Raw genomic sequence first — 48,673 nt, 5'->3', positions numbered from 1 at the left:
GAGAAGCCTAAAGGCAGTAATAAGGCTTTCATAGACATTGGTTTAAACAATTTGTTTGCTGTGGTTTTCAATCACAGTGACACTGCGATTTTAATCAAGGGTTCGAGTATTAAGGCTGAGTACTACTGGTGGAAGAGGGAAATAGGCACCTACCAATCAGTCAGAGACTGGCTGAGGAACCACGGATTCGAAGCATGGAGGAGGTACCATGCCTATTGGCTGCATGCCAAGTATAAGCAACACGAGAGGCTAAGGCACTACTATAGGACAGCAATCAGATTCCTAGCGAGGATAATGCATGAAATGGGTGTTGATGAGGTATTCATCGGATACCCCTATTTAGTGAGTCAAGATGATGGCAACGAGTATAATGTGAACATTTGGTGGTTCAACAAGGTCATTAGGTGGTTGGGTGAGGTATTGCGGGAGTACGGCATAAGGCTCAACGTGGTTAATGAATACGGGACTAGTAAACAATGCTCAATATGCAGCATGAAGCATGAAAGTGGCAGAGTCAAGAGGGGACTATACATATGCCAGACAACTGGGATCAAAATCAACGCCGACCTAAACGCAGCAAGGAATATTGCAAAAAGAGTGGGCTATGAGACGCCTATACCAAAGAAGATACTGAGCTACATAATCACCACTAACGGAGTAAAACCATTAACCCCCATGGAGGGGGAAACAACCAAGACCCCCAAGATTAACCCTACCTCCCCGAGGTAGGGAGGGGGTCATCAGCCCGGTGTACTGTTGACTACCTTAAGCTGTGCTTCAGATAACCCAATCCAGTCGTACGTAATCTTACCGGCAAGCATGCCGCTTAAGGCCTGTGTGTTGCCACCAGTCTCCCAAACCACAGCCGTTGGGTCGTAGTATTGCCAGGATGCGAAGGGGAAGACCTGGTACCATGAGCTTAACAGGTTGGGTGGTTCAAGGGTGAAGTGGAGGTAGGTTGTGCTAACGTAGCTTAGGTAATACGGGTATAGGCCGTAGTATGGAACCACGTACTCGGTTATGTTTGTTGCGAATTTAGTCGCCTGAGTAACATTCATGGTCTTTAATTCATCCACTATTGGTTTCCAGACTGGGTATGGTACGTCTATCCAGCTTGTTAGTAGCCAGTATGGTATGTATGGGGTCCATTCTTGGAATAGGAATTGTATCGTGTAGTTGTTCAACACCCTAACATCCTCATCCACTAGGGACTGGTTAATCCAAGGCACATACCAGGCGAATGCCTTCATACCAATGTAAAACTGAGCATAAACATCCCAAGCAGTGAAGGGTATTGCATTAGTGCCGTTGAACCAGTATAGGCCAGGCCTAAGGTAAATAGTCAAAATACCACTACCATTAGGCAAAACCTGAACAGTCCAATTTTCGGCTAGTATAGGCCACCATTGGCCTGTTAATGGGTTGAAGGCTGCCAATGGTAGGTAGTCCCACGTGTTACCAATCATGTTGCTTGGCGCGTAGGGATTCCACATTGGTGTGCCGGGGGTTAGTATTATTGTTACTGGGTTTCCACCTATGATCTGCGGCCTCTGCTGAGCATACACAACCGCTGCACCGTACACGGCCATTACAGCCACGGCCAGTATAACCATTACCCTTACCATTGAGAGTTCGTTATTGGGCATAGGCTATTTAATGTGCTGGTGTTTTTAAATTTTACTACATGGCTTAGTATAATTTGCTCAAGTCACTGGCAAGGTTACATGCCTTGGCTCAAGGGATTAATTTCAACGTACTCGGACTCCACGTCCTCAATCAATGCATTTGTGCCACCCACTAGTATTGGTTTGCCGCCGCCCTTGGGTATTAGCTCGAAGTTCACCACATCACTACTTATGGTTACGTTAACAGGTGTGCCAATTAGGCTCACCTCTTCACCTGTCTTTGTTAAGTAACCCTTAACCTTAACCTCTATGTTTAACCCAATCTCCCTAGCCCTAAGTATCTCCCAGGTGGCGAACCTGTGCGAGTTGAACACCAATGGGTAATCCGACTCCTTAAACTCCCTCCTGTATACCGTTTGGGCACGCCTCCACGCATCGAACAGGCTATGTATGAACTGCAGGGTCATTGCCCTATCCCTAAACACGTAGCCGTAGGCGCCGTTTCTATCGCTCAGACTGGCCTTAATCATTGTGAACACGCATGATTCTGCGTCTGGTGATATTAGGGAGAATGGGCCAAGCCTATTGGTCTTAACCTCAACTACATTATCAATGCCCTTTAGGCTTGTTAATAACTCCTCATCTAAGTAGGGGTAGATGAATACGTATACCTTAACCCTTGGGTTAAGGCCCTTAATGTACTTTAACAACCTACCTAGTAACATGGGGGTCGCTGATATGTACAATTCACTCTTAGCCTCCTGAATCAATGCCGCGGAGTTATTCACAATATTATCAATACCCCTCGTAACCCACACCAGGCTCCTTGACCTTTCACCCCTGGTTAATGAAGAAATGGCCTTCACGATGGCTTGCTTACGCCTTGACGCCTCATTTTCAATCATCTCCATTATTAACCCTACGCTTATTGGCTCGTAGACCTTGGGTTTACTGTGCTGAATATTAACAAACCCCTTCCTCTCCAGGGACATCATTACATTGTATAGTTGGGGTTGGTGTATTGATAGGTCGGCCATTATGTCCTTGGCAGTGGCGCTACCTCTCATTATTAGGTAGGCTAACACCGTGGCCTCCTTTTTAGACAACCCAAGTATCATTAATGCATCCACTAGGTCATCATCCACCTGCAGCATCAGGGGCTAGTTAACTCTAGGTGATTTAAGTGCTTAACCTATGTAGTCTCATTTATATTCAACTTAAATTATAATTGTTATTAGGTGGCTTAACGGCGTAATTGTTAATTGATCATGAGGGGTACAAGGTTTAAAAGGCCACTGCCGCCTTGCCGTTAAGTATGTATAAACCCCAGTGGGACCCCAACAGGTTAAGGGTTGTTGAGGAGTTGAGGAGTAGGGGTGTTAATCCTTATCCGCATAAGTTCGAGTTCACTCACACCATTGCGCAGATAAGGGAGTTGGCTAAGAATTACCCGGTTAGCCATGACCCATTCTACAGGGGTATCAGGACGGTGGGTAGGGTTGCTAACATCAGAAGACATGGTAAGGCGTCATTCGTCGATATCTTTGATGAGGGGGAGAGGCTTCAACTTTACCTGAGGGTTAATGAACTTGGTGAGAGGTTTGAGGAGTTCCATAGGTTCATAGACAGGGGCGATATCATAGGGGTTGAGGGTGACTTATTCTACACGCTTAAGGGTGAATTAACGCTATTGGTCCGCAACTATGAGCTACTCTCAAAGGCGCTGCTTGAACCACCTGACTGGAGTAAGTACACTACCGAGTGGAGGTACACGCACAGGTACCTTGACCTCCTTTACAATAGTGAGGCCAGGAGGGTAATTCAAACTAGGTTTAGGGTGATTCAGGCGATAAGGGAGTTCCTCAACTCAAGGGGGTTCCTTGAGGTTGAGACCCCTGTTCTTCAACCAGTCTACGGTGGGGCATTGGCCAAGCCCTTTAAGACCCATGTTAATGCCCTTGATGAGGACTGGTACCTGAGGATTAGCCTTGAGCTTTACCTGAAGAGGTTCATAGTGGGTGGTTTTGATAAGGTTTACGAGATCGGTAAGGTCTTTAGGAACGAGGATATCGACGTACACCACAACCCGGAGTTCACAATGCTTGAGCTTTACTGGGCCTACGCTGATTATAATGATGTGATGAAGCTGACTGAAGAAATGATATCGCAGGTGGCAGTTAAGGTGCTTGGTTCATCAACGGTCAAATACCCCATTGGTGAGGGGAGGTACGTTGAGATTAACCTGACAGCCCCCTTCAAGAGGGTTACCATGTATGAGGCACTCAGCAGCGAGTTAGGTAGGGATGTTGAGAAGATGAGCGATGATGAGTTAAGGCGGCTAATGGATGAGAATAGGCTTGTGCCCAGGGGTGGGCAGTATGTCAGGGGATTCATGATTGAGAAGCTCTTCGATAAGCTCGTTGCGCCTAAGCTTATCCAGCCAACCTTCGTAACAGACTATCCCCAGGAAACAACACCACTGTGTAAGCCCCATAGGTCCAAGCCTGGTTTAATAGAACGCTTCGAACTATACATAGCCGGTCTCGAATTGGCAAATGCATATACTGAGCTTAATGACCCTGTGCTTCAGCATAAGTTCTTCGAGGAGGAGGCTGAACGCTTCAAGAGGGGTGACGAGGAGGCCCACCCCTACGACTACGACTTCGTGATGGCCCTCAGCTACGGCATGCCACCCACGGGTGGCCTAGGCGTGGGTATTGACAGGCTAGTCATGGTCCTAATAGGCCAATACTCAATTAAGGAGGTGATACCATTCCCAATGGTTAAGGTGCAATAATAAGGCCGCCCCCTCCCCTGCCTATACAGTAGTGAACCGTGTTATTGCTATTATCCGTTGGCAGGGGTTAAGTTAAAGTGTTTTAAATAGGCCGCCTGAGCCTTAGGGCTAATTAGGAATGATGAGGCGTGGTAGGGATGAGAAGTGATTGGTCTAAACCAGGCTGAGCACGTTCCTAACATTAAATGCATTGGGACTGGTATGGAAGGGCTGGGGAAAAATGCTTAAATATTTTAAGTTAGCAAGCCTAGTGAACGGGGGTTAACGTGAGGATTACTGTCCCAAAGGCCCCAGCTAAGGTTCAGCTTTGCATTGGGGCTAGTTGCCAATACTTCATCTGCGTTAAGAAAGCCTTAAGGTTTATCCAGGGTAAGGCAATATGCGGCCTAACCAATGACCCATGCATAGGCTACAAGTGCCAGTACGCAGCATGCAGCGCCCACGCCATGGCTCCTAATGGCGAGTGCACGTTAAATATGAGGGATAAGGAGGTTAAGGATGTTGCAGAGGAGGCTAAGAAGATGGAAAAGGATGTATCCAAGATTAAGAGTCACCTGAAGAAGCTGGGTCTCGATGACTACATATAATGTTTCAGTTTACTTCTTTAAAATCCTGGTTTTCAAGCATTGAATATTAATATTTAAAAACCGGCTATTCAACTAACAACGTAATGAACAGGATAGACGTAGTCCTGCTGATATACACAGTGGCCGTTATTGCATTAGTGTTCATATTCTTCACCAACATAGGGTTCTCAACGTTCATAGCATTCAGTAGGGGATTTAACTCACACATAACCATACCCCTACCCCTCGACACCATAGTCGTGAGTGATAACCCTAATGGTATAGTGTTTGTAATGATAACACCTGATAAGCTATACTACCTTCTTTTAGAGGCCTCCGTAATCTCATCCATACTGGGGCTTATGTTACTGCTACTAACTAGGTTAATGTACAGGCGTGTGGTGAAGAGCATCCTTAATGACGGTAAGGCATCGCTTAAGTTACTTATCCCGACATCACTACTTGCACTGGGGCTACTCCTAATTATCCCACTACCAATTAGCATATACCTAAGTAACGGTTACATAGTTGTGATGACTAATGCAGGTGTGGTGTTCAGTGGATTATTCCTACTCCTATCCTCAATTTCACTACTGTCGATAACGAAGATGTATAGTGGGCATGACGATTTAACCGAACTGGCTGTGGAGATTGAGTTAACCGAAAGCAATACAGTGCCTATGGAGTATGATGAGGTCACCAGTGCATCATAGTCGAATCAATCAACATTAACAATGCATAAAGCCGAGACCGCATTCTGGTTCTGGAGGGAGTAGAGTATGTCTAGGGCTAGAGGCTTTGATTGGTCATACTGAGTTATGGTTACTGAAGCTATGAGGTGTGGTTCACTGGGTAGGATCACAGTATCCACCACGGTTAGCGAGTCTATTATATTTATCGACTCGATGAGCTCTAGGCTGCCGTTAACCTGCCTAACGGTTACATTAGACTCAATGTTGATTAACTGGCCATTAACCTTAACTCGCCCTATAGCCACCAGTATTGGGTTACCTTGGTACACTGGGATGTTGATTATCAACATTACCTCACTGCCGTAGCTCAATATTTGACTGGCTAGGTTAAGCGTAGGCTTAATCGTCACGTTGATTAAGCCGGAACCGCCACTGCCCACTATGGTTACGTTGCACGTTGAATGTAGGTTTCTTAAACCATACTCATAGATGTAGCCCCCGGACTTCAGGTAATTCACGGTATCGTTCAGGTTAAGTAAAGTATTGTTTAGTTGACTTAGGGTATTCATTAAACTGCTGTAGTTTGCCTCTAATGAGTAGTATCTAGCGTTTAATATTGTATAATTTCTGTAAAGAGAATTAATGTAATTTTGCAATATAGCGGTTTTATTACTATAATTACCCGTAACAGCCTCAAGGGTCCTATTGCACAGCATTAGATTACTGGTTAGGGCCTTAATTATGCTGTTGGACTTAGAGATATTAACGTATAGATTGCTTATGATTCTAGTGTAATTACCCACCTCCATTCTTAGGTAATTACTAGCGTTCAAGCACTCATCATACTTACCCAATGTCTCATTATACATGGCCACGGTTATGTTGTAACTCGCCAGTAACCTACCGTATGAACTCACTAGGTTAGTGTAGTTGCCCTTTAACTTACTGTAGTTAACGCTAATCAACGAGTATTTCATCACCAGTTCATTATAATTAACCTTAAGGGTCGAGTACTCGGCGCTTAGACTAGTGTAATTACTAGCGAGGGTGATGTACCTACCTGATATGCCACCGATGGCCAACAGCAACTCCACTAATAATACAAGCATCAAAACCACAGCCACCAATGATAAGTTTATCCTCATCACCTCACGTTTAACTCAACGCTAATTAAGCATTTTCCCAACGAGAATCTCCATAGCCTGGTGGGCCCGCCGGGACTTGAACCCGGGATCTCCCGCGATCCAATGCCTGGGGCTTTGTGATTGCAGACCCACCAGCCCCAAGCCACGTCAGGCGGGCATCCTAACCAAGCTAGACTACGGGCCCTTAAGACTGCTTGTTTCATTATGGTTTATAAGTTTTTCCATGGGGTACTCATATTAATGGTATAGATTCAGCCACCCTCATTAGATAAGTGGCTTCACTTGGTTGTTTGAGCATCGCCACTGGTGTTGGTTGGGTTTGAGCCTGCCTGAGTTGTCTCATTACCCGTGGGCGCCTGTGGGGGTGCTGGGGTTGCTGGTGCGGTGACTGGCAGTCTCTGTAGCGGCCTCTGCTGGCTCCTTAAAATTGGCTTCCTGCTCTTCCTCTCATCCTCAGACCTAACCTTAATGACTCCTAGGTATATTGCGCAGTTTATACAGTAAGTCTTGGTAATATAGTACCTGGGTATTATTGCACCCTGCTTCTCAAGCTCCTTAGCCAAATCCGCTGGTATTGGTGAGTAGGGTACCGTGACCCTAACGGCCTTAGACCTCGGTATCATTTTACCGCAGTTATCGCAGTAAACCACCGACTCCTTACCCTTATCTCCCTTATGCCTACCCCTATTCTTCCTCTTCTTTGGCACGAACCACCATTTAGATCCTAGTATTTAAGTCTTTCCTTAAACTTAACACCTAAGGAATCCTCAAATTGAGCGTTGGGGAGTATTTATAGGCGGTGCGCATCACCATCTAATTATTACGCTTAATCCTAACTAAGCCTGCAACAGCAGGTGGGTTAACCATAGGCGTAGGTGATAATCAATAACCCCCGCTTTTGAGGGGGTGTTCTGCTGTGTGGTTTTTGGCGTAGGGTTTATTAATCATTACTTGCCTTCGTTTCGCCGTATTGGTGCTAGGCATGAGTAATGTGATAGGTGACTTAAGGTACGTTGAGGTTAAGTTCAAGTGCACTGTCTGTGGCCTATGTTGCATAGACACCAAAATGGAGCTACTACCTGAGGATATTGAGAGAATTGAGACCCTTGGGTATAGGTTAGAGGACTTCGCTGTTTTTGATGAAGATAGTGGGGTGTGGAGGTTGAGGAATGTTAACGGCCACTGTGTTTTCTTTAATGAGGAGACTAAACTATGCAAAATTTACGAGAATAGGCCCATTGGCTGTAGGCTGTACCCACTTAACTACGATGATGAACTCGGCGTCGTGGTTGATAAATACTGCCCACAATGGGGTACTGTGCCACCCAGTGAGGTTAATAGGTTAAGGCCGATTGTTGAGCTGTTCGTTAGGAGGATTAGGGAGACTGACGTTTACGTTAAGGCTAGGAGGGCTGGGATAAGGATTAGGTTGAGGATCGGTCAGTAACCAACCACCACGAGGGTATCACCTGGCTTGTTTAAGCGGCTTAGGACTATTGACTACTTAAACTTAACTGATATCTTGTATTCACTTACCTTATCCTTAGCCTTTTCCCTCAGTTCCCTATGCCTATTTAGGAAGGCGCTAACCCTCTCATAAAGTATCAGCTTGCATTCACCGCACAGAAGCCTACCACCCCTACAGTCCTCGTAAATCCTCTTAACCTCATCATCGCTATCACTGAGGAGTGTGTGGTACCTGTAGACTGGACATATGTCTGGGTTACCACCCAGCCTACGCTGGAGTTCGGCTGTTGGTTGGCCGCCGGTGAAGGCGTTCATTATCTTCCTCCTGACCTCCTTGTCATCGTCATTGATGTATAGGGCTGAGTCGGGGTTAGAGGCGCTCATCTTATCCTCACCTGTTAAGCCTGGGAGAAACTTACTGTATAACGTGGCCGGCTTGGGGTAGTTGAGGGTCTCAGCAATATCCCTGGCCAGCCTGAAGTATGGGTCCTGGTCTATGGCCGTGGGTATTAATACGGGGGTTTCACTGTTAAGAAGCTCCGTGGGTAGGAAGGCGACTGCTATCTCCATTGCAGGGAAGAAGGTTGCGCCTATGTTGTTTGAGTCCGTTAGGCCGAAGGTGTTTTTAACCGTTGATAAGGTTAGCTTCTTAGCCACCTTAACGGCTATCTTGTACAGGTAAGCCACGTCATCCGTGTCCACTATTATGTGTAGCCTATCCGGCGTGAAGCCAAGGGCTATTAGGCTTAGCGCATTGTCGTAGGCCAGTCTATTAGTCTCCTCAAGCGTGTAGCCATCCCTCACCAGGAACTTCTCATCATCGGTTAACTCGAAGAAGTAGTGGACGTTGAACTTGTCCACGAACCACTTTGTCAGTATCCAGGGGACTAGGTGGCCTATATGCAGGTCGCCGCTTGGCCCCCTACCATTGTACAGCGCCCATGATTCACCCGACCTAGCCCTCTCCAGAATCTCCCTAAAACCCCTATGGGCGTAGAAGAAGCCCCTCCTGATTAGGTAATGCACGTCACCTCCAGTTAGGCCTTTAAGCAGATTTAGGTCCTCGTCGGTGAGTAGCTGAACACCGAACTCCCTGGCGAGCCTTAGGTAATCTACCTTACCCTTAACCTCCCAGGGTGTGACTGCGTACTCCTGCCCCAGATGATAACCACCAGGCCGTGTGTTGTTGGGTGTATAAAAGCTTTCATACGGGTTAGGCCAATTAACCCCACCGGCAGTATTCCATTGAGTTAGTTACTCAACGTAACGCTATTCGTTGATTACTAAACATTTTTAAATTCACATTCACACGCTTAACCACTATGAACAGTGAGGTGGTTATAGTCGGGTACGTTAGGACGCCCATAGGTAAGTTCGGTGGGGCGCTTAGGAACGTTAAGTCGCCTCAACTGGCCGCTGAGGCGATAAGGGCCCTCCTCAAGAGGAGTGGGGTTGAGCCGTCAATGGTTGATGAAGTCATCTTCGGTTCAACACTACAGGGTGGGATGGGGCAGAATATTTCACGTTACGCAGCGCTATTGGCTGGCTTACCCAACTCTGTTAGTGCCTATACTGTTAACAGGGTTTGCTCATCAGGCATGCAGGCTATTATAGATGCGTACAGGGAGTTGGTGCTTGGTGATGCATCCATAATCATAGCCGGTGGTGTTGACTCAATGAGCACCCAGCCGATAGCCCTACCAAGTGAGTACAGGTGGGGTGTTAAACACTTCATAACTAAGGTTGTTCAGCCAATAGACCTAATGGTGTATGATGGGTTAATAGACCCAGTGACAATGATGGTGATGGGGCAGGAGGCTGACATGGTGGCTAAGGAGAATGGGATCACTAGGGATGAGCTTGATGAATACGCCTACATGAGCCACATGAGGGCTGTTAAGGCTACTGAGGGTGGGTTATTCAAGGAGGTGGAGCCCATTGACTCAACCATAGGTGGGGAGAGGGTTAAGCTGGACCACGATGAGGGTATTAGGCCGGACACCAGCCTGGAGAAACTTAAGGCCCTTAAACCAGCGTTCACCCCAGACGGCCTACACACGGCAGGTAACTCATCACAGCTTAGTGATGGCGCAGCGGCGCTGCTGCTCACGACGATGGATAAGGCTAGGGAACTGGGGCTTAAACCGATAGCCAGGGTAATCGGCTACGCCTGGTACATGATAGAGCCTAGGCGTTTCACCGAGGCCCCCACGTACGTAATAGATAAGGTGCTTAGGAAGCTTAACCTAAGCCTAGGCTCAATAGACTACTTCGAGGTTAACGAAGCCTTCGCAGTGGTTAACGTACTGGTGCATAGGAGGCTGGGCATACCGTACGATAGGATGAACATATTCGGCGGGGCAATAGCCATAGGCCATCCCCTGGGCGCCAGCGGGGCTAGAATAGTAACAACACTGTTAACCGGCCTTGAGCACCTTGGTGGCAGGAGGGGTGTTGCTGCCCTCTGCCACGGAACTGGGGGAGCCACGGCCCTTGTCGTTGAGAGGCTTTAGGATTGAATTAACCCCTAACCGGCACGTAATTAACCTTATTACCATCGATGCTTATTATAATTCCCCTAAGTATCCCATACTGATACTCACTACCAGCATTGAAGACAGGTATCCTTGAACCATCAACCTTAAGGTAATCAACACCGCCCGATTCGTGGATATGGCCGTGGAGGCCCATTAATGGCTTATACTCCTCAATAATCCTCCTAACCCCAGTGCTACCCACGTGGGTGAAGACAACCTCCCCACCCCTCCTAACAACCTTAAAGTCACTGGTCAGCATGGGGGCCTGGTCTATCAGCGTGCCATGGGGTGGCACGTGAACCACCAGTATTGTCCTTGAGTAGGCGCCGCCGTCAAGCTTATTCATTAACCTACTTAACCTGTTGTAAATGTCCTCCTCACTCAACTCCCTGTGGGTGTTCCAGGGGGTTATGTTGGAGTAGCCGAAGCCGACAAGCAAGTGGTCGTTTAGGTTAACGATGCCCTCGTCGAAGGGTATTATGCTGCCCCACTGCCTATTAACCACGGCATCAATGACCTCATTTGGGTCGTCATTGCCTGGTATTATGTATAGCTTAACACCCTGCTGCCTATACCTCTCGTCAATTATGCTTAGGTACTCAACAACGTCCTTAGCCATTGTTTCATTGAAGACCTTGTTTAAATAATCCTTATCATTAACCATCCTCTCATGCTCCTCCTCACTAACAACCCTAACGTGGTAACCCGAGGCCCTAAGCTCCTTAATCTTAACCTCAGCCTCACTGCCCTTAAACACCTTGTTCTCGCTGATGATGGGGATCCTATATGAGTCACCTGGAAGCTTAATAACAGGTGCAAGTACCTTACCAGCTAAGTCACCTGCAAGTACCACTGCATCAACCTTGTAGAACCTCACGGCGTTAGACAGCTTCCTATAGGCTACCTCCGAGCCGTGTAGGTCCGATACAAGCAGTAGTTTAAACTTACTCATAAGGCCCTTTCAAGGGTTTATTTAAAAATCTAACTCTGGATTTCGCAATTTAATTTAAATCATTCAATCAATTGATTAAATTTAACCGGCGCGGGAGTTTTAAAAACCCAATGCACACACCCCCACCGTGGCGCAACAGTTATCGAAAACCACCAGGGTTGAGGAGTTGGCACCCGGCATTGAGATAATCGAGGAGTGCCCGAGGGACGTGAAGGCGCTTGACGGTAGCCCAATACTACTCTTCGGTAAGTGGGACGTCAGCGGCATCGTTGTTAGGGATCCTGGGCTCAGGAGATATATGTGCCTCAAGCCGATGATACTCCCACACACCGAGGGTAAGTACCAGAACAGGAAGTTCGGCAAGGCTATGATACCGATAGTGGAGAGGCTGATCAACCAACTCATGAAGCCCGGTAAGAATGCCGGGAAGAAGCAGAAGGCCTATAAGATAGTTAAGACTGCCTTCGACATAGTTTACACGGCAACTGGGAAGAACCCTGTTCAAGTTTTTACTGACGCCATAGTTAACGTAGCCCCCAGGGAGGAGATTACTAGGGTCATCTACGGTGGTATAGCTTACCCAGTCTCCGTTGATGTTAGCCCAATGAGGAGACTTGACTTGGCCATAAGGTGGATTGCGGAGGGGGCTAGGGCATGTTCATTCAATAACCCAAGGCCCATAGAGGATTGTCTAGCCAGCGAGATAATTGCAGCGGCTAACAATGACCAAGCCAGTTATGCGTTAAGGAGGAGGGATGAGATGGAGAGGGTTGCCGCAACAGCCAGGTAACGGTCTTTTTGTCCTAAGTTAACTCGCCTTAATTCAGTAATTAATTTCTCAGCAAAAATTCCCCATAACCCCCTTTCTCTTACCTCCCCAATAACCAACCCCTCTAAAGGTTAATTGAATGGGCGTCGGTTAAATGCTTATACAGCCTTAAGGACCCTGGCCCAACTGAACTTCCTTGGGACCAGGTCGGCTGGTAGCTCAACACCAACAAGCTCTATGTTAACCGTGTCGTGGAACCACGGTGTAGCCCTACCGAAGGCCCTCGGCATGTAGTTCTTAATCCTCATACCCTTACTTGCCGACGCATGCACAATCACAGTGCTATCAACGTTTAAACCTCTATAACTGGCGTTGTTCTCAAGGTTCCTAAGGACCTCTAGGAAGGCATCCGCCACCTTAACCGGCCACTTGGCCACGGGCCAACCAACCCAAGGCACGTTGTGGTGCGCCTGCTTCTTAGTGAACTCCTTGATGGGTACAGGCGCCTCAAGCTTCTTAACCCTCTCCATGTACTCCTCCGCCTGCTTAATGGTTAGGAACCTCACAGCCCTGGCTGTTTCAATAGCCTTCTTCCAACTAATCCTATACTCAAAACCCCTAGCCCTAGCTATCTGGTCAGAGGTCACGGTTACGTTATACCTCCTCTTAACCAAATTGATCACATCCTCGTCACTAACCGACCAATACCTCATTAATCAAACCCATGCATTGGAGATTATTTAAACATTTCCAGCCCAATGAATGGCCAGAGGAGTCCTTAATAAAAAGCGCTGTAAGGATCCGTTATGAATATTGTACTCACGGTAACAAACTACATTGGTATAGTTGCATTTACCGTGTCCGGTTCCATGAAGGCCATTAGGAAGGGGATGGATCTACTCGGCGTTATTGTGCTTGGATTCGTGACAGTATGGTCAAGCCTCGCCCCTTCTAGGGGCGGGATCGTCCCACGTAGTGGGGTCTTATGCGTCAGGTTTACTACCCCAGCTTTACTAGGGTTTTTAGTAACCCCCAAAGAGGGGGTAACAATCGAGACCCCCCAGAGTGAAACCCCGCCCTCCAAGGCGGGGAGGGGGTCATGGCGCTGGGTGGTGGCATAATATCCAATGTACTCCTCGGTATCTACCCACCGGTAAACTTAACTTACCTACCCTACCCATTAACCGCCATAGCCGCAGGTGTAGCGACCTTTGTGTTCTACAGGTTCTTCAATAATGTAGGTAAGCCATTGATATACGCGGATGCCGTGGGATTGGGTGCGTTCTCGGCATCAGGTGCCTCACTGGCTTATTCAGTGTCGCATAACCCACTACTCGTAACACTGGTGGGGGCAATAACCGCCGTTGGTGGTGGTGTGGTTAGGGATCTGCTGGCTAATGAAATTCCAATGGTACTTACTAGGGAATTCTACGCTACAGCGGCAATAATAGGCTCCTTAACCTACTTCATGCTTAGGTTAATTGGTCTCGGTGATTCGACGTCAGCGCTAGTGTCAATGATTGCCACAATAGCGTTAAGGTTCATTGCAGTGAGGTTTAGGTGGGAGTTGCCGAGGAGGATTATTAGCGAATCCGCAGGTTACATGGAACGGTGAATGCTGAATGGCAGTAAAACATTATAAATCCACCGGGCCTAGGTTGGTTAATGAGCAGCAGTTACGTTAAGATTATTGAGGGGGCCCTTGGGGAGGTTAGGAAGCTTGCCAAGAGGCGGAGGTTTAACCAGACAGTGGAGTTGATAATAAAGTTGAGGGATGTTGATGTTAAGAAGCCTGAGAACAGGATTAACCTAACAGTCCCGTTACCGAACCCAATGAGTAAGAGGGCTAAGGTTTGTGTTATTGCCAGCGGTGCCACGATAACCGCAGCCAGGGAGGCTGGAGCCGACCTAGTCATAACTAAGGATGACCTCGGTAAGTTCAGTGATAAGAAGAGTGTTAGGAAGCTTGCCCAGCAATTCGACTTCTTCCTGGCTTCACCGGATCTAATGGTGCAGATAGGTAGGACAATGGGCCCAATACTTGGGCCTAGGGGTAAAATGCCCGATGTGGTGCCACCCAATGCAGACGTGAAGGCTTTTATAGATAGGTATAGGAGGAGTGTTAGGGTTAGGGTTAGGGACCAACCCCAGATAATGGTTAAGGTTGGGACCGAGGACATGGAGCCCAGTAAAATAGCTGAAAACGCCGTAGCCGTGCTTGAGGAGGTGGCTAGGAAGTACGGGTGGGATAAGCTTAAGGAGGTTGAGTTGAAGTTAACCATGAGCCCGCCCATCAAGGTTAACATAACGGCTCAATGAGGTTAATTAATAAAAACACCTACACAGGGTAATTCACCATGAGGGTTGAGAGCCCAGCCTTCAGGAGCGAGGACACGATACCAGTTAAATACACGTGCGATGGTGATGACGTTTCACCACCTTTAAGGTGGCTTGAGGTGCCGGCTGGTGTTAAGAGTTTCGTCCTCATAATGGAGGATCCTGATGCACCAGGCGGAACCTTCACGCACTGGGTCCTATACAACATACCACCTAACCTAAGCCAACTACCCGAGAATGTGCCTAAGAGACCGGAGGTACCTGGGGTTGGACTTCAGGGTGTTAACGACTTCGGCAGGGTTGGCTACGGTGGCCCATGCCCACCCAGAACCCACCCACCCCATAGGTACTACTTTAGGCTCTACGCCCTGGATGCAACCCTTAACCTAAGGCCTAGTGCAGGGTTAAGTGAAGTTAGGAGGGCAATGGAGGGCCACATCCTGGCTGAGGCATATGTAATGGGTAGGTACGGCAGAAGGCGTTGAGGTTACCACTTCCTCAATTACAATTATATCAGAGTTCATTCATAATGAAAACTTATTAATAGCGGTGGTAGGTGCACTTGGTGATGAATCAGAGTTACGATGAGTTGGTGATGTGTCGGCGTTTCAACTGACAAAATGAACTACAAGCCCTGTTCCTTCTAGGGGCAGGGTTGCCTCACTACGTGGGGTTCATAGCAATGGGGGTTAAACCCAACACTAGGCAGGGTATTTAGTAACCCCCAAAGAGGGGTAACAACCAAGACCCCCACAATGAAAACCCCGCCCAACAAAGGCAGGGAGAAGGTCATTAAAGCTATACAATACTTATAAGGGAATTCATGCGGTGTATAATCAATGGGGGCTTTCATAGTTGACACTTCTAATAGCCCATACGCTAGGTTAAGACCCGTTTCAATAAGTAACGTTAAGGTTAATGACGACTTCTGGTTGCCTAGGTTAAACACTCTTGCGAGGGTAACTCTACCCAGGATGTATAACCTCCTTGAGGAGACTGGGAGGGTTGATAATTTTAGGAGGGTTTCAGGTGATTTTAAGGGTGGGTTTAGGGGTTTACTATTCAATGACTCCGATGTCTATAAGTGGATTGAGGCAACTGCATGGCTACTCACCTACATGCATAGTGACGAATTGGCTAAGATGCTTAATGACGTCGTTGACGCTGTCTCAAAGGCCCAATTACCCGACGGCTACATAAACACGTACTTCCACGATAGACTCAGTAATAGGTACAGGTACCTTAGGCAATCCCATGAATTATACTGCGCCGGCCACCTAATTCAAGCGGCAATTGCCTGCAGGAGGGGTGGGGCTTGTCAAAGGCTTTATGACACTGCGGTTAAGTTGGCTAACCACATAGTTGACAACTTCAATGATCACGGCATAGTAGCCGTTGATGGACACCCAGAGGTTGAAATGGCACTTATTGAATTATATAGGGAGAGCGGGGATGTGAGGTACCTTAACGAGGCTGTGTTTCAAGTTAGCACCAGGGGTAGGGGTACCTTAAGGGGGTTTGGGATGCCTAATGCCTGGGATTTCGATGATGAATACTTCATTGACCATAAGCCCATTAAGGAGTTGAATGAAGTACCCATAGCCCATGCCGTCAGGTTCCTCTACCTAATGTCGGGTACAACCGACGTGTTCATGGAGACTGGGGATAAGGGCCTGTGGGATGCATTGAATAGGCTTTGGGTTGACTTAACCGAAACCAGGATGTACATCACGGGTGGCGTCGGCTCTAGACATGAGGGTGAATCCATAGGTGAGAGGTATGAATTACCCAATGATAGGGCCTACTCGGAGACCTGTGCCGCAGTGGCCAATATAATGTGGAACTACAGGATGCTCCTAGCCACAGGTGAGGCCAAGTACGCTGACGTAATGGAACTGGCCCTTTACAATGCAGCCCTAGCTGGCGTATCACTGAATGGGAGGGAGTTCTTCTACGTTAATCCACTGGCCAGTAGGGGTTACCATAGGAGGATGCCTTGGTTTGAGGTTGCATGCTGCCCACCCAACATAGCTAGGTTGCTGGCTTCACTCCCAGGTTACATATACTCACTGTCAAGTGATGGGCTGTGGGTTCACCTATACGTTTCATCGAGTGTTAGAGCTAGGCTAGGTAATAACGTGGTTGAGCTTATTGTGAAAACAAGCTATCCCTGGGATGGTGAAGTTAACATGGTGGTTAACCCAAGTCACAGTGACGAATTCACACTGTACCTAAGGATACCGGGTTGGAGCCGTGGAGCCAAGCTAATGATTAACGGTGGGGATTATGAGCATGAATTAACCCCATCAACGTACGTTGGAGTAAGGAGAAGCTGGAGTTACGGGGATGAGGTAACCTTAAGGATGCCTATGAATGTTGATCTAATGTCATCGCATCAACACGTGCTGGCTAACACGTCTAGGGTTGCCATAAGGAGAGGGCCATTAATCTACTGCATTGAACAGACGGATAACCCAGGTGTTGACGTCTACAACATAGCCTTGAAAACTACCTGCAGGCTTGAGGCTAGATTCAACAGGGTGCTGCTTGGTGGTGTCGTTATTATTGAGGGGGATGCCTACGAGTTAGGCACCCAGGGTAGGCTGTATGAGCCGATTAATGACGTTAAGCTGGCGATTAGGCCCATTAAGTTTAAGGCAATACCGTACTATGCGTGGGCCAATAGGGAACCAGGCCCTATGACCGTGTGGGTGCCGCTCATGGACTATTACGATAAGGTTGTTAAAAACCAGTTAAGCCTTCGGTAGTGTGGTTCATGAGAGAGGGGTAATTGACAGGATCTCTATGTAGTCCCCAGGCTTAATGCCATATTTCTCCCTAACCTCCTTCGGTATTGTGAATTGCCTCGAATCTGTGTGCCTAGTCCTAAGCAGCCTAACACCCCTAATTGTCTCCATCGCATCATTGTACCTGAAGGTTACGTTAACGTACCTCAAGTTCGTAATCTCCAAAGCCCTAACCAGGCTGGCAGGTATGAGGACCTGGAAGTTCGAGTATACCTTAACCCTATACGGCAGTGATGTAACTAGGAAACCCACAGCCCCCCTCCTACGCATATGGTGTCAGCCCACTCTAGTATTAAAACACTAACTCTCAACATCACGTTAAGTAACGTTGGTTACTGGGCTAGTAACTGCAAAAGAGTAATTAAGCCCAGTTAAGGCTAAGTGGAGTGCCCGTGTTCAATGAGAGTCTACTTAGGACAAGGCTGTTCGTAAGTAGGGGGTTTAGGAGGGGTAAGTGCCCATACTGCGGCCACCACTACTGGACGCTTAACCCAAGCCAGGACAACTGCGGTGACCAACCCTGCACCCCATACGGCTTCATAGGTAACCCGCCAGGCACCTTTAGGCCAGAGTCCATTAGGGACGTTAGGGAGAGATTCCTAGGCTTCTTCGAGAGGAGGGGGCACACTAGGATTAACAGGTACCCTGTGGTGGCCAGGTGGAGGAACGACGTCTACCTGGTGGGCGCCTCAATATACGACTTCCAACCCTGGGTAACCGAGGGAGTCGTCCCACCACCAGCTAACCCACTTACAATATCGCAACCAAGCATTAGGCTAACGGACGTGGATAAGGTGGGTAGGAGCGGTAGGCACCTGACTGGTTTTGAAATGATGGCTCACCACGCCTTCAACTTCCCAGGTAAGGAGGTTTACTGGGTTGATGAGACGGTTGAGTACGCCCACGAGTTCTTCACGAGGGAGCTTGGGTTTAGGGATGATGAGGTGACTTATAAGGAGAACATTTGGGAGGGTGGCGGCAATGCTGGTGAGTCCTTTGAGGTATTGGTTAGGGGGCTTGAGGTGGCCACGCTGGTCTTCATGCACTACAGGGTGGTTGGCGGTGAGTATAGGGAGATGCCGATTAGAATCGTGGATACGGGCTATGGCCTTGAGAGGATTTACTGGGTCCTAACGGGTAAGCCAACCATATACGAGGCTGTCTTTGGAGAGTTCCTAAGTAGGGCTAGGGGATTGCTGGGTCTGCCTAGGCCTGATGAGAAACTCATGGCGTCCCTAGCCATACACATGGGTCAACTTGACCCGGAGGTAATAGCACTAGACAAGGCCTATGTTGAGGTGGCTAGGAGGATTGGGGTTGAGCCCACGGAGTTAATCAACGTGGTTAAGCCCCAGGAGACGCTCTACGTACTGGCTGATCACTCAAGGACGGTCTCCTGGATGATAAACGACGGCGTGATACCATCAAACTCAGGCGTTGGTTACTTGGCTAGGCTGCTAATCAGGAGGATGCTTAAGTACCTTTACTCAATAGGGGCTGAGGTACCGTTGGCAGAGATCTTCAACCTGCATTTAAATTATCTAGTTAATGATTACCCTGAGCTGAAGGATAGTAGGCAGCTTATAATTGAGTTGGTTGGTTTAGAGGAGGGTAAGTATAAGTCCGCCATAAACCAGCTGCCCAAGTTAATGAGTAGGATAAGGGGTAAGGTGACCCTTGAGGACTTGATAAACCTATACGACTCACACGGCATACCACCCGAGGTTGTTAGGGATGAGGCGGCTAAGAGGGGTGTTAAAGTTGATGTACCCGACAACTTCTACGAGATCCTAGCCAGTAGGCACCAGAGACCGAGTAGGGGTGAGGAGGGTGGGAAGGTTGACGTTACCGCCGATGATGTGATAGACCTTAAGCCTACTAGGGAATTGTTCTACGAGAACCCATACATGTTCACCGGTAAGGCTAAGGTGCTTAAGGTTATTAAGGGTAGGTACGTAGTGCTTGATGAAACCATATTCTACCCCGAGGGTGGTGGTCAACCAGCCGATAGGGGTGTGTTGAGGTTCAATGGGCTTGAGGCTAAGGTTGTTGATGTGCAGAGGGCTGGACCAGTGATACTGCACGTTGTCGAGGGGCCAGTGCCTAATGCCGGCGACACGGTGGAGATGGTTATTGACTCCGAGAGGAGGCTTGGCCTAATGAGGATGCACACCGGAACCCACATACTGCTTCAAAGCATTAGAAGGGTCCTAGGTAAGCATGTCTGGCAGGCGGGCGCCCAGAAGGACATACCGTTCAGTAGGATTGACGTAACCCACTATAGGCTACCAACGCCTGAGGAGGTTAGGAGAATTGAGGAGTTGGCCAATGAGGTGGTTCTGGGGGATATCCCGGTTAAGGCGGAGTTCATGCCTAGGAATGAGGCTGAGGCCAAGTATGGCTTCATAATTTACCAGGGTGGTGTGGTGCCTGGGGGCACGGTGAGGATTGTTAGGATTGGTGAGGGCGAGGACATGTATGATGTTGAGGCTTGCGGTGGAACCCACCTGGACAGCACCAGTAAGGTTGGTTTAATAAAGATAGTTAAGGTCGAGAAGATACAGGAGGGGGTGGTTAGATTCATCTTCACCACAGGCAGGTATGCGCTGAATTACGTTAGGGGCCTTGAGGATGCATTGGAGTTCATATCAGGTAAGCTGGGTGTAGGTAGGGATGAGGCCGTTAAGGCGGTGGATAGGCTACTTAAGGAGCTTAACGAGGCTAATGAGAGGAGTAGGCTACTTGCCCGTAAGGCCATTGATGCCGACTTAGCCAAATTGGCTAAGTCAACCTTAACAATAAATGGGGTTAGGGTTGCCGTTTACGCTGAGGATTACTGGGTTAAGGATTACCTACAGGAGTTAGCCACCAGGTACCAAGGTGACGTATTAATCCTAACCCATGGGAGGGAGTACCAAGTCTACACAAATGGCAAGGTTAAGGCGGTGGATGTTGCTAAGGCGCTTAGCGAAATTGGGGGCAGGGGTGGGGGTAGTGTTACGTTTGCTCAGGGGGTCTTCACTAAACCCATTAGCCATGAGGACATTATCAACGCTGTTAAGCACCTACTGACTCAATAGAGCTTAATTACCATAGATCATGTATCTCCTAACTTTCCTTAGGTAATCCTCAATACCCTCATCAACAATCCTCATAACTTCATCAATATCACCGCCCATTAACAAACCTCTAACGTTCCCTCTACCAACCAGGTAGTCGAAGTGATATGAACCGTTACGCTCAATGAAGCTGAATCTACCTGGGTGTATACGGTTAATAATGTTGATTAAGGCTAGGGCCGCCTTCACGGGCCTTAAGTCAACCCTACTCTTAATCACGAACTCCACACCCCTGCAATCTTCACCACTATACTTAACCCCATTTCCCACTGGCCTATAGACCACTGGCCTTAACTCCAAACCATTAAGCCCCAGCGTCGACGCCTCATCAATGAGCCTAACATTATCAAGCCATGGAGCCCCAATGACCCTGAAGGGCTTATCAGTCCCCCTACCCTCATTAACATTAGTACCTTCGAATAGGCCAATACCGGGGTACATTATCGCGCTCTCTAAGCTCACCATAGCTGGTGATGGCCTAGGCCACGGTAACCCAGTCTCATCAAACCACATACCCCTAACCCAACCCCTAAGCCCAACCACCGTTAAATCAGCCTTAAGGTTAGCCTCATCGTTGAATAGGTTAGCTAACTCACCAGCCGTTAAGCCATACCTAATTGGGATGCTCCAGATTCCTATAAATGACCTTAACCCAGGGTCCAGTATAGGGCCCTCTACTATTAGGCCAGTTAACGGGTTTGGGTTATCAAGCACCATAACCTTAACGCCCGCCTTACCTGAGGATTCAAGCGTATAGAACAGTGTTGATATGTAGGTGTAGAACCTAACACCAACATCCTGAATGCTATATATTACCGCGTCAAGCCCCTTAATAACATCAACCGGTGGTTTGTACCTAGGACCGTATAGGCTATAGACCGGGATGCCGCCATATGCTCCGTTGGGGTAGTGCTCGCCGGCTGGCCTATCACCCATTAACCCATGCTCAGGGGTGAAGATAACCCTCACATCAACCCCACTCTTAACCAGTAGATCCACCAGGTGCCCCTTACCTGGGTATTGGGCGCTATGGTTAGTGACGATACCAATCCTCCTACCCCTCAAGTCGTTAACGTAACCTTCATCAAAGAGCACTTGAACTCCGTTTTTAATAACCATTGGCAGTGGATTTAACGGTACCTTTTAAGCATTGGTTTGGTTAAGTTCTAGTATGGTTAGAGGTACCTTATGACCTGCCTATACTTAGCCAACAGGGCTTCATTGCGTTCCCTACCGCCTGGTACGTTGACGCTGACCCAAACCTCGGGTTCAATGCCTCTGCCCCTTAATTCATCGATGATGGCCAACTCAAGGCTATGCAGTATGAAGGCGTTGACTACCGTTGAAACTGCTGCAACCTTAACCCCACCTATCGTTAATGCGGCCTCACCTGGAGGCACCTTATTATCAATTGTTACATCAGCTAACTCAAACAGTCTCTTACCTAGTGGGTTATCCGGCTGGAGACTTTTAGAGTACTCCACAGAGGTTAAGGCAATTACCTTTAACCCCCTCCTCTTAGCCTCATATGCCATCTCCACTGGTGCAGCGTTCTTACCTGAATTGGAGATTATTATCATGGTTGAGTTTGGTATTATCCTCTGGGAGTTCAATAGCGTTGAGGCATATCCAGGTAGCCTCTCAAGGCTACTTGAAAGGGCCATGCCGCTTAGGCCGAGTAGGTTCGGGTCAATTATGGGGTATATTGGTGCTAACCCACCTGACCTGTAGAAGACCTCAATGACCATGAGCATTGAGTGTCCTGTACCGAAGACGTAGATTAAGCCACCCTTGCTCAGCGAGTCCGCGCATAACCTAGCCGCTGACTTTATGTTACTCCACTGATCCTTCAACACACCGTCTATTATACCCGTTACCACTGATTTATACTCATTCACGTAATCCAGCCCACCCTGGCTCATATGGATGCGGTTGGGGTTAGACAATTAAGCATTAACCCTTACAGCATTTAATTAACAACATGAACCCATTGAATGCGTCGGCTTAGAACGCAGGAATGCTTTAAATATGGCTGCTTGCTTTAGTTAACGTAAGCAATGTATGGTTAGGGTTTTGGTAGCTGGGCATAGTGGGTTGGATAAGCATAGGTGGATTAACTCAATCAGCAGTTACGCTAACGGTAAGGTTGGTAGGGTCATGGCCCTTGACTTCGACTCCATGCTTTCCAACTCCATGCCCTACTTCCTCGATAGCTACCTTGAGAAGCAGAGGAACAAGTGGTATGAGACCGTTAACCAACTGCTCAATAGGATTGATAGGGAGCAGCCTGAGCACGTGATAGTGAGCATGCACCTAACGTACTTTAGGCATAACACGTACTGGAGCCTAATAGACGCCAATGCGCTTAAGGAGTTTAAGTTCGACATGGTGATAACCCTCATTGATGATGCCTACTCGGTTTGGCACAGGATCAGTAGTAGGGAGTCCAGGGAGAGACATGGGGTTTACATTAGGCTTAGGGACGTCTTCGTCTGGAGGACCGTGGAGATAATGATGGCTGACATGCTAGCCACAGTGCTGGGTATAAGGAACTACGTAATCGCCATTAAGCATCCCATGGAGACCTTCTTCAAGCTCATGTTCACCAAGCTACCTAAAGCATACCTATCACACCCAATAAGTCACGTTAGGGATAACGGGAGGGCCATTGGTGAGATTAATGAATTCGCCAGGAGACTTAGGGGAATTGTTGTATTGTTTGAACCAACAACAATCGATGAGTTGATTATTGAGAGGAATTGGACCAACGGTAGAAGAACCACTATAGATAGGGGTGATAGGTGGCCCGTGGATAACGATGACAGCGAATACCCCATTGAGCTCAGGGAGGATGAGGTCATGGAGGTGACTGCCAGGAACCCCGTGACCAGGAGGAGCTTAATCCAAGACCAAATAATGAGGAGGGACTTCAGGTACATTGAGCAGTCCGACATGGTGATTGCCTATAGGCCCAGGTATGGTGGTACGTTGAGTAGGGGTGTCTTCTCAGAGGTCACCATAGCCGTTAACATGGGTAAGCCGGTCTACGTCTACTGGCCACCTGAGGATGGGGACATAGCTGAGAACCCCTTCGAATACGTTCACGAGTACTTCAGTGATGCCGAGGAGTTGCTGGGCTTTCTCAGGAGTCAGGTGTCCACTCAATGAGACATGGCTCACTCATCAGTAAGAGAGCCATTAGGGTGCTTGGCGTAGCGGAGAGCTTCAAGTTAACCCACCCCAAATCCATACTCACCGGTGTTGTCATGAGGAGCGACTTCATAATCGACGGTGTGGTTAACTCATACGCAACCGTAGGTGGTCTTGATGTAACCGATTCGATAATAGGCATGTTTAAGGGGTTGAATAGGCCAGACGTACACGCCGTCATGATAGACGGCTGCATAATATCCTTCTACAACATAGTTGATATAGATAGATTGCACAGTGAGTTGAAGGTGCCCGTAATGTGCCTAGCCTTCAGTAGGAGTAGGGGTAATCCCAGGGCGGCTATTGTTAAACTCTTTAAGGATTACGAGGAGAGGTTGAGTATACTTGATAGGATAGGTGAACCAGTCATGGTTAACACTAAGTATGGCCCTGTTTGGGTTAGGTACAGGGGGTTGAGCTATGGGGAGGTTAAGGTCCTCATATCCAAGTTCCAGAGGGATGGCAGAAGACCTGAACCATTAAGGGTTAGCCAGTTAATATCAGCGTCCATGTTTAGAAGCATGTATGGTGATTAACCAGCAATAGCCCTGTTGATGATGGATACCACGGGCTCTATCAGATCGTTGACTCTACCGTCACTTAAAGCCTCCGAGTAAATCCTAATCACGGGCTCTGTCCCGCTACCCCTAACCAATACCCATGACTTATCCCTGTAAACCGCCTTAAGCCCATCAATTTCAATGAACCTGTCCAACTCACCCATGTTGACCATGGCTCTCTTTAACTCTTGGCTAAGCCTATTAACCAGGGCCTTGGCGTCGTTGGCCTTAATGTCAACCCTCCTGAACCTCCTCTCACCAAACCTGCTTGTTAATTCACCGTATATCTTTGAAATGCCCTCTGAAGCCTCTATGCAGGCCCCCATTACGCCACTATATACGCCGTCCTTCTCCGGTATGTGCCAGGAGTAGGCTAGGCCGCCGCTCTCCTCACCGCCTATATCAGCCTCACCCCTGTTCATTGCATCAACAATGTACTTTATTCCAACCGGTGTCTCAACGACCTTAATGCCGAGGCTAGCCGCCACGTCATCTATCAGGTGCGTCGTCGCCACAGTCCTCGCCACACCCCTCTTAACCATACCCAACCCCCACAGCACCCTCAGGAAGACTGGTATTATCCTGTTGGCGTCCAAGTGACCTAGACCCTTAACAACCATGGCCACCCTATCACCATCGCCATCATTCGCTATGGCCATGTCAAACCTGCCGTTAACAACGGCATCAACATCATCCTTAATGTACTCGTACTCAGGGTTAGGTGCCTTACCACCGAAGTTTGGGTCCTGGTCACTGTTAACCTCAGTGACCTCGAAGCCAAGTCTCCTAAGCGCCTCCGCCGTATAACCCACAGCGGCACCGTGCAGTGGATCCACAAGGACCCTAAGTCTCCTTGGCTTAAACCTGGCCGAGAACCATGAGGTGATGCTGTCGATGTACTCATCCCTAATGTTTATTGAAGGGGCCCGGGCGTATTCAATATCCCTAACCGACCTTAAAATGTCATCGTACTCACTGTTAATCACCCCCTCAATACCGTTAGTGTCCTCTGGCCTGGCGGGCGCGCCATCACCCCCAATTACCTTAACCCCATTATACCTGGGTGGGTTGTGGCTTGCCGTCACTTGGAATGCCAGGTTAAACCTATGCTTAAGCACTGCCCACGATATTACTGGTGTTGGCGTTGGCCCAGAGACAACGTTCACGTCGGCCCCATGCTCCCTGGCTATTGAGGCTATTATGGTTGCGAAGTCCTTAGACATGAACCTGGTATCGTAACCCACGAGGACCTTGGATACGCCGTACCTCCTGTACCAGTACCTTAAAGTGGCTTCAGCTATTATGGCTACGGTTAAATCGGTTATTGTTTCCCCAATAATCCCCCTAACGCCATCAGTCCCAAACCTGAGGCCCAGCTTGCTCACAAGGACCTGCCTGAGCTGATAGGTAGCATTTTATAAATATTGTTCAGATGCGTTAGTTAGACTTTCCACTACCCTGTCCCTGCATCCTCTGCCTTAACCTCTCAATTAGCCTCCTCTGTCTCTGCCTTAGCCTCCTAACCCTCCTCTGCCTCCTCTCCCTCTCATCCTCCCTCCCCACAATGCCACTGTAGTCTGGGTCACTCCTGATGGCTGGGTGGTTTGGGTCTATCATGACCACCTCGAACCACTTGTATATGGCATCCTCGCCAACCCAGTATGAACCAAGGACCTCAAGGTTCCTAAACCTCCTGGCCGCCCTCTGCTCGGCGACTACCTGGAGGTTGGTGGATAATGCAATGCCGTAAACGCCCATCCTCTTAGGCTTCCTACCTGTGTTTGGCCTACGCCTATTGAACGGCCCCCTCCTAACCCTAACCCTAACCACCACGACCCCCTGCTTAGCCTTATAACCATACTTCCTAGCCTTATCCAGCCTGGTGGGCTTCTCAACCCTAACCACGGAGGGTTCCCTACGCCACTTAAGCAACCTAGCCTTAATAACACGCCTAAGCGGCTCCTCGTAGGGCTTCTTCCACAGGTCGGTGATGTAGCTCAATGTACCCATCACCCCCACTTGGCACAACCCCCTATTAAAATATTCCGCCAGTTAAGGTGTCTGCGGGTTTACTTTAATATAGCTACACCTAACCCACAACCTGTGATAAGCCTTGAGAACGATTCAATCAGGCTGGTGATACACGAACCCAGCGGCACCATAGTGGAGCTACTTGATAAGAGGACCAACACCCAGCACCTACTGGCTAGGAGACCGGAGCTAGAGTTGATGGAGCCCGGCATGGGTATACTTGAAGTTGAACCGTTGATAAAGGCCAGTAGGAGAATCATAAGCGTGAGTGGCTCATCGGTGGTGCTGGGCGTGGAGTCAGGCGGCATAACGCTGGTTAAGGAGGTTGCGCTCAATGGGCCTAGGGTTACCATTAGGGTTAAGGCTAATGGGGTTAATAGGATTAGGGAGCTTATCCACACCGCCTGCGGTGAGGGTGGGTATTGGGGGGAGGCCCTTGGGGCCATGTACAACTGCAGGTACTTCGTGAAGTTTGGCTTCCCTGAACCACCAAACAGCTTCTCGGCCGTTGGCCTGAGACCACCGGTCTCCGGCTTCAGGTTCAGTAAGCACACGTATAGTGACAGGTACTTCCCTGAACTGGGATGGGTAGCCTTCGTCAATGAGGGTAGGAAGGTTGGCCTACTGGTTAGGTGCCTAACAGGCTGCTATGGCGTAGTTGAGGACCAGTTCTTCAACGTTGAACTCAATCTGGTTGCGAATGGAAGTGGAGCTGTGGAGCTAGGCTATGAGTTAATACCATTCAACGGCTTGGGCAGGGTTGACTACGCCGATGATGAACTTATTATTGGTATCGAGTCGCCAAGCATTATTAAGCCGGGTGACTCCATTAACGGGGCCCTGGCCATATACCCAGTGTCGAGGGTTGGGGAGGTTAAGGTTGAGGGACACGTGAGGCTTGTTAAGTCTATGCCGGTGCTGGGCAGGAGGGGTTATGATGTGGATAGGGTGAGGATCGGTGAGTCCAAGCTTAACTTAACGATGGAAATGAATACCATTAATGTAAAGCCTGGTCAAGCATTGGCTGTCGGTTTCAAGACCGAGGCCCTAGGCTGGTCCATGGAGGACACACTCTACTCCGTGCCCTACCTGGAGTTCAGCATTAATGGTAAGTTGGCCTCTAGGGCGTTCTCAATAAACCCAGACTACGCCGCTGCCGTTGAGGCCTTGGGTAGGGTTAACCCAAGCCTAGTTAGCCGCCTTGATACGTGGGTTGATGAGGTTGAGGGCTTTTACGACGATAAGTCAGCCTCAATGGGGGTTTATGAACTGGCTGCCGAGGACTTCTCAAGTAGGATTAGGCTGGTTAAGAGGAGGCAACTACCTGAAGAGGCCATTAAGGTGCTTAAGGAGTACTTAGCCGGTGGCGTTAAGGTTTACCCAGCCATATTCCTAAACCTAAGCGAATTCACCAGGGGTGGCTATGTAACCACCGCCCTAGCAGACCTAATCCTAAAACTGGCCATTAGCCACGTCTATCTGGGCTCACCCATAGGTGATGCATTGAAGGGCCTTGAAGCCATTGCGTCAGCCTTTGAGAGGGGGGAGTTGATACACTGGTTCAATGGCATACACGGTGGGGCTGGTTCAGGTGGTATGCTTCAACTTACCTTGGCCTACGACCTACTTGAGGATGAGTTGCCTAGTGACTTGAAGCTGAGGCTCATGTTGATGTTTAGGTGGGCTCAGGGCGAGTTAATTAAGCTAACTAACGCCTGGGCTGGCAACTGGGAGTTGACAGAAGCCTTAGCCCTACTGGCCATATCAAGCAAATTCAACTTCAGGAATTCTAAACTTGGCCTAATCAAGGCTGAGGCTGTCTTTAGGAATGCGCTAGGTTACTTCCTAAATGATGGTGGGTGGCTTGAGGAGTCCGCCGGCTACCACAACGCCGTGCTTAACCTGGTGACGTGGGGAGCCGAGTTGCTTAGGCTCAACGGTGTCGACATATACTCAGTGGCGAGGGGTGGTGAACCAGTTATTAAGAGGGCGGTGTACTGGTTGTGGAACCTGCTTGACCCACGCTACAGGATGCCTGCACTGGAGGACAGTGGGGATGATTTACCTAACCCAGACCCATTCATAATAAGTGGCGTTAGGTACGGTGACCCAGTGCTGGTTAAGGTTGGATTAAAGTTGTTGGAGCTTGGGGCAAGGCCAACATCACCGTTGAGTACCATAGCACTGGCCGATGGGTTAAACATCCTGGGGAACCCCATTGAGCCTAGGCATAGCGAAGTGACTGTACTTGATGACTCAGGGAGGTTCATAGTTAGAAGTGGGGATAGCCCCAAGGCAACCTACTTCATCCTCGACTACGGTCCACACGGTGCTTGGCACGGGCACCCCGATAAGTTAAGCTTTGAACTCCACTCAAACGGTGAACCTCTCATTGTTGATGCAGGTTCTGGAGGTTACTACTCCGAGCTCCACTGGACGTGGCATAGGAGGAGCATAGCCCACAACACGGTAACACTCCGTGACGAGGACCAGGTTGAGACCAGGGGTAGGTTAATAAGGTACTGGGTTGAGGGCGGCAATGTCTACGCCTCCTTCGAGGCAGACACGTACCCAGGCGTTAGGCATAGGAGGGGGGTTGCAGGTTTAGGTAAGTTCATCTACGTGATACTGGATGAGGTGAATGGTGTAGGTAGGTTCAGGTGGAACATACACTGCATGGGTAACGTGGTAAGCATGGGGAGAAACCACGCAGTTCTTTCAACTAGCAGTACTGAGTACACTGTCGTATTTCCCAGGACACCTGAGGTGACCTATGGGTGGAGGGGGCATCACATTAAAACCACCTACATGTATTATGAGGAGGACTCCAACGGGGTGTTGAGGATGTGGGGTATGGTTGCGCCCTTTAGGGCTGACGTTAAGGTAAGTGGTGATATCGTTAACATTACCGGTGGTGATGTTTATGGTAATTACAGCATTAACTTATCTAAGTTATATAGCCTATTAATACATTAAGTTAATTTACCTAAAGCTACAGTCATAAACCTTCTACTATATTGAGTAAAGCTTTTAATAGAGCCTTAACGTGCTGTGGAGCCGTAGGTATGCCACTACTTAGCGTGAGGAACCTTAACGTGGAGTATAGGTTGCCAGACCTTAAGATTGCGGTTAAGGCCCTTAAGGGGGTTAGCATGGATATTAATAAGGGTGAGATAGTTAGCATTGTTGGCGAGAGTGGTTCAGGTAAATCAACCCTAGCCTTAGCAATAATGCGTATGCTTAAACCCCCGGCGGTGATTAAGGGTGGTAACGTATATTACAATGGAGTTGACTTACTCTCACTCAGTGAACATGAATTCAACTTGAAGTATAAGTGGGTTAAGGTCTCCATGGTCCCCCAGGCCAGTCAGAACATATTCAACCCAACAATGAGGGTTAAGGACCACTTCCTCGACACTGCCAGGGCACATGGAATCAGTGATGAGGCTGATGTCTTGAAGAGGGCTAGTGAGGTACTGGAGTTCACTAAGCTTGACCCGGCTAGGGTGTTTAACCTGTATCCACATCAATTGTCCGGTGGCATGAAGCAGAGGGTTGCCATAGCCCTCTCACTACTCCTAAACCCGGAGTTGGTGATTATGGATGAGCCAACTGCCGCATTAGACGTGGTGACGCAAATGGAGATACTTAAACTGGTTAAGATGATTAATGAGGAGTTGGGCACGACAATAATCTTCATAACCCACGACATATCCATAGTACCCATGGTAGCCTCCAGGGTAATCGTCCTGTACAATGGGGAGGTTATGGAGATTGGGGCCACGGAGGATGTCATAATTGACCCCAAGCACCCCTACACAAAGGCACTGGTACAGTCAACACCTTCACTTTCCTCAAGCCCCGAGGAGGTTAGGCCAATACCCGGCGAACCACCGAACCCACTTGAGGATATTCAAGGATGCCCCTTCTGGCCCAGGTGCCAGTACGCCATGGATGTGTGTAAGGTTGAAAAGCCAAGGGAGTATAACATTAATGGTAGGGTGGTGAGGTGTCACCTATATGAGAAGTGATGAGTACCTAATTGAGCTTAGGGACGTGTGCGTCTATTTCACGGAGAGGGTTGGCCTATTCGGTAAGAGGGTTACCAAGGCCCTTGACCACGTTAACCTGGGCATAAGGGACAACGACGTGATTGCAGTCGTGGGCGAGAGTGGTGCAGGCAAGACAACCATGGGCAGGGTGATCCTTGGCCTTCAGAGGCCCACCAGTGGGTTGGCTCTATTCAAGGGTAAGGACATATACTCACTGAGGGGTAGGGAGTTTGAGGAGTTTAGGAGGAGCGTTCAGTGGGTTCCCCAGGACCCATACTCATCACTAGACCCATCGTTAACAGTCGGGGAGCAGTTAATGGCCCCCATAAGGAGGTGGAACCCCAAGGTTAACGCTGAGACCAGGGCTGAGGAGTTGCTTAGGCTAGTTGGCCTTGTACCGCCATCCTTCTACATGAACAAATACCCGCATCAATTGTCTGGGGGGCAGAGGCAGAGGGTTGCCATAGCTAGATCCCTTGCATCAAACCCAAGGCTCATAGTTGCCGATGAGCCTGTGACCATGATAGACTCCTCGCTGAGGATAGGCTTCATAAACACCTTCATAGAGTTGATGCATAGGTCAAGCCTAAGCCTAGTCTTCATAACCCACGACCTAGCCCTAGCCAGGATACTGCTACTGAAGTCAGGTAGGGGTAGGGTTGTTATACTGAGGAATGGTAGGATAGTTGAGGAGGGTGACATAAATGAAATAATAAGCAACCCAAAAGATGAATACACCAAGGTTCTCATAAACGCTGCACCGGACTTAAAGAGGTGGTTGAAGAACCGTGAGGAGGGTGTGTAATGGTTAACCTCAGGCTTTAGAGGAAAGTATTAAAGGGGTACTGGTGAGTCGAAGATATGCCAAGGGAAGTCTTCCTAATAGACCTGTGGAGGAGGTATGCCGACAACGCTGAGGAGATTAGGGTTAAGAAGGTTAGTAATGTGGTTAAGCTGAAGGCTAGGGCCAAGTCAAGCCTAGTAACCATTAAGCTACCTGAGGACGTAGCCACTAAGCTGATTGAGGAGTATAGGAGTAAGGGTAAGAGGATTGTTGAATTTTAAGGCACCGGCCAGGTGAACAAATCCATATACTTTAAATTAACGGTGACCCAAGTCCAGCCATGGTAAGTTTAACAAGGGATGATGCCCTTAAGGCCATATCCCTAGTTAAGATTGATGAGGGGGAGTTCCTGGGTAGGTGGGTCTTCACCAGGGGTGTATCAATATTCGAGGGCCTAGTGGCCGTTATGCTAACCCAGAACACTAGTGATAAGGTTGCCACTAGGGTTTACAGGGATCTTAAGGCTAGGTTGGGGTCAATAACACCTTCATCTATACTGAGCCTCAGTAGGCTGGAGTTGGAGGGTTTACTTAGGCCAATAGGGTCCTTTAGGCAAAGGGCGGATAGGTTAATTAAGCTAGCCACCGTAGTGAACACGAAGTACGGTGGGTCACTGGAGTTCATTAGGAACATGGATACTGATGAGGCTAGGAGGACACTAATGAGCCTACCTGGGGTTGGGCCTAAGACCGCTGACGTGGTGCTGCTGAACATAGGTAGGCCAACCTTCCCAGTGGACACCCACATAATGAGGATTAGCCATAGGCTCGGCGTGGTGGGTGGATATGAGGATGTCAGCCTATTTTGGAGGAGCATACTGAGCCCCGGGGATTACCTAAGGGTACACCTGGGCTTAATAGAGTTCGGTAGGAGGATTTGCAGAAGTAGGAGACCACATTGCGGTGAGTGCCCAATTAGGGATAAGTGCATGTACTATAGGTCTGGGGGTACCATACCCAGATGACGCAACCTATTTAAACAATTAATGAGTTAGGCACATTTAATGAACATTAAGGCGGTCTATGTATTACTTGGATTGAGCATAGTGGCTATACTCCTCTCCACGGTAGCCATGGTTCACGGTTACCTAGGGGTCAACGAACTGTTCATCCACCTTGGCTCAGCGGCACGCTCAAGTGGGTTCGTGTATGAGTTGGTCTCCATAGCCATACTTGACGTGGCCGTGTTTGTAATGTCAGTGTTTGCTGTTAAGGATAGTTTCTTGGACGTGTCAATGGCCATCTACGTTCATGAGGAGGTTCTCGCCAGGATGAGGAGGATTATTGCCCTTACAACGGCCGCCTTATCCTCAGCCTCCATAATGATGATACTAATAGCCATAGCCTCAGTAATCTAGGGTTTAAGCCTCCTCATGTCCCTTGGGAAGGGTAATGCATCCCTAATGTGATCAAGTCCGCATATCCACATGACCAGCCTATCCACCCCAAGGCCGAAGCCTGCGTGGGGGACTGAACCATACCTCCTGAGATCAAGGTACCACTGGTAGTCATCCGGGTTTAGGTTAAACCTCCTTATTTTGCCCACGAGCTCATCGTAGTCAAATATACGCTCCCCACCACCCACAACCTCCCCATAACCCTCGGGGGCGAGTACGTCGACGCTTAGCGTCGTCTCAGGCCTAGCTGGGTCATTCCTGTGGTAGAATGCCTTAACCTGCTCGGGGAAGTGGTGCAGGTGTATTGGTTGAGTGAACTCAAGGGTTAACGCCCTCTCCTCATCAGCACCTATATCACTGCCCCACTTCAAGTCAAACCCCTTCCTGTTGAGTATGCCTATTGCCTCGTCGTAACTCACCCTCGGGAAGGGTGGCTTAACGTTCTCAAGGGGTTCGGTCCTCCTACCCAGTATGCTTAACTCCTCTAGGTTCCTCTCAAGGACCCTCTTAACCACGTGGCTTATCAGGTTCTCGGTGACCGTGAAAATGTCCTCAAGCCCAGCCCAAGCCACCTCAGCCTCCGCATGCCAGAACTCGGTCAGGTGCCTACGCGTCCTAGACTTCTCAGCCCTGAAGCTTGGGGCCACTGTGTAGACCTTCTCCAGTGAGAATATTAGGGCTTCTAGGTAGAACTGGGATGACTGGGTTAGGTATGCCTTAGAGTCGAAGTAGTTAACCTCGAAGAGCGTTGACCCACCCTCAACAGCCGAGGTTATGAACATGGGCGCCTGGACCTCATAGTAGCCGTTGCCCCTAAACCACTCGTGTATGGCCCCAAAGACCGTATCCCTAATCTTCAACACCGACTGCATCCTCCTACTCCTAACCCACAGGTGCCTCATGTCGAGCAGGTACTCCGAGTCAGCCTTAGCAGCGTCCTCGTTTATGGGGAACTGCCAACCAACGAAGCTCCATGGAATGTCAATGACCTGGATCTCAAAACCCCCAGGTGCCCTAGGCTCCCTCTTAACGTAGCCCCTCAACACCAGTGAGGACTCTATGTTAAGCTGCTCAGCCTTCTTAAAGGCGTCACCGTTATCCTTACCCACAACCGCCTGGACAATGCCCGTTGAGTCCCTAACCACTATGAAGACCTTTCCACCGATCTCCCTTTTCCTATAAACCCAACCCCTAACACTAACCAGCTTACCCTCCCCAACCGATGCAACATCCTTAACGTGGATGAAGTCCTGCATACCCAAAACCAACCTCACCGGTATTTTTAATCCTTATAGCTTAAGAGAAAAACCTAACCTTTTAAGGGATTTTACGGCGGAGTGCTTCAAGATTAATGTTCCTTAGTTTGGATTCATGTATTTTAACCAGAACTTAATTAATAGTACACATTCTTATTAATGAGAGTACTATTGATGAATCTGAATTGAGAGAATAGCCTTTAAGTTCCTAAGCAGGTCATCGATGGTGTTCCAGGCGGATAGCACGTTCCTTGGGTTACCTACCTCAGCCCTCAGCGTGTACCGTAATTCATCGCCACTGCACTCAATACTAGTCCTAATGCCTTTTGGTAGATTAACCTCGTCAACCATTAGCGCCTTGACTACGTCTGAGCAGTCCATTACCCTAATCCTTAAGGTAACCTCCAGTTCACTTGACATTACTGTTAATCACCTCAGCCACTTCCCTAACACTTCCCAACGGCACCTCTGGTGTTGGGTTAGCCTCAACTATCACGCCGTTGACTATTGTTAACTCGGCGAACTGGACGTTAAGTCTCCTCAATACCTCACCGTACCTCTCATGCCTAACCGTGGCGAATACCTTGGACTCTTGGGCATTACTAATGTGGACTAGTACTGAGACTAGTGATAGTGGGTTCTTCAGGTAGTGCCTATACTCAAGTATGCTCCTAGCCCCCTCAACAGTATCCACAAACCCCCCTAGGCCTAGGGACCAGGCCGTGTTGAAGTAGTAGGGACCCTTGGTGAACACCCTCTTAACGGCCTCATCACCAGCAACCAGCTCATACTCAATCCCCTGCTCCTTAAGTAGCTTGACTACCGATAGGGAGTTCAACATACCCACTGCATCATTAATGCTCCTACTGACTGTTAACGCTATTGACAATGCCGTGTATGGATTAATGGCCGTGAAGACCACAAGGTCGTAGTTGTTGGCTAGGCGTTGGTTAAATGGTTCGTTATCTAGGTTAAGTTGGGTGACCTGGTTGCCCATGCTAGCCAATTCGCCGGCCAATTTACTCACACTAAACCTACTTGAGTCGCTTACAATGAGGAGCCTAGCCACATGAACCACAACCACGACCCTAAATAAAGTTAACCCTGTATTGCCTAAACACTAGGGGTTAGATGCCGGAGGCCGTATAAGGTTTGCCTGTGGTTATCTATAGACTGTTTCTGTCTTCATTATTATTTACGGTTACTCATAACTTATTTGTGGCTATCCTCCAAAAGATTTATGAAACTAAACCTCAACACATTTGCTAATGACCCTGGGGTCCCGAGATCCGTAGGGCTGGGAACTGCGGGTGACCGTTGAGAGGTAGATGGCGGGCCACTAAACCGCCACCCACTGAGAAATGGTGGCGAATAGGCGTGTCTTCCTGTCTTAGCTTAATTGCCCAGTGGGATAGTCTTATAAATCCCGGTTAACGTGACTGGTTGTGTTTGATTTCAAGCAAGTTAAACTTGGGCTTGAGGAGTGGAGGAGACTTGGGAATGAGCTTAAGAGGATTGGGGCCTCGGATAAGCTTGAACTGGTGCTCAACATAGTGGTCATCCCAGCCACTGAGGATGAGGAGGGTGAAGAGGGTGAGGAGCATCACCAGCATACAGCACCCCCTGGGTTCATGGAGGATTTAAGTAAGGTCGTTGATGCCATTAAGAGCGAGTACCATGCTAGCGCCGATTACCACTCCCACGGTGACCATGGCGAGTTGCTGGTGGCCTTAACCACGGATGGCACTAACATACCTAACGTGATAAGGGGCATTATTGAGGAGGCTAGGGGCTGTGAATCATGCATGATACATAGCATTGATGGTGAGGTCCACCTGGGGAATGATGTATCCGCCATAATGTTCGGTGACTCATATAAGTTAACTTTCATACTGCCGGGCCAGGATGGGAGGAGGCTCATAATAATGGAGTTAAACACCTGATGAGTCAAGGCCACTAGGCCTAATCCCCCTTGAGCGAAGCAGCATAACTATGAAGAGTACTAGGAAGATTACGAAGACTACTAGCATAACCCAGGATAGGGCGGTTACTATGGTTGGTTTATTGCCCAGCACTATGGCTATTGGTATTGGGAAGACCAGGATGGCCCCACCCCAGGTGACTCCACTTGGCTGGGTGGTTAATGCCGTTAGGACAATGGCTATTATCGGTATGAGCACGGCGGCGAATATTAGCGCTAGGCCAACTTGATAGAGCCTCATGTTAAACACCCATCATCGGCAGTAGTATGAGTAATGCGAAGACAAGTATCACAACTATGGTTAATATGATGGCCCACTTAACCACCGATGAATCATTCCCGAAGACAATGGGTACGGGCCCAATGACAACCACCCCACCGTACTTGGCATTTCCCCTACCCTCCTCGTCCCCTTTACCCCTGGCTGCATCTGCAATAATCAACATTACCCCCACTACCACAAGTATAAAGGCTAGGAGTATGCTCAGAGTCAGTAGATCAACTCCGTTAACCGCCATATGGCCTTCACAGTGGTAACCCCTTTAATAAAGATTTCTCAAATTAACATGTGAAAACATTAATTAACCTAGCTTAGGCGCGGTTACTATGTCATCCGAGTACACTGTGGTTTACGAAACGGAGATAGAGGTGCCAATAAGGTTCAGTAAGGATACACCCGAGGAGGCTCGGTTGAGGAGACTTGAGAGGTGGCCCAGGGAGGCTGGGTTATCCCAGCCCCTTGGGGAGGGTGGCTCATTCACCAATATGGTTAAGGAGTACGCCACCACCTATGATTTGCAGCCTGGGGAGAGGAAGTGGAGTGTTGAGAGGAGTGGGGATAAGCTGGTAGTGTCCATGAGGTGGAGCCTGCTTAGGAATGGTGTAGAGAAGGGTCATGCCGATATTAACGGTGAGTTGAGTCTACAACCCACTGAGGAGTCGGGTGCCTTGGTTTACACGTATAGGCTTAGGTACAGCATATCCGTCAGTAATGATGTGCTTTCTGAGAAGGCAACAAGCGACCTGGGTAACCTAGGGGAGTTAAACTTCTAGGTAACCCTATTCAACGCCTCTTAAATTTTAACCACGGGCACTCCTGCACCTGATGCTCCATAGGTACAGGTTTGCTATGTCCACTATCAACTTCAGCGTCAATGAGGCTGTCGCATTGGACTGGTCATTTGGGGGTGAGTACTCCACCACGTCAACGGCGACTAACCTATCCGCCACCATGGGCATTAGCACGCTAAGCGCTCTGTAGACTGCCCAATAGTCAACGCCTCCCGACTCAGGGTTACCAACCCCTGGGGCTATGGTTGGGTCGAAGACGTCCATGTCTATGGATAGGTGTATGGGGGCCTTAATATCCGTTAAACCGGAGAGCACTTCATGTAGCCCCACTGGGCTTATGCTCATTAACTCCACGGAGTCCAGGAGAATTGATTTGCGTAGCTTCACGGCGAAGTCAAGCTCCTCCTCATCGTAACCTCTGAAGCCCAGGTTAACGTACATTGACGGCTTAACCTCGGTGTTGAGCAACCTACCGAAGGTGGCGTGGCTTAACCCCTGCCCAAGCGGCCACTCACTCCTTAGGTCTAGGTGGGCGTCGAACTGTATGAAGGCACCAAGTTCACCGAACCTATCCCTAATGGCCTTAGCCACGGCTAGCGATAACGTGTGCTCACCACCAATGTTAACCACGAGCCCACTCCCCAGTAGCCCAGCCTCAACCTCCCTAACCCTGCCCAGGTTAACCTCAGCCTCACCCTGGAGCAGTGGTACATCACCAACATCCCTAAATTCACCCAGTGGTTCAACACCCAGGTGCTCGGTTGGGGTTGCCTCAAGGTATGGTGAAATGAACCTGAGCACCCCTGGGGAGAACCTTGTCCCTGGCTTAAAGCTAACCGTGTCCTCCATCGGTATGCCCACCACTATCACCCTACCCTTGGGGTTGTTCACGCCGAACAGCGGATTACTTGGCTCATGGAGCATTACCAGCCAGCCTTGGGTGTGTTTTTGTACTTAACGTGGTTGGTGTGAGCGTTAAAAAGGTGGTGCGTATGCGTTAAACTGTGAGGGGTTATAGGGGGATAACGCTCATAGAGCCCATAATTAGGAACAGTAAACCACTACTCATGGTGACCTTCCCATCTACCCACAGTGTCACCCTGGCCCTAGCCCTGCTCATGGTTAGGTATTACCTGGGCCTTGAAACACACCTAACCTTCGCCGGTTCGATTAACGATGAGAGGGTTCTTAAGCTCATTCAGGGTTACGATATTACGCTGCTGATTGGGCTTGAGAATAATGTTCAAGCTAACCCACAGGGCAATGTAATCCTGCTTAGCCACACGCCCAGCAACCTCCAGCAGGTCATCGACCCAACCACCATAGGGCCGTTGAACAATTGGCCAACCATAGCCAGGAGGCTTTACTTAACCTACCTAGTTGGATTAACCCTAGATGAGAACGGCGCCGATGCATCAGGCATCCTGAGCGCCATGGCTAATGATGGTTTAGTTGAGCTTAAGCGCCAGTCACTGCCACTAAGTCTACACAGCGACCCATTGAAGTCCCTCCACCTGAACCCCTGGCCCACCCTAATTGAACCTAGCGCCATTAAGGCTAGTGATGCCGATGGTCTAGTGTCCTCGATAATAACCGAGAACCTTAGGTTCGGCTTCATGGGCTCATACACCGACTATCTACTCCTAAACACACCATACATCAACGGTGTTAATGCAGCCCTACTCTACGTTTTCATCGAATCCATGCTTTGGCGCTCAACACAGAGAGATGATGGCCTAATGGTCCCCATAATAGACTTGGCCACCCTAGGTAGGGTGGTTATGGGTAGGCTTGAGGGTGTGTATGACGCCGTTGAGACTTATATGAATGAGGTTAGGGGTAGGTTAAGGTCAATATTGAGTGAGTCCAGGGGTGAGAGGATGATTAGCCATGAGTTGAAGCCAAGCCACCTAACACTGATGAATAGGCTCTGCCAAGTGCTTAGTTTCCATAGGCTTAGGAACTCGATAAGGCTAATAGTCACCTACGACTCACTGTCAATAATCTGCATACCCAACCCAAACGTTGAGGTATCCATGAGCAACATCTTATCCTACAACAGAAGCCTGAGGATAACACAGGTAGTTACAAGGCCTAGCGCATAGCACATCTCCATGCTAGATGTACATCTAATTTAAATAAGCACTAGGTAGATGAAGCTATGAACAATGAGTAAGAGTAACGCTATACTTATAAACTCCAGATAGTACCTAGTTTATGATTAACCTGCCTTCACTGATTATAATGACGGCGATAGATGCAGTAATCGGCGGCCTTGTCATGGCGTTGATAGTATTTGTACTGGGCATATTAGTGGGTTTCCTGATTAGAAAGCTCATAGTGGCGGCTATAGTGATAGGCGCCATAGTACTAATCCTGCTACTAATCGGTGTAATCTCGCCGAGAGGCATGGCAGTGCTCATTCATGTCCTAGGCTTCTCACTGGCCGCGGCGGCATTCCTCTCAGGGCTCCTCCTAAGCCTTGGAGTAGTCATGATAGTCATATTCCTGGTGGGGCTGTTAATAGGGTTCTTTGCCTCGAGGTGATGTCAGTATTGGAGTTTATCATCACGGTTCACGTGGGGTGAAGCATCATCACCAGGTCCCATAGTCCAAGCCACCTTAATATGGCTTCCGCAATTTCAGGCTATAGACCACGTAGCGTATTTAAATAGCAACTACCTCGCCCAGTCATGGTTAAGGTGGTTTTCCTAATAATGAGCGGCGACCAGAAGATGGACCTAGCCCTAAGGATGGCCGCAGCCTCTGTGGCTAATAGGAGGTTTGAGGACTTGAAGATAATATTCTTTGGGCCAAGTCAGGAGAAACTGCTTAACCTTGAGGGGCAGGCTAGGGAGGACTTCGACTACCTGCTTAAGAACGGTGCAGTTGACAAAAATGGTCAAGCCCTGCCCTTTAGGGCGGGGTTGTACCACTACGTGGGGACGATAGGTTTATTAATTCCAGCTCCGCTAGAATTTTGGTGCTTGGGGTGGTGCCCCCAAGAGGGGGTTTTCTTGCCTTGGATGAGCCGGTGGGTCGATTACCCACCCTTACCACCACCCCAAGAACGAAACCATTAACCCCCAAAGAGGGGGTAACGGACGAGGCCCCCACGGTGGAAAACCCGCCTCACTGAGGCGGGGAGGGGGTCATTCGGCCTGCATAAACTACGCTAAGGGTAGGGGTATTGACTCAAGTCTGCTTAAAATCAAGGTTGACCTTAAGCCGGCTGGTGAACGGGTTTCGTACTACATAAACAATGGCTACCAGGTGTTAACCTTCTAGGATTAGGCTCATGTTGGTTAAAAATTATTAAACCTTAATCAACACTACCCACGTGGCTTACCCACCCTTCGAGTACGGTGACCACACGGCGGACATCCTCATCATAGCTAACGGTTCAACGTTACCTGAGGCCTTCAGGAACGCTGCGTTGGGTGTCTTAAACATAATGTATGATACGGGTAGGGTTGATAAGGTTGAGGCCGTTAACGTAACCGTTGAGGGTGTTGATCTTGAGCAACTGCTCTTCAACTGGATTGATGAGGTTATTTACTGGTTTGATGGGAGGAAGATGGCCATTGGGGACATTGTCATTAATAGGTTTGATGAGGGCGGTAGGATTGAGGCTGTACTGCTGGGTGAGCATTATGATGTTAATAAGCATGGTTTCAGGGGAACTATTGTGAAGGCCATGACCTACAACATGATGAGGATTGATAAGGTTAATGACCATTACAGGGTTCAATTCGTCGTTGATATTTAACGCTGCATATTAAGCATTAACCGGCTTAGTTAATACCATCAGAGGTGGAGCCACCCTAATGGCGACGTACATAATACTAACCAGGAATGACCCAGCACAACTCTACGTTGCATCAGCCCTAGCAGCATCATACTCAGCCCTAGGGGATGAGGTAGTCTTATTCATAAGTGGCAGTGCCATACTGGCCTTCAAGAAGACCCCGCAGTTAAGTGACCAGGGAGAGGGGGAGAGGTATAGTAGGTTTAAGGCCGATTACTTAAGCATAATCAGTAATGCCAAATCCCTAGGTAACCTTAAGGTCATCGCGTGCACAGGGGTTATGGCAATTTACGGTGTGAGTAAGGATGAGCTAAGTGAACTCGTTGATGAAGCGCTGGACTTCCCATCATTAATAATGAGGACTAAGAATAGTGACAGGGTTCTTGTGGTTTAAGTTAGTTGAAAGGGGAAGGTTTATAATCAAAGGGGTTGGTTTAACAACAGCCCGGCACCCATGGTGTGGTGGCGGTTCAGGACCACCACGGCGACGGGTGGTCTTAGGAAACTCCCCAGGCACACGGGCCTCCCTGGATTAATACACCAGGGGGGCTTAGGCCCGCATGGGCCTGTGAGCTCCGTGTGGTGAGGCCCAGGTTGGGCTCCAGGTGGATGCCGACTGAAGGGGAGTTATACCATGCCATGGGTGCTGGGCGGCTAATTAGGTGGATTAACTCAAACCCCGTAGGGACCTGTGGATTAAATGTAGATGCTATTACCAGTGGTTAGCGTTTAAGTATCTTGACTCCTATTATATCCTGGAAGAACCTGATCGTCTCCTCCCTGGTCACCCTATGCACCTTGCCTATGTTTGACCTTGCCCTACGCCTATACTGAACCCTATAGCCTGGCCTCGCCAAGGTGACCGCCACGTCGAAGCCGAATATGCCTAGGGCTGGGTCGTACCTAGCCCCGGGTACGAGTATGTGCTCCCTAACCCCGAAGCTCACGTTGCCTGCGTTGAAGCTCTCCTCCCTTAGGGTGAAGTCCACTGCCGCCAGGGCCCTTAGTAGGAACCACACCGCCTCACTCCTCCTTAGGGTTACCAGCAGCCCTATCGGCTCACCCCTCCTTATGCCGAAGTCCTTTATTGACTTGTGGGCTGGCCTATAGGATGGCGTCCTACCTGTTAACTCAGCCATTACCTTAGCAGCCTTCTCAAGTTTCTCACCGCTCTGCCCAACACCCATGTTAACTGCAACGCTCCAAATGAAGACCCTCCTCATGGGGTGTCCAGTGTCCAGTACGAACCTCCTCCAGTCTATGTCGCTTGGCTTAATGGTCTTCAGGTCGATTGTTGATAGGTCTATGGCCGGCATCACTCGGTCACCTTTAGGACTGGTGATTCCTTCCCCACCACCAGTAGGTAGTCTAATACAGTCTTGAACTCACCCTCCTTAGCCTTGACGGTGGCTATTGCATCCCTCCTCCTAAGTGGCCTAATCCAACCCATCAGTGTCCCATGCCTACCCACGTTAACCCCATCGAAGGCTATCACGTATCGACCTGGCTCCATTGGGTAGTAGTCCACCAGCTTACCCTCCTCAAGATTAACCAGCACGCTACCCAGTGTGCCATACTTCCTTCCCTCCTCCTGGTCAACAATAATGTTCCTTCCGTCGTGTAGGTTTAGTTGAACCCTACCGGACTTAACCATGGTTTTGTTCTCTATCCTGCATATCTTCAGGTTCGCCTCAGCCTTATCGATCTTAATGGGCTTAAGGAAGCTGACTGGGTCAGGAACCATCCTATAATACTCACTAGTGGGCGTTAACTCCACGACATCCATTAAACCCACGGGGTACTTATAATCCCTCCTAACGGCCCCATCAACCTTAACGTAACCCTTACCCACTATTAACCTGGCTTCCCTCAGTGTCTTGGCGTAGTGTAAGACGTCCCTGATCAGTATGGCCAGTGGTATGCTTGAGTCAGCTGGATGCGGACCTGGGCTTGGCTTAACAGACCAAGGGGCCTCCTTCCTCCTAATAGGCCACCAGTCTGGTGTGGTTGACCTCCTCAGGTGGGTCATGGTTGACCACCCTGCTGGGTCGTGACAACCTCAACCTTACCCCCTAACGCCACCTCCCTCTGCTTCCTAGCCCTCTCAATGGCGGCCATCCTTGCCTTGTCACTCTGGTCAAGCTCAACTATCACAACCTTCGATGGGTGTATCGGGTAGTACACCGCCTCACCACTGGGTTTCTTATTCGTGGCGGAGTCGACGTATATCCTAACCCTCTTGTAGTCAACCCTGGTTACCTTACCCCTGGTCCCCTTGAAGTCCCCCCTCAGTATGAGGACGGTGTCCCCAACCCTAACCGGGACCCTCTTAACACCAAACTGCCTCTGAAGTTCCTTTGATAATGGGGCTGTGAGCAGCCTACGCCTAACGTGCCATGGAGCATTACCAAGCGCCTTATGCTGCCTCCTGGGTTGACCTGATGATGTTAATGCGGGCATGTTATTATCCTTAAGCCCAGTTTATTGGCCCTTTTAAAATTAACTACAGGTCACTGAGGCACTTAACCTTAACCTCATTAATAAGGGTTAACCCATGCTGGAGGGCCCTCCTGAACAATTCACTGGACACGTGGCAGTCGCCGGCACCCTTACCCCTAATTGCGTCGGCTAGGCATTGAATAACCCTAACGTAGTCATCGCTGAGGGCCTCTGTTGGGGCTTGGGTGTTAACGTTAAGCCTAACCCACCTCAGGGCTTGGGCCACTGCGTAGATGCCGAGCACCTTAACGAGAACCTCATCACTAACCCCAAGCTCGGCCACATCAATTATTGTATCCTGAACCTCAGAATGCACCCTACCCAGGAACTCCTCACCGGCGCAACTGCTGAGCAGGTTGGCCGTTAACTCATCTACGTTGATCACTCCTTAAGCACTCCAACTAACCTTTTATGCTTAACCACAATTAAGCTTATTAGGGTTAACGAGCCGGCTTAACTAGTGATGATAGTTTGCAGCGCTGAGCCCTGATGTAACCGCTGAGCCTGACCCTAAGGCGGTACCACATGAAGCATGAGCGCTATTGAGTAGGCTAACATGGCTAGGCCAAGCATTGTGAACAGCCAGTTGGCGGCTGGGTTCCTATAGCTCCAGTGGGCTAGGGCGAACCTAACCCACCTACCCTTTCTCTTAACGAAAACCCCACCCTCGGTTAACGAGTCGAGAAGCATGTGGCTCCACCCAACCATGGGGCCCATTAAGGTGACCACGGTTGCTTGCATTAGGTTAACCGGGGCCATGTAGTGTAGGAACAACGCCACCGCCAAGCCAAGCACCAAACCAATGGTGAACGACCTACCCACTGTATGTGTCCTAGGCGACCTCACTGGACGGCCAGCCCTCTCCTCATGGCCGAGTGCATCTATTATGAAGTTCACTAGGTATGATAATACGAATGATGAGCCGATCACTAGGACTGGGTTAACCACGCTAAGCAGCACCTCCAGCAGCGCTATTAAACCCATGGAGAAGGCTACGTGAGTCCTGAGACGCATTAAAACATAGAACCCACCCAATTAAAAACATTCAAACACATCTCAAGTCTCTGAACCATCCTCAGGCGGTGCAGGACCACCATCACTTTACCCTAAATCTTCCTAGCCGCCCCATCAACCCTTTCCACCAGTCTCTACATCTACACTGACCTTGAGTCCTGTTAAGAGGTACTTGGAGCTGGTGAAGAAGCGAAGTCTAGATAGGCACCAAGTTCCCTCCATTGTAAGTCCCTCCTCTACTATAAATTAACTCTAGTGGTGTTTTGATGAACACTCACTATTAACAACATTAATTATTGTCTTCATGGCTATCTCAAAGGTCTCAGGCTTAACCGAACCTAACCCCACCCTAATGCCGTCATCTCTACCGAAGTAGTGTCCAGGAACCACGAACACATCCCTGGCCAGTAGCCCCTCAGCCAGTGAGGTTCCTGTTAAGCCCCGGCAATCAACCCTCATGTAGAATATGGGCATGTACTCCGTGTAGTAAACCTTAACCCCACCACTCAAGGCGTCTATCAGCCTCCTCATGACTTCAACATTGGGCCTTATTATGCCTAGGTTCCTTTCCCTAACCCATTTCCTACTCCTAATTAGTATTGAAGCGTAACCCAGGTCCAGTTCCAGGACCAATGGGCTCACGAGGTCAATGATGCCGTTAATTGCTTTAATAATGGCCTCATCGCCAATCACCCAACCAACCTTAAGCTCACTCATTGTGTAGAACTTAGATGTGCTGAATGTGTAGACCACGTTCTCGAGGGGTAGTTGCCTGAGGTCCTCCTCCACGAACTCGAGGAATATTGAGTCGAGCACTGCGTAGGCATTCCTCCTCCTTAATGAATCACTCAACTCCCATAGAAGCTTCCTGTCTAGGAATAGCCCGGTTGGGTTGTTTGGGTTTGAGAGGAGGAGCACAGTCCCCGGTTCAATGTGGTTAATAACCTCTAGGAGTGTTTCATGAACCTCAACCTCAATGTGCCTTAGGCCTAGGAACCCCGGTAATGCCCTTATGGGCTCGTACTCGGGCACTACTGTCACGACCCTGTCGATGCCGAGTTCCCTTAATGCTGATAGGGCTGCGAAGTTACCCTCCTGTGTCCCGTGGGTTAACGCAATGTTAACCTTATCGATGGCGTAGGTACTGGTTAACTCATCAATTATGTTGCCCGGTTGCCCAAGCTTCACCAACTCACCCAGGGTTATCGGCATCACGCCACTGCTTGATAGGTTGTACCTGGCCGTGTGCGACCTTAACCATTTAAAGTGGCCGATTTCCACGAGCACCCTACGCGTGCCCCTTATTAAGGAGTTGCCCTATGCGGCTACTGGGTTTAGGGCTATGAACCGTGGCGACGGCCTTATCCTGGTGATTGACCAGGGTACCACTGGAACCAGGGCTGCCTTGGTGTCCCACAATGGGTTGATTGTCAGTTACGCATACAGTGAACATACTCAAATCTACCCTAAGCCCGGTTGGGTTGAGCATAACCCGCTTGAGATTTGGGAGAAGGTCATGCTGGTCGTCAAGGAGGTTATTGAGAAGTCTAAGGTGGACCCTAGGAGGATTGCGGCCATTGGAGTCACTAACCAGAGGGAGACCACGGTCATCTGGGACCCGAGGACTGGGCAACCCGCCTACAATGCCGTTGTCTGGCAGGATAGGAGGACAGCCCCACAGGTTGATTACCTGAGGTCTAACCACATGGACCTTGTGAGGTCTAGGACTGGCCTAATCCCGGACCCATACTTCTCCGGTACTAAGGTATGGTGGCTTCTTGATAATGTCCCTGGCCTTAGGGAGAGGGCTGTTAGGGATGAGTCTATCTTCGGTACCGTGGATACTTGGGTCATCTGGAACCTAACCAGGGGTAGTGGGGACACGCTCACGCCTGGATTAGGCGGTGCTCATGTTACTGATTACAGTAACGCCTCAAGGACAATGCTATTCAATATCCATAGGCTTGACTGGGATGATGAACTACTGGAGGTTGAGGGTAAAATACCTAGGGTCATCCTACCGCTACCCAGGCCGTCGAGTGATAGAGATTGCTACGGCTACACTGGGCCTGAGGTATCTAATAAACTGTTTAGTGGGGTCTCAATACCGGTGTGTGGTGCCGCTGGTGATCAGCAGGCGGCGCTATTCGGGCAGGTTGGCTTTGAAGTTGGTGAGGTTAAGTCAACCTATGGAACCGGCAACTTCCTGCTCATGAACATTGGGGACAGGCCCATCATGTCTAGAGGAAACCTACTAACCACGGTGTTCTACTCGCTGGAGAGGGGTAGGGCAACGTATGCCCTTGAAGGTAGCATATTCGTAACAGGCGCAGCTGTTCAATGGCTTAGGGATGGGCTTAAGATAATAGAGGTTTCCGATGAGGTTGAACCCCTAGCAGCATCGGCAGAGGACACTGGGGGTGTGTACTTCGTCCCAGCCTTCGTGGGCCTGGGGGCGCCTTACTGGGATCAATACGCCAGGGGGCTTATAATAGGCATAACCAGGGGCACCACAAGGAGGCACATTGCGAGGGCAGTGTTGGAGTCAATAGCGTATTTGAATAGGGATGTGCTGGAGGCCATGATTAGCGACACTGGGTTAAGGATACCCAGGATTAAGGTTGATGGGGGTGCTGCAAGGGATAACTTCCTAATGCAGTTCCAAGCCGACATAACTGGCGTGGAAGTCTGGAGGCCGAAGGTATTTGAAACAACGTCACTGGGCGCAGCATACCTAGCTGGCCTAGCCATTGGATTCTGGGGTAGCCTAGATGAGGTTAGGGCTAACTGGGCCCTGGACAGGGTCTTCAAGCCAACCATGGATCCTGAGACCAGGGAGAGGCTCTACAGGGGGTGGAAGGCGGCGGTGCAGAGGGCCCTTGGCTGGGCTAAGGAAGTGCCTTGGGCCTATGGGTATGAGCAGTAAACCCATTAAGCGGTATTAACCATGAGGTAAAACCTAAATAAGTTTGATACCTAGCGTTAATGGGTGGTTAGGTGGATTTCGACGTGGCCGTGATTGGCGGGGGTATTAATGGCTTATTCACGGCACTTGATCTGACCCTAAGAGGCTTCAGTGTAGTACTACTGGAGAGGGGGGCCATTGGCGGTGGGACGAGTGGCAGGATGCATGGCCTGCTACATAGTGGTGCTAGGTACGCTGTAACAGATCCGAAGGCCGCCGTGGAGTGCATTGAGGAGAATAAGGTACTCGTGAACATGGCACCCCACGCCGTTGAGGATACCGGCGGTTACTTCGTGGCAATTACAAAGGAGGATGAGGAGTACGTGGACCAGTTCCTAAGGGGGTTAAGGCAAGTTAATATTGAGCACAGGGAGATTAACCCAGGGGAAGCAGTTAGGGAGGAGCCTAACCTAAACCCAAACGTCAAGGCCGTGGTTGAGGTTCCTGATAAGGTTGTCTTCGCCAGGGATTTAATGTTCAGCATAGCGATTTCAGCACATAGGGAGGGTGCCTTAATAATGCAGGGCGCTGAAGTTATAGGATTTAACATTAATGGGGGTGAAGTTAGGGAAGTTTCGGTTAAGGATCACTTGACAGGTGGGGTTAGGAGCGTTAAGGCTAGGGTTATAGCAGTGGCAGCCGGCCCCTGGACCTATAGGGTTGTTAAAATGGCAGGAATCGATGTTGATATGATGCCAACTATGGGTGTTATGGTTGTTTACCAACGTAGGTTAACTAGGAGGGTTATCAACAGGTTAAGGATGCCCTCAGATGGTGATATACTCCTGCCCTATGGTTCAACGTCAATAATGGGCACCACGGCAGTTATAGTGGAGGACCCGGATAACCTACCAATCTCAGATGATGACATCAAATTCCTCACGTCGGAGGGCTCTCAAATGGTACCGCTGCTGGCTAAGATAAGTGTTGTTAGGGCATATGCCTCAGTTAGGCCCCTCATCAAGATGCAGGGTGTGGATACCAGGGAGGCTACAAGGGACTTCATGGTTATTAGGCATGAGAAGCCCAGCAACATGGCCACTGTCATTGGTGGTAAATTCACCACGGGTAGGTTGGTTGGTGAGAGGCTGAGTGATGAGGTGGCTAGGATACTTGGTTCCAGTAAATCCTCAGTCACAAGGGGTTACAGGTTATTTGGTGCAAACCTATACG

Annotated in this window: 52 protein-coding genes, 1 tRNA gene and 2 pseudogenes; 30 read left to right on the top strand and 25 right to left on the bottom strand. The window is 49.2% G+C overall.

Annotated elements, in window-relative coordinates; translation table 11 throughout:
- Window positions 1-729, top strand: a 729-nt coding sequence (locus AAX04_RS06090) for a zinc ribbon domain-containing protein (RefSeq protein ID WP_156519723.1), incomplete at its 5' end; no start/stop codon positions are given.
- Between the two features lie 11 nt (window positions 730-740).
- Here the strand turns inward: AAX04_RS06090 and AAX04_RS06085 are convergent.
- Both AAX04_RS06085 and AAX04_RS06080 read right to left on the bottom strand, forming a co-directional pair.
- Window positions 741-1,646: an ABC transporter substrate-binding protein gene (locus AAX04_RS06085; RefSeq protein WP_066795589.1), complete on the bottom strand. Its 906-nt coding sequence runs from the start codon at window positions 1,644-1,646 to the stop codon at window positions 741-743.
- Between the two features lie 74 nt (window positions 1,647-1,720).
- Window positions 1,721-2,779, bottom strand: coding sequence for a TrmB family transcriptional regulator (locus AAX04_RS06080; RefSeq protein WP_066795588.1), 1,059 nt, complete (start codon window positions 2,777-2,779; stop codon window positions 1,721-1,723).
- A 161-nt stretch (window positions 2,780-2,940) separates the two neighbouring features.
- Here AAX04_RS06080 and lysS point away from each other — a divergent pair, with 161 nt between their 5' ends.
- The 3 genes from lysS (at window position 2,941) to AAX04_RS06065 (ending at window position 5,701) form a co-directional block, all read left to right on the top strand.
- Window positions 2,941-4,422, top strand: coding sequence for a lysine--tRNA ligase (lysS, locus tag AAX04_RS06075; protein WP_066795587.1), 1,482 nt, complete (start codon window positions 2,941-2,943; stop codon window positions 4,420-4,422).
- Window positions 4,423-4,688: 266 nt separating this feature from the next.
- The gene (locus AAX04_RS06070) at window positions 4,689-5,009 is read left to right on the top strand and encodes a hypothetical protein (protein ID WP_084761225.1); all 321 of its coding nucleotides are present in this window, start codon (window positions 4,689-4,691) and stop codon (window positions 5,007-5,009) included.
- Window positions 5,010-5,092: 83 nt separating this feature from the next.
- Window positions 5,093-5,701, top strand: a complete 609-nt coding sequence (locus AAX04_RS06065) for a hypothetical protein (protein WP_066795586.1) — start codon at window positions 5,093-5,095, stop codon at window positions 5,699-5,701.
- 5 nt (window positions 5,702-5,706) lie between these two features.
- On the opposite strand, the gene AAX04_RS06060 is transcribed toward AAX04_RS06065, so the two are convergent.
- From AAX04_RS06060 to AAX04_RS06050, 3 genes and pseudogenes are all read right to left on the bottom strand, one after another.
- Entirely contained in the window at window positions 5,707-6,825 is a 1,119-nt protein-coding gene (locus AAX04_RS06060; protein ID WP_066795581.1) for a hypothetical protein, read from the bottom strand.
- A 58-nt stretch (window positions 6,826-6,883) separates the two neighbouring features.
- Window positions 6,884-7,009: transfer RNA gene (locus AAX04_RS06055), tRNA-Val, on the bottom strand.
- Window positions 7,010-7,250: 241 nt separating this feature from the next.
- Window positions 7,251-7,532 (bottom strand): annotated as a pseudogene (locus AAX04_RS06050) (30S ribosomal protein S26e); the annotation flags it as partial.
- A gap of 275 nt (window positions 7,533-7,807) precedes the next feature.
- On the opposite strand from AAX04_RS06050, the gene AAX04_RS06045 reads away from it, so the two are divergent.
- Window positions 7,808-8,272: a YkgJ family cysteine cluster protein gene (locus AAX04_RS06045; RefSeq protein ID WP_066795599.1), complete on the top strand. Its 465-nt coding sequence runs from the start codon at window positions 7,808-7,810 to the stop codon at window positions 8,270-8,272.
- Between the two features lie 53 nt (window positions 8,273-8,325).
- Here AAX04_RS06045 and AAX04_RS06040 read toward each other — a convergent pair whose 3' ends face one another.
- Complete coding sequence (locus AAX04_RS06040; RefSeq protein ID WP_066795577.1) at window positions 8,326-9,453, bottom strand: tryptophan--tRNA ligase; 1,128 nt, start codon at window positions 9,451-9,453, stop codon at window positions 8,326-8,328.
- Between the two features lie 161 nt (window positions 9,454-9,614).
- Here AAX04_RS06040 and AAX04_RS06035 point away from each other — a divergent pair, with 161 nt between their 5' ends.
- The gene (locus tag AAX04_RS06035) at window positions 9,615-10,805 is read left to right on the top strand and encodes a thiolase family protein (RefSeq protein ID WP_066795575.1); all 1,191 of its coding nucleotides are present in this window, start codon (window positions 9,615-9,617) and stop codon (window positions 10,803-10,805) included.
- 7 nt (window positions 10,806-10,812) lie between these two features.
- On the opposite strand, the gene AAX04_RS06030 is transcribed toward AAX04_RS06035, so the two are convergent.
- On the bottom strand, window positions 10,813-11,781 hold the full coding sequence (locus AAX04_RS06030) for a metallophosphoesterase (RefSeq protein ID WP_066795572.1): 969 nt from the start codon (window positions 11,779-11,781) through the stop codon (window positions 10,813-10,815).
- Window positions 11,782-11,908: 127 nt separating this feature from the next.
- Here AAX04_RS06030 and AAX04_RS06025 point away from each other — a divergent pair, with 127 nt between their 5' ends.
- Window positions 11,909-12,571 carry a 30S ribosomal protein S7 gene (locus AAX04_RS06025; protein ID WP_084761224.1) on the top strand — a complete coding sequence of 221 codons (663 nt, stop codon included), beginning with the start codon at window positions 11,909-11,911 and terminating at the stop codon, window positions 12,569-12,571.
- A 137-nt stretch (window positions 12,572-12,708) separates the two neighbouring features.
- On the opposite strand, the gene AAX04_RS06020 is transcribed toward AAX04_RS06025, so the two are convergent.
- Complete coding sequence (locus AAX04_RS06020) at window positions 12,709-13,263, bottom strand: 50S ribosomal protein L22 (protein ID WP_066795567.1); 555 nt, start codon at window positions 13,261-13,263, stop codon at window positions 12,709-12,711.
- A 93-nt stretch (window positions 13,264-13,356) separates the two neighbouring features.
- Here AAX04_RS06020 and AAX04_RS12585 point away from each other — a divergent pair.
- From AAX04_RS12585 to AAX04_RS05995, 5 genes and pseudogenes are all read left to right on the top strand, one after another.
- A pseudogene (locus AAX04_RS12585) lies at window positions 13,357-13,479 on the top strand (TRIC cation channel family protein); the annotation flags it as partial.
- 170 nt (window positions 13,480-13,649) lie between these two features.
- Window positions 13,650-14,165, top strand: a complete 516-nt coding sequence (locus tag AAX04_RS06010) for a trimeric intracellular cation channel family protein (RefSeq protein WP_084761223.1) — start codon at window positions 13,650-13,652, stop codon at window positions 14,163-14,165.
- A gap of 50 nt (window positions 14,166-14,215) precedes the next feature.
- Window positions 14,216-14,869: a 50S ribosomal protein L1 gene (locus AAX04_RS06005; RefSeq protein WP_066795563.1), complete on the top strand. Its 654-nt coding sequence runs from the start codon at window positions 14,216-14,218 to the stop codon at window positions 14,867-14,869.
- A gap of 38 nt (window positions 14,870-14,907) precedes the next feature.
- Window positions 14,908-15,372 (top strand): YbhB/YbcL family Raf kinase inhibitor-like protein, encoded by a 465-nt coding sequence (locus tag AAX04_RS06000; RefSeq protein ID WP_066795561.1) that lies wholly within the window; start codon window positions 14,908-14,910, stop codon window positions 15,370-15,372.
- Window positions 15,373-15,726: 354 nt separating this feature from the next.
- A complete protein-coding gene (locus AAX04_RS05995) occupies window positions 15,727-17,655 on the top strand; it encodes a glycoside hydrolase family 127 protein (RefSeq protein ID WP_066795560.1) in 1,929 nt (642 codons plus the stop codon).
- Window positions 17,656-17,661: 6 nt separating this feature from the next.
- Here AAX04_RS05995 and AAX04_RS05990 read toward each other — a convergent pair whose 3' ends face one another.
- The gene (locus AAX04_RS05990; protein ID WP_066795558.1) at window positions 17,662-17,964 is read right to left on the bottom strand and encodes an AbrB/MazE/SpoVT family DNA-binding domain-containing protein; all 303 of its coding nucleotides are present in this window, start codon (window positions 17,962-17,964) and stop codon (window positions 17,662-17,664) included.
- A gap of 116 nt (window positions 17,965-18,080) precedes the next feature.
- Here AAX04_RS05990 and alaS point away from each other — a divergent pair, with 116 nt between their 5' ends.
- Entirely contained in the window at window positions 18,081-20,774 is a 2,694-nt protein-coding gene (gene alaS / locus AAX04_RS05985) for an alanine--tRNA ligase (protein WP_066795555.1), read from the top strand.
- A 3-nt stretch (window positions 20,775-20,777) separates the two neighbouring features.
- Here alaS and AAX04_RS05980 read toward each other — a convergent pair whose 3' ends face one another.
- Window positions 20,778-21,932, bottom strand: a complete 1,155-nt coding sequence (locus AAX04_RS05980; protein WP_066795553.1) for an exo-beta-N-acetylmuramidase NamZ domain-containing protein — start codon at window positions 21,930-21,932, stop codon at window positions 20,778-20,780.
- A gap of 56 nt (window positions 21,933-21,988) precedes the next feature.
- On the bottom strand, window positions 21,989-22,735 hold the full coding sequence (locus AAX04_RS05975) for an SIS domain-containing protein (protein WP_066795551.1): 747 nt from the start codon (window positions 22,733-22,735) through the stop codon (window positions 21,989-21,991).
- Between the two features lie 139 nt (window positions 22,736-22,874).
- On the opposite strand from AAX04_RS05975, the gene AAX04_RS05970 reads away from it, so the two are divergent.
- Window positions 22,875-23,981 (top strand): hypothetical protein, encoded by a 1,107-nt coding sequence (locus AAX04_RS05970; RefSeq protein WP_066795549.1) that lies wholly within the window; start codon window positions 22,875-22,877, stop codon window positions 23,979-23,981.
- Window positions 23,978-24,559: a DUF99 family protein gene (locus tag AAX04_RS05965; RefSeq protein ID WP_066795546.1), complete on the top strand. Its 582-nt coding sequence runs from the start codon at window positions 23,978-23,980 to the stop codon at window positions 24,557-24,559. Before AAX04_RS05970 ends, AAX04_RS05965 begins: the two co-directional genes overlap by 4 nt.
- Here AAX04_RS05965 and AAX04_RS05960 read toward each other — a convergent pair.
- Both AAX04_RS05960 and AAX04_RS05955 read right to left on the bottom strand, forming a co-directional pair.
- Window positions 24,556-25,968 (bottom strand): phosphoglucomutase/phosphomannomutase family protein, encoded by a 1,413-nt coding sequence (locus AAX04_RS05960; RefSeq protein ID WP_238377817.1) that lies wholly within the window; start codon window positions 25,966-25,968, stop codon window positions 24,556-24,558. The genes AAX04_RS05965 and AAX04_RS05960 overlap by 4 nt on opposite strands.
- Window positions 25,969-26,020: 52 nt before the next feature.
- Window positions 26,021-26,593 carry a 50S ribosomal protein L15e gene (locus tag AAX04_RS05955; RefSeq protein ID WP_066795544.1) on the bottom strand — a complete coding sequence of 191 codons (573 nt, stop codon included), beginning with the start codon at window positions 26,591-26,593 and terminating at the stop codon, window positions 26,021-26,023.
- A 93-nt stretch (window positions 26,594-26,686) separates the two neighbouring features.
- Here AAX04_RS05955 and AAX04_RS05950 point away from each other — a divergent pair, with 93 nt between their 5' ends.
- From AAX04_RS05950 to AAX04_RS05925, 6 genes are all read left to right on the top strand, one after another.
- Window positions 26,687-29,590, top strand: coding sequence for a heparinase II/III-family protein (locus tag AAX04_RS05950; RefSeq protein ID WP_066795541.1), 2,904 nt, complete (start codon window positions 26,687-26,689; stop codon window positions 29,588-29,590).
- Window positions 29,591-29,679: 89 nt separating this feature from the next.
- Window positions 29,680-30,645, top strand: a complete 966-nt coding sequence (locus AAX04_RS05945) for an ABC transporter ATP-binding protein (RefSeq protein ID WP_066795524.1) — start codon at window positions 29,680-29,682, stop codon at window positions 30,643-30,645.
- Window positions 30,635-31,471 carry an ABC transporter ATP-binding protein gene (locus AAX04_RS05940; RefSeq protein WP_066795521.1) on the top strand — a complete coding sequence of 279 codons (837 nt, stop codon included), beginning with the start codon at window positions 30,635-30,637 and terminating at the stop codon, window positions 31,469-31,471. Before AAX04_RS05945 ends, AAX04_RS05940 begins: the two co-directional genes overlap by 11 nt.
- A 56-nt stretch (window positions 31,472-31,527) precedes the next feature.
- Window positions 31,528-31,731 (top strand): 50S ribosomal protein L38e, encoded by a 204-nt coding sequence (locus tag AAX04_RS05935; RefSeq protein WP_066795517.1) that lies wholly within the window; start codon window positions 31,528-31,530, stop codon window positions 31,729-31,731.
- Between the two features lie 59 nt (window positions 31,732-31,790).
- Window positions 31,791-32,474 (top strand): endonuclease III, encoded by a 684-nt coding sequence (gene nth / locus AAX04_RS05930; protein WP_066795514.1) that lies wholly within the window; start codon window positions 31,791-31,793, stop codon window positions 32,472-32,474.
- A 39-nt stretch (window positions 32,475-32,513) separates the two neighbouring features.
- Window positions 32,514-32,867, top strand: coding sequence for a hypothetical protein (locus AAX04_RS05925; protein ID WP_066795504.1), 354 nt, complete (start codon window positions 32,514-32,516; stop codon window positions 32,865-32,867).
- Here AAX04_RS05925 and asnS read toward each other — a convergent pair.
- The 3 genes from asnS to AAX04_RS05910 all read right to left on the bottom strand — a co-directional run bounded on the left by asnS (window position 32,864) and on the right by AAX04_RS05910 (window position 35,231).
- Window positions 32,864-34,162, bottom strand: a complete 1,299-nt coding sequence (gene asnS / locus AAX04_RS05920) for an asparagine--tRNA ligase (RefSeq protein ID WP_066795501.1) — start codon at window positions 34,160-34,162, stop codon at window positions 32,864-32,866. The genes AAX04_RS05925 and asnS overlap by 4 nt on opposite strands.
- Window positions 34,163-34,330: 168 nt before the next feature.
- A complete protein-coding gene (locus tag AAX04_RS05915) occupies window positions 34,331-34,582 on the bottom strand; it encodes a KEOPS complex subunit Pcc1 (RefSeq protein ID WP_066795498.1) in 252 nt (83 codons plus the stop codon).
- On the bottom strand, window positions 34,572-35,231 hold the full coding sequence (locus tag AAX04_RS05910) for a hypothetical protein (RefSeq protein WP_066795493.1): 660 nt from the start codon (window positions 35,229-35,231) through the stop codon (window positions 34,572-34,574). Before AAX04_RS05910 ends, AAX04_RS05915 begins: the two co-directional genes overlap by 11 nt.
- A gap of 376 nt (window positions 35,232-35,607) precedes the next feature.
- Here AAX04_RS05910 and AAX04_RS05905 point away from each other — a divergent pair, with 376 nt between their 5' ends.
- Entirely contained in the window at window positions 35,608-36,105 is a 498-nt protein-coding gene (locus AAX04_RS05905) for a hypothetical protein (protein ID WP_238377816.1), read from the top strand.
- Here AAX04_RS05905 and AAX04_RS05900 read toward each other — a convergent pair.
- Both AAX04_RS05900 and AAX04_RS05895 read right to left on the bottom strand, forming a co-directional pair.
- Window positions 36,094-36,384: a hypothetical protein gene (locus tag AAX04_RS05900; RefSeq protein WP_066795488.1), complete on the bottom strand. Its 291-nt coding sequence runs from the start codon at window positions 36,382-36,384 to the stop codon at window positions 36,094-36,096. The two genes, AAX04_RS05905 and AAX04_RS05900, sit on opposite strands and share 12 nt — an antisense overlap.
- 1 nt (window position 36,385) lies before the next feature.
- The gene (locus tag AAX04_RS05895; RefSeq protein ID WP_066795486.1) at window positions 36,386-36,661 is read right to left on the bottom strand and encodes a DUF131 domain-containing protein; all 276 of its coding nucleotides are present in this window, start codon (window positions 36,659-36,661) and stop codon (window positions 36,386-36,388) included.
- 88 nt (window positions 36,662-36,749) lie between these two features.
- Here AAX04_RS05895 and AAX04_RS05890 point away from each other — a divergent pair, with 88 nt between their 5' ends.
- Window positions 36,750-37,196 (top strand): hypothetical protein, encoded by a 447-nt coding sequence (locus AAX04_RS05890; protein WP_066795484.1) that lies wholly within the window; start codon window positions 36,750-36,752, stop codon window positions 37,194-37,196.
- A 27-nt stretch (window positions 37,197-37,223) separates the two neighbouring features.
- On the opposite strand, the gene AAX04_RS05885 is transcribed toward AAX04_RS05890, so the two are convergent.
- Window positions 37,224-38,138: an arginase family protein gene (locus AAX04_RS05885; protein WP_066795481.1), complete on the bottom strand. Its 915-nt coding sequence runs from the start codon at window positions 38,136-38,138 to the stop codon at window positions 37,224-37,226.
- 80 nt (window positions 38,139-38,218) lie between these two features.
- Between AAX04_RS05885 and AAX04_RS05880 the strand changes: the two genes are divergently transcribed.
- The 5 genes from AAX04_RS05880 to AAX04_RS05860 all read left to right on the top strand — a co-directional run bounded on the left by AAX04_RS05880 (window position 38,219) and on the right by AAX04_RS05860 (window position 41,416).
- Window positions 38,219-39,319, top strand: a complete 1,101-nt coding sequence (locus AAX04_RS05880; RefSeq protein ID WP_066795478.1) for a hypothetical protein — start codon at window positions 38,219-38,221, stop codon at window positions 39,317-39,319.
- Window positions 39,320-39,431: 112 nt separating this feature from the next.
- Window positions 39,432-39,761, top strand: coding sequence for a hypothetical protein (locus tag AAX04_RS05875; protein WP_066795475.1), 330 nt, complete (start codon window positions 39,432-39,434; stop codon window positions 39,759-39,761).
- 146 nt (window positions 39,762-39,907) lie between these two features.
- Window positions 39,908-40,297 carry a hypothetical protein gene (locus AAX04_RS12280; RefSeq protein WP_066795471.1) on the top strand — a complete coding sequence of 130 codons (390 nt, stop codon included), beginning with the start codon at window positions 39,908-39,910 and terminating at the stop codon, window positions 40,295-40,297.
- A 257-nt stretch (window positions 40,298-40,554) separates the two neighbouring features.
- Entirely contained in the window at window positions 40,555-40,983 is a 429-nt protein-coding gene (locus AAX04_RS05865) for an archease (protein WP_066795468.1), read from the top strand.
- Window positions 40,984-41,041: 58 nt separating this feature from the next.
- A complete protein-coding gene (locus AAX04_RS05860; protein ID WP_066795465.1) occupies window positions 41,042-41,416 on the top strand; it encodes a DsrE family protein in 375 nt (124 codons plus the stop codon).
- Window positions 41,417-41,744: 328 nt separating this feature from the next.
- On the opposite strand, the gene AAX04_RS05855 is transcribed toward AAX04_RS05860, so the two are convergent.
- The 6 genes from AAX04_RS05855 to AAX04_RS05830 all read right to left on the bottom strand — a co-directional run bounded on the left by AAX04_RS05855 (window position 41,745) and on the right by AAX04_RS05830 (window position 45,816).
- Window positions 41,745-42,338, bottom strand: coding sequence for a 50S ribosomal protein L5 (locus AAX04_RS05855; protein ID WP_066795461.1), 594 nt, complete (start codon window positions 42,336-42,338; stop codon window positions 41,745-41,747).
- Entirely contained in the window at window positions 42,338-43,051 is a 714-nt protein-coding gene (locus tag AAX04_RS05850; RefSeq protein WP_066795455.1) for a 30S ribosomal protein S4e, read from the bottom strand. Before AAX04_RS05850 ends, AAX04_RS05855 begins: the two co-directional genes overlap by 1 nt.
- Window positions 43,048-43,482 carry a 50S ribosomal protein L24 gene (rplX, locus tag AAX04_RS05845; RefSeq protein WP_066795452.1) on the bottom strand — a complete coding sequence of 145 codons (435 nt, stop codon included), beginning with the start codon at window positions 43,480-43,482 and terminating at the stop codon, window positions 43,048-43,050. The genes AAX04_RS05850 and rplX overlap by 4 nt, the downstream gene beginning before the upstream one ends.
- Before the next feature lie 43 nt (window positions 43,483-43,525).
- The gene (locus AAX04_RS05840) at window positions 43,526-43,906 is read right to left on the bottom strand and encodes a hypothetical protein (RefSeq protein WP_066795449.1); all 381 of its coding nucleotides are present in this window, start codon (window positions 43,904-43,906) and stop codon (window positions 43,526-43,528) included.
- A 125-nt stretch (window positions 43,907-44,031) separates the two neighbouring features.
- The gene (locus tag AAX04_RS05835; protein ID WP_066795445.1) at window positions 44,032-44,535 is read right to left on the bottom strand and encodes a DUF1286 domain-containing protein; all 504 of its coding nucleotides are present in this window, start codon (window positions 44,533-44,535) and stop codon (window positions 44,032-44,034) included.
- 252 nt (window positions 44,536-44,787) lie between these two features.
- Complete coding sequence (locus AAX04_RS05830) at window positions 44,788-45,816, bottom strand: pyridoxal phosphate-dependent aminotransferase (protein WP_066795442.1); 1,029 nt, start codon at window positions 45,814-45,816, stop codon at window positions 44,788-44,790.
- Window positions 45,817-45,877: 61 nt separating this feature from the next.
- On the opposite strand from AAX04_RS05830, the gene glpK reads away from it, so the two are divergent.
- The gene (gene glpK / locus AAX04_RS05825) at window positions 45,878-47,461 is read left to right on the top strand and encodes a glycerol kinase GlpK (RefSeq protein WP_066795594.1); all 1,584 of its coding nucleotides are present in this window, start codon (window positions 45,878-45,880) and stop codon (window positions 47,459-47,461) included.
- A 71-nt stretch (window positions 47,462-47,532) separates the two neighbouring features.
- Window positions 47,533-48,673: FAD-dependent oxidoreductase (locus tag AAX04_RS05820; protein ID WP_066795439.1), on the top strand; the 1,141-nt coding region annotated here is incomplete at its 3' end.

This window comes from Caldivirga sp. MU80, from assembly GCF_001663375.1.
Lineage (GTDB): Archaea > Thermoproteota > Thermoprotei > Thermoproteales > Thermocladiaceae > Caldivirga.
Note: the sequence above shows the minus strand (reverse complement) of the source record. Positions and strands in the feature narration are given on the sequence as shown.

What these genes read in the sequence shown, in the direction of transcription:
- AAX04_RS06005 (WP_066795563.1), top strand. Translation starts at nt 14,216, where the DNA reads ATGAGCAGCAGTTACGTTAAGATTATTGAGGGGGCCCTTGGGGAGGTT.
- AAX04_RS05850 (WP_066795455.1), bottom strand. Translation starts at nt 43,051, where the DNA reads ATGACCCACCTGAGGAGGTCAACCACACCAGACTGGTGGCCTATTAGG.
- AAX04_RS06010 (WP_084761223.1), top strand. Translation starts at nt 13,650, where the DNA reads ATGGCGCTGGGTGGTGGCATAATATCCAATGTACTCCTCGGTATCTAC.
- AAX04_RS05835 (WP_066795445.1), bottom strand. Translation starts at nt 44,535, where the DNA reads ATGCGTCTCAGGACTCACGTAGCCTTCTCCATGGGTTTAATAGCGCTG.
- AAX04_RS05990 (WP_066795558.1), bottom strand. Translation starts at nt 17,964, where the DNA reads ATGCGTAGGAGGGGGGCTGTGGGTTTCCTAGTTACATCACTGCCGTAT.
- AAX04_RS06080 (WP_066795588.1), bottom strand. Translation starts at nt 2,779, where the DNA reads ATGCTGCAGGTGGATGATGACCTAGTGGATGCATTAATGATACTTGGG.
- AAX04_RS06085 (WP_066795589.1), bottom strand. Translation starts at nt 1,646, where the DNA reads ATGCCCAATAACGAACTCTCAATGGTAAGGGTAATGGTTATACTGGCC.
- AAX04_RS05860 (WP_066795465.1), top strand. Translation starts at nt 41,042, where the DNA reads ATGGCGACGTACATAATACTAACCAGGAATGACCCAGCACAACTCTAC.
- AAX04_RS06000 (WP_066795561.1), top strand. Translation starts at nt 14,908, where the DNA reads ATGAGGGTTGAGAGCCCAGCCTTCAGGAGCGAGGACACGATACCAGTT.
- lysS (WP_066795587.1), top strand. Translation starts at nt 2,941, where the DNA reads ATGTATAAACCCCAGTGGGACCCCAACAGGTTAAGGGTTGTTGAGGAG.
- AAX04_RS06030 (WP_066795572.1), bottom strand. Translation starts at nt 11,781, where the DNA reads ATGAGTAAGTTTAAACTACTGCTTGTATCGGACCTACACGGCTCGGAG.
- AAX04_RS05975 (WP_066795551.1), bottom strand. Translation starts at nt 22,735, where the DNA reads ATGAGCCAGGGTGGGCTGGATTACGTGAATGAGTATAAATCAGTGGTA.
- AAX04_RS05965 (WP_066795546.1), top strand. Translation starts at nt 23,978, where the DNA reads ATGAGACATGGCTCACTCATCAGTAAGAGAGCCATTAGGGTGCTTGGC.
- AAX04_RS12280 (WP_066795471.1), top strand. Translation starts at nt 39,908, where the DNA reads ATGGTTAAGGTGGTTTTCCTAATAATGAGCGGCGACCAGAAGATGGAC.
- nth (WP_066795514.1), top strand. Translation starts at nt 31,791, where the DNA reads ATGGTAAGTTTAACAAGGGATGATGCCCTTAAGGCCATATCCCTAGTT.
- asnS (WP_066795501.1), bottom strand. Translation starts at nt 34,162, where the DNA reads ATGCAGGACTTCATCCACGTTAAGGATGTTGCATCGGTTGGGGAGGGT.
- AAX04_RS05900 (WP_066795488.1), bottom strand. Translation starts at nt 36,384, where the DNA reads ATGAGGCTCTATCAAGTTGGCCTAGCGCTAATATTCGCCGCCGTGCTC.
- AAX04_RS05885 (WP_066795481.1), bottom strand. Translation starts at nt 38,138, where the DNA reads ATGCTCCATGAGCCAAGTAATCCGCTGTTCGGCGTGAACAACCCCAAG.
- AAX04_RS05940 (WP_066795521.1), top strand. Translation starts at nt 30,635, where the DNA reads ATGAGAAGTGATGAGTACCTAATTGAGCTTAGGGACGTGTGCGTCTAT.
- AAX04_RS05935 (WP_066795517.1), top strand. Translation starts at nt 31,528, where the DNA reads ATGCCAAGGGAAGTCTTCCTAATAGACCTGTGGAGGAGGTATGCCGAC.
- AAX04_RS05925 (WP_066795504.1), top strand. Translation starts at nt 32,514, where the DNA reads ATGAACATTAAGGCGGTCTATGTATTACTTGGATTGAGCATAGTGGCT.
- AAX04_RS06045 (WP_066795599.1), top strand. Translation starts at nt 7,808, where the DNA reads ATGAGTAATGTGATAGGTGACTTAAGGTACGTTGAGGTTAAGTTCAAG.
- AAX04_RS06035 (WP_066795575.1), top strand. Translation starts at nt 9,615, where the DNA reads ATGAACAGTGAGGTGGTTATAGTCGGGTACGTTAGGACGCCCATAGGT.
- AAX04_RS05970 (WP_066795549.1), top strand. Translation starts at nt 22,875, where the DNA reads ATGGTTAGGGTTTTGGTAGCTGGGCATAGTGGGTTGGATAAGCATAGG.
- AAX04_RS05855 (WP_066795461.1), bottom strand. Translation starts at nt 42,338, where the DNA reads ATGCCGGCCATAGACCTATCAACAATCGACCTGAAGACCATTAAGCCA.
- AAX04_RS06060 (WP_066795581.1), bottom strand. Translation starts at nt 6,825, where the DNA reads ATGAGGATAAACTTATCATTGGTGGCTGTGGTTTTGATGCTTGTATTA.
- AAX04_RS06020 (WP_066795567.1), bottom strand. Translation starts at nt 13,263, where the DNA reads ATGAGGTATTGGTCGGTTAGTGACGAGGATGTGATCAATTTGGTTAAG.
- AAX04_RS05895 (WP_066795486.1), bottom strand. Translation starts at nt 36,661, where the DNA reads ATGGCGGTTAACGGAGTTGATCTACTGACTCTGAGCATACTCCTAGCC.
- glpK (WP_066795594.1), top strand. Translation starts at nt 45,878, where the DNA reads ATGAACCGTGGCGACGGCCTTATCCTGGTGATTGACCAGGGTACCACT.
- AAX04_RS05945 (WP_066795524.1), top strand. Translation starts at nt 29,680, where the DNA reads ATGCCACTACTTAGCGTGAGGAACCTTAACGTGGAGTATAGGTTGCCA.
- AAX04_RS05980 (WP_066795553.1), bottom strand. Translation starts at nt 21,932, where the DNA reads ATGGTTATTAAAAACGGAGTTCAAGTGCTCTTTGATGAAGGTTACGTT.
- AAX04_RS05875 (WP_066795475.1), top strand. Translation starts at nt 39,432, where the DNA reads ATGATTAACCTGCCTTCACTGATTATAATGACGGCGATAGATGCAGTA.
- rplX (WP_066795452.1), bottom strand. Translation starts at nt 43,482, where the DNA reads ATGCCCGCATTAACATCATCAGGTCAACCCAGGAGGCAGCATAAGGCG.
- AAX04_RS05890 (WP_066795484.1), top strand. Translation starts at nt 36,750, where the DNA reads ATGTCATCCGAGTACACTGTGGTTTACGAAACGGAGATAGAGGTGCCA.
- AAX04_RS05955 (WP_066795544.1), bottom strand. Translation starts at nt 26,593, where the DNA reads ATGGGTACATTGAGCTACATCACCGACCTGTGGAAGAAGCCCTACGAG.
- AAX04_RS06065 (WP_066795586.1), top strand. Translation starts at nt 5,093, where the DNA reads ATGAACAGGATAGACGTAGTCCTGCTGATATACACAGTGGCCGTTATT.
- AAX04_RS05915 (WP_066795498.1), bottom strand. Translation starts at nt 34,582, where the DNA reads ATGTCAAGTGAACTGGAGGTTACCTTAAGGATTAGGGTAATGGACTGC.
- AAX04_RS05995 (WP_066795560.1), top strand. Translation starts at nt 15,727, where the DNA reads ATGGGGGCTTTCATAGTTGACACTTCTAATAGCCCATACGCTAGGTTA.